We start from the raw sequence: 57,671 nt of genomic DNA, 5'->3' as shown, positions 1-57,671 counted from the left end.
CACGATTGGCGCCGGAGAAAGCGTATGTGGCACTTTTTTGATTAGCGTTCCATCGGGTTTTAAGAAATAGAAGTAAGAGCTGTGATCCAGCGTATATTCAAGTTGAGAACCTTCTAGTTCTGTTTTCCGGAAGATCACTCCATAGTGATGAGCAAGAGTTGTCGTGATCTCTAGAGGGGCCGATAGCCCTTCAATCATTGGGTGGAAATATTGCGCATATTTGAATGAGTCATCAGCGGCATCTCGTTCAGGATCGAGAGAGATGAAGATAGGGCGCAGTTGGGATTGCTGCTGTGGATCTATTTCATTGAGAGCGCCAGATAACATCGCTAATGATGTAGGGCAAACATCAGGGCAGCGCGTGAAGCCAAAATAGACAATACGAATGCGCGGATCTTGAGGATCGAAAATAGCGACTTCTTGATTATCTTTCCCAAATAATACGGTATTGACTGCTTGTTGTTCTGCTGCGGCTTGTTGCTGTTCTAAACGAATAGACGCTTGCCCATCTAAATAGGCTTTGACACCATAGCCAAGAGCAAACGCAACAACGAGTATTAGTGACCAATTTCGGCTCATCTTTTCATCCTTAATGCAGGGTAAACGGTAGTTTTTCCATCGGTAAGCTCGCCTACCCATGTCATCTCATCAATGGTGCAGATAGGAAGAATAATCTCCCCTTGGTAAATTCCGTCGGCTATTTTGGCGAGGCTAAATCGAGCAGTACCCATATTCATCTCAACCCCTTGCAGGTTTAGGACTAGCTGAGAAGCATCAGTATTTGGCCATTCGACTCTAAACACCGTAGGAAGTAAAGGTTGCGCAGCGTCTCGGCTGAGCGTCATACCTACTTGGTTTTGCGAGCAAGTTTGAGTCGTGACCATACAATAGTCATCAATCATTTTTGTTTTTGGCTGAGAGACAAGTTTAGAGAGATCAGAGGCAAAAAAACCGATGCCCACCGCGAGAGCGATGCCGATGATTTTTGTCGCTGGATGTTGTAAGAAGGAAGCGTTGACCGATGAATCAGAAGCCATGTTAGAGCATCACGTGTAATTCTATAAAAGTAGATGCTATCACAGCTAATTGTAGGTGACTGTAATTATGGAAAAATTTGTGGTGACGGTCAGAAAGAAAAAGCGGAGCCTATAGCTCCGCTTGTTTTTAATCATTGGGGGTTATGAATTTTGGTTGCGCTCTGCAAACTTTTCTAGTCCAAGAACTAACCCTATCGCGAAGCACATCATCACAATGGAGAGTACTAATTGGGAAGGCTGAGCTGTCACTGATTCGAAATCAAAAGGGGAGAGGTTGTGCTGAATTAAAGGCACCTCTTCACCTTTCGAATTGATACGCCAACTAATGGTTTCTTTCCAAGGCCAAATTTTTGGTAGGGTTCCAATCATCAATCCTGTTAAGAATATTAATGTGAAATCTCTAAACGATTTTAATAGCCAAGATAATACGTGAGAAAACGTAAGTAATCCTAGTACGCAACCAGTTAAGAACAACGCAAGTACGTCGATTTGGAAGCCTTTTACAGCCGCGAGTACAGGTGTATACATTCCAATTAATAGCAGAATAAAACTGCCTGAGATACCCGGCAGAATCATCGCGCATATCGCAATCGCACCTGCTAACAGAACATTGAGGCTTGTTGGCTCAAGTTGAAGCGGGCTGATAACCGTTATGCTGTAGGCGAAAATGACACCGAGTAGTAGAAACATAAATCTCGTGACATCTCTTTTCTCTATCTGTTTAAGGATATGGAAGACAGAAACCAGAATGAGACCGAAGAAAAAGGACCATAAGGGCACTGGGTGAGTGACAAGTAGCCATGAAATTAATTTTGCTAATGTGGCGATACTCGTGAGAACGCCTCCAAAAAGAGAGATTAGGAATAATCCATTTACATGAGCAAATGCAGATTTGAAGCCTTCTCGTCGCCATAGTCCAAACACGCTTGGGTTTATTCGGCGAATGCTTTCAAGCAAGGTGTCATATATTCCGGTGATGAATGCGATCGTACCGCCAGAAACGCCAGGAACAACATCGGCCGCCCCCATCGCCATGCCTTTAAAAAAAGTGGTTAAGTAGTTCATTACTTTAACTAGTTAAATAAGAGTGCTGAGCAGTATACAAATATTCGTGTAGAAAAAATATGAATAAGGTGAGGATGTTGGCTTTGTGCTCACCATTGAGTCATAGCAACTGAATGCATTGCTTTTTGAAACGGTTCGCAAAATAGGAATGCAGTTTGCAAAAAAAGAATAAGAAAAATTGATTTATTGGGAGATACTACTAAAAATGGGTATTTAATAATTGGCACATATACTGCATAATCTATATCGACCCTTCTTAAGCCGAGGGTCACCTAGCCAACTGACGTTGTTAGTGAATAAATTTTGTTCACAGTATATATAAGCCAATTGCCACTTTTTGCGATTGGCTATTTTTTTGCCTGCAGCTTTACTTAAAGAGCTATTTTTAACAGAACTATTTTTTAACAGAGCTTTTTGCTTAAAGATCTATTGAATAAGCGGGTGACGTGCGCTTGTTTAAAAAATACAGTGTGTTGCAAAATCTCCAGCTTCATTCGCTGTCCAATCGCCTTTAGGTTTATCTTGCATATCTTGACACCACTCTTTACTGCCGACTTCGGTACATGCCATTAATTGTCCTGCCATGAACAATACGATCAATGCTTTTTTCATTTTTATCTCCTTATTAGAAAGGCTGATGTTTTCGCACCAGCCTCATGTTTACATCTACTTTAGTTTATTTCGAGTTAATATCCCATCAACTGCAACAAGTTTTCAGCGGTACTGATCGCCTCTTTTCGGTTCGCTATATTGAGCTTTTGGTATAGGTTTCGAATGTGGGTTTTGATCGTTGTTCCGGCTACATCAAGCTCCTGAGCAATTTGTTCGTTACTGAAACCTGAATATATTAGGCCAAGAACTTGCCATTCCCGTTGGGTCAGAGGACTTGTCCTAACCAACTCAGGAATATTAGGGTGGTTGATCAGCTTTTCAATAAACTCTTCATCAAAGTGAACCGAACGGCTTCTTTGAGTTGTCGAAATGTCTTTCATTAACTGTTGAGCACGGTGACGTTCTAGATCTCCAAGTTCAAGTTTATTGCTGAGTTTCTCAAGTAGATGTCCAATCGTAGCGCCATCAACTAAGAAGTTGCCAATCATGCCAGTTTGATTGGTCATGCTCAGGGCTTCTTTCACCAACGCCTTGGCGCGGTCTTCCTCTTGCAACTGAACGGCAAGTACTGCCTCAACGATTAAGTTGCGGTTTGTATCTGTGATCAGATTTGAATCAAGGGCTTCTTGAGTGAGAAAGTCTAATGCAGTTTGCGCTTGGTCGTACTGTTCCAGGCTAATGTGTGCGCGAACAATATTACGCCATTGCAGTTGACAGAAATGGTTGCTCGCTTTTTCTGGACGAACGGCGGTATCGAGCCACTCTTGTATCGCTTGCTTATTCCCTTTCGCTTGCCAATATAAAAGCAAAGAGAGTGAAGCGTTCGCTGTCCAATCTACGTGATAGGTTGATTGCTTCAGCAAATGTAGAATTTGATCGATAAAGCGTGATGCTTTGTCTAGTTCACCTCGCCCAATTGAGATTCGAGCAAGCATTGAATAGCTATGTAGATGTTTACTTGGAGAGTGATTACCTAAAATGTCGAGTCCTTTATATGAACACTCTTCAGCTTCATCTAAACGGTTCCAACACCACAGAACTTGCGCTCGAACCCGCAGTAGAAACTCATGCAAAGGAACATGTTGAAGCTGATGCTCTTCGATGAGTTTAAATGCTGATTCTTGAAGTTCAAATGCCGCTTGGACATAACCTTGAGCAATTAATATCTCGCTTTGCTGTAAAATTGCCCACAGTGCTTGATGGTAGACTTGGTATTGACGCGCCAGTTTTTCGGTTTGCTGCATCATAGGCAATGCTCGGCTTAGGTTGCCCAGCACATGGTTCACTTCGCCAACAACGGATGTCGCAACAATACGACTGCGATAGATGGTGCTATCCAGTTGGCTGAGTGCCAGTTCTGCCATTTCTAATGCGAGTTGAGGGTTATTACTGTTAATCGCTACTTGCGCTCGTAAGGCATTGAACTCGCCTTGCTGTTGTGTGTTTAGCTCAATATTACGCTCTTTTCTCTCTGCTTCTGCTTCGGCTAAAAGAGTCCCAACTTGATCATAACGGTGCTGGCTTTGTGCTAACCATGCCTGAAGAATCGACAGTTTAGAATCACTGTATAACTGGTCTTTGGTTAGCTTTTTGATTGCAGACTCAAGAGCCGCTAACTCACCTTGGTTGAACATCTTCCAACCATAAGTTGTTAAAATATGTGCGATCAAATCCCCATCATAGGCTTTTTGCGCATGATTTAGGGCTTGATGTGGTGTTTCGAGTTTTAACCACGCTTTGGCTGCACTTCGGTGTAGATCTTGTTCTTGTTGTGGAATTCGCGCTTGGCGTTCGTGTGACAAGAACTCTCCGAAAAGGTTATGGAAGCGATACCAGTTATGTTCACCTTCTAATGGGTAAATGAACAACCCGTAGCGGTTCAGAGATTCAATCATCCCTAGAGCATCATCACGCTGTGTGAGAGCGCAAACGAGTTCATCATTGAAATGATCAAGAACAGAACATTGCATTAGGAAGTGACGTGTATCTTGATCTAAAAGGTCAAATACCTCTTCGACTAAATAGTCCCATAAATGAGCGTGGCTAAATTGAGAAACCGATTCAGCTGATTGTGCAAGTGTGCGTTTTTGATGCTGGGCTTGTAAAGCGATTAACTGTAGTGCTGAAGGCCAACCTTCTACATAAGTGCGTAAATTGTTTGCAGTGGCATCATCAATCCCATCGGTGACTCGTTGATTGAAAAATCGCGTGGTCTCTTCAGTATCAAAAGCAAGTAACTCATTACCTATCTCAATCATTAGGTCACGAACGCGTAGATTGGCCGTTCCAAGAGGTGGGGTCGCGCGACTGGTCACAATTAAAGTCAGATTGTCTGGCATGTGTTTCAAGAAGAAGCGCATGGCTTCGTGGATCTCGTCATTCATGATTAAGTGATAATCATCCAGTACGAGGTAGCACTCTTGGTGAAAAGTGGACATCTCTGCGAATACTTCGCTAAAGAGTGAGTGCAAAGACGAAAATTGACGGCGCTCAGCTAACACTTGCGAGTTAGGACAGGATTGTTGTGTCGCTTTATTTATCGACTGCAATAAATAGTTAATGAAGCGAAAGGTATCATTGTCGCTATCGTCAATGCTGTACCAACCGACATTAGGTTTGTCTGACAACCATTGTGCAGCCATGGTTGTTTTTCCATAACCAGCAGGAGAGCGAAACAGAACAAGCTTATAGAAAGGCGCTTGTTGCAGGAGGTCTAATACTCTCGGCCTCACTATAGCGTTATGCAATCGTCCGGGACGAGTCAATTTTGAAGGAATCCACATGTCTTTAATTCAGCCTGTAAGGGTTGGTTATTATTGTTAGACAAAGTCTATAAAAATACTTCGAAAATACGTTCTATTTAGAATATTACTGGATTAAAAAGTCTACAGACTTTGATCCACTTCGTAATTATGACGCCTTGGTGGTTTTTGGTGCATCTACGCCCTTTAATTGTGAACCTTATCACCTAATGTTTGCATTATAATATTATTCGGGCACTACTTTTACGCGAGAAGTTATGCAAGTTATGTAATATCCGAGTTCTAAGCGTGATCCGAATGGCATATTTAATAATTGTTTTTAGAGGTCAAATCAGAAATTTCATCAAGTTTTAATAGAGTGAAATCGTAGCTGGTGTGATCGCAATCACTCCTATATTAGTGATTCGTAATCAACATGGGATTTAGATCACTAACTAGGTGCTAGTACGCCCTCTACGCCCTGACTCCTCCTCCTTGTATCGAGCAAAACTAGGAGGATGCTTAGTTATAAGAGAGCGTGCAAGATATGGCACAGATGGATTAAAAACTACAGTGAGACTTTGGTAATGAAACCTACTCAACAAAAAAAATTCGACAAAGTGTCGTTCCAAGAAAGTGTTAAAAAGCATTTATCAGCAACATACGCAACAACAGTAGATACTGCCGATAGCCGTTCATGGTATCTAGCAATGGGCCGTGCGCTTGCTGAACTAACAACATTCGATTTGTTAGAAACAGAGAACGATGAAAAGATTAAAAATGCAAAAAGCTTAAACTATTTATCGCTTGAATTCTTGATTGGCCGTCTGACAGGTAACAACCTTATCAGCATGGGTCTGTATGAAGAAATTACAGGCGCTATGGAAGAGTTAGGCCAAAATCTAACTGACCTTCTAGAAGAAGAACGCGACCCATCACTAGGTAATGGTGGTCTTGGTCGTCTAGCTGCTTGTTTCATGGATTCTTGTGCCGCTCAAGAATACCCAACAGTAGGTTACGGTCTTCACTATGAATACGGTCTATTCAAACAGTCTTTCCAAGACGGTCGTCAACAAGAAGCACCAGACGCATGGCGTGGTGTTGAAGGTTACCCTTGGGAAGTTGCTCGTCCAGAGCTAGCACAACACATTGGTTTTTACGGTCATGTAGACGTTGAATTCATTGATGGTAAAGAAGTACGTACTTGGGTTCCAGGTATGGAAGTAAAAGCAATGCCTTGGGATCTACCTATCGTAGGTTACGAATCAAACACGGTTTACCCACTGCGTCTTTGGGAATGTCAGGCAATTGCACCATTCTCACTAGCAAGCTTTAACAACGGTGATTACTTCGAAGCGCAACACTCGCTAATCGATGCAGGTAACATCACTAAAGTACTTTACCCGAACGACAACCACGAGAAAGGTAAGACACTGCGTCTGATGCAGCAGTATTTCCACTCAGCAGCGTCTGTTCGAGATATTCTGCGTCGTCACGAAGCAGCAGGTTTCTCTTTAGAAGATCTGCCTAAGCAAGAAACGATTCAGCTTAACGATACGCACCCAACGATCGCAATTCCTGAATTGATGCGCATCCTAATCGATGAGAAAGGTCTATCTTGGGACCAAGCTTGGGAAATCAGTGCTCACACGTTCGCATACACGAACCACACACTACTTCCAGAAGCACTTGAGACGTGGTCTGAATCACTGATTCAACGCCTACTTCCACGTCACATGGAAATCATTTTTGAAATCAACCACCGCTTCATGCAAGAAGTTCGCAAGATGTGGCCTGGTGACGGTGAGAAGCAAGCGAAGCTTTCTATCATCCAAGAAGGTTTCCACCGCATGGTTCGCATGGCAAACCTATGTGTGATTGGTTCTTATAAAGTAAACGGTGTAGCAGCACTGCACTCTCAATTGGTTAAGAAAGACTTGTTCCCTGAGTTCAACGAAATCTTCCCAGGTAAACTGACTAATGTAACGAACGGTATCACACCACGTCGTTGGTTGAAGTTCTGTAACCCAGGCCTATCTAAGCTAATTACTGGTAAGATCGGCACTGAGTGGCCTGCTAAACTTGAGCAGCTTGAAGGCATCGCTAAGTTTGCAACAGACGCGAAATTCCAAAAAGAGTTCATGGCTGTTAAGAAAGAAAACAAACAGCGCCTTGCTGATTGGGTTTCTGAAAACATGGGTATCGAACTTGATACTAACGCTATCTTCGACGTGCAAATCAAACGTCTACATGAATACAAGCGTCAGCATCTAGATTTGCTACACATTCTATCTCTGTACCACCGTATTCTTAACGAACCTGGTTTCGAGTGTGAGCCACGCGTATGTTTCTTCGCAGCGAAAGCAGCACCGGGTTATCACCTAGCGAAAGAGATCATCTTCGCGGTTAACAAGATTGCAGAGAAGATCAACAACGATCCTCGCATCGGTAACAAGCTTAAAGTGGTATTCATCCCTGACTACCGTGTAAGCATGGCTGAAATCATCATCCCTGCAGCAGACGTTTCTCAGCAAATTTCACTTGCAGGTAAAGAAGCTTCTGGTACGGGCAACATGAAGATGGCTCTAAACGGCGCGTTAACTATCGGTACGATGGATGGTGCGAACGTTGAGATTCGTGAAGAAGTTGGCGATGAAAACATCTACATCTTCGGCCTAGAAGTTGAAGGTGTTCAAGCTCTGAAAGCTCAGGGTTACAACCCATACGATTACTACAATGCTGACCCTTTACTGAAAGCATCGTTAGATTTACTGACTGGCGAAGAGTTCACTCCAGGTCAACCAGGTCTTCTACGTGCAACATTTGATAGCCTGCTAGATGGTGGTGACCCTTACCTATGTCTTGCGGACTTTGCATCTTATGTTCAAGCTCACGAAGATATGGGCAAGCAGTACAAAGACCAAGCAGGTTGGGCTAAGAAAGCGATTCTTAACACGGCATTGGTTGGTAAATTCACGTCAGATCGCTCAATACGCGACTACGTGAACAACATCTGGAAACTAGAAGCAGTAAACCGCTAATAGAAAGAAGCCAAGGTAACTATTGTTGCCTTGGCTTTTCTGACATTGATTTCAATTGTCATTATAAAAAGAAAGACCAATAGATAGTTTTAACCCTACAAAAGTGAAGGCGAAAGAAGTACCTTCGGAGAGAGCGATGAAAGAACAATCAGTATTAAAACAAGTCGCGGAAATGGCGAATCTTGCCGATAGCTATGTAAGCGCGTGGGGCGACGAAGCGGCTGTATCTGATGAGACAATTTTGAGCTTGTTAGCTGCGCTAGGCTATGACACCACAAATGATCAAACTTTGTTGAAATCAGCAGAGAAAAAACACAAAAAAGACGTAATTGACCCAGTTCTTGTTTTGCGTGACGGTGAGCCAGTAGAAGTGGCTTTGAATCTAGGTGTTAGTGCTCGTGAAAGTGAGTTTAGCTGGCGTTTAGAAACCGAACAAGGAGAGGTACTTGAAGGCTATCTTCAATCACAAGTTGTTCGCGATGAACGCGCAGAGGGTGGCCCTTTAGTGTTTGCATTGCCAAGTGATTTGGCATGGGGATATCATAAATTAATCATTAATCGTAAGCGTCGTAAAACACCTTATGTGATGACGCTGATTATTACACCTAAATCTTGTTTCAAACAAACTGCCATTGAAAATGGTAAAAAGATGTGGGGACCAAGTGTTCAGCTATACACCTTACGCACTCAGCATAACTGGGGTATTGGTGATTTTGGCGATCTGAAACAACTGGTTAGCGACATTGCATCACGTGGTGGTGATTTTGTTGGTTTAAACCCAATTCATTCACTATTTCCAGCGAACCCTGAAGGGGCGAGTCCATACAGCCCGTCGTCACGTCGTTGGTTAAATATTCTCTACATCGATGTGAGTTCAGTACCTGAGTTTGCGTTGAGTGCAGAAGCTCAGCAACAAGTAGGCAGTGCCGATTTCCAACAGCGTTTACAAAAAGCGCGCGAATCTCATTGGGTAAACTACACAGAAGTTGCAGCTCTAAAAATGAGTGTTTTACCGCTTCTATTTAATGAGTTCAAAACTCGTCATTTAGATAAAAACACTGAACGAGCAATGGCATTCCTAGACTTCATCGAACTCGGTGGTGAAAGCCTAATTCATCAAGCAGCGTTTGATGCGCTACATGCTGAATTACATGCTGAGAATTCGGATATGTGGGGCTGGCCTGTCTTCCCTGAGAAATACCGTCGCTTTGAAAATAGCGCTGTACAGAAGTTCATTGCTGACAACCAGGATAAAGTACAACTTTACATGTACTTACAATGGCTTGCTGACGCTCAAATCAATGAAGCTCAAGCACTTGCTGAAGAGAAAGGCATGGCGGTAGGTCTGTACCGTGACCTTGCTGTAGGTGTTGCTGATTCAGGTTCTGAAACTTGGGCTGATAATGGCAACCTAGTCATGGATGCAAGCATCGGTGCTCCACCGGATATTCTTGGACCACTAGGCCAAAACTGGGGCTTACCTCCGCTAAACCCACAAGTGTTAGAAGAGACTAGCTACGACGCATACGTTCAACTGCTTCGTGCAAATATGAAACATTGTGGTGCGTTGCGTATTGACCATGTACTTGGTCTGTTACGCCTATGGTGGATTCCAAAAGGTGAAGACGCGACCAAAGGCGCATACATGTACTACTCAGTACAAGACATGCTTGCGATCCTTGCTCTTGAATCTCACCGTTACCAGTGTTCTGTAATTGGCGAAGATTTAGGTACCGTTCCTGATGAAATCGTTGATATTCTTGCTGATGCCGGTGTTCACTCGTACAAAGTCTTCTTCTTCGAAACAGCAGAAGATGGCGGGTTTATTTCACCTGAGCACTATGCGTCACAATCAATGTCGGCACTATGTACGCATGATATGCCAACGCTTCGCGGATTTTGGCACTGTGATGATCTGAAAACGGGTCGTGAAATCGGTTTGTATCCAGATGAAGCTCAGCTTGAAACACTATTTAGTGACCGTTTAGAGTGCAAGCAAGGTATTCTAGATTCTGTAGCATGGCACGGTTTCTTGCCTGAAGGTGTTGGCCGTGATGCAAGCCAAGTCCCTATGGATTCATATTTAAGTGAAGCTTTGCAAGTTCATGTTGGTGCTGGTTCTTCAACATTGCTTAGCGTTCAACTTGAAGATTGGTTAGAGATGGACAAGCCTGTAAACATTCCGGGTACGGTTAATGAATACCCTAACTGGCGTCGTAAGCTAACAATGAACCTGGATGAAGTGTTCAGCCGTGAAGACGTAAATCGTATCTCTTCACGTTTGACAGAAGTGCGCAGTAAAGCGAGCAAATAAGATGATTGAATAGAGTGCGATAAGACAAAATACCAGTAGTTTCCTGCGGTTGCAGACGAAACTATCGCTTTGGTCACTCTATCATGAAGCGTAGTCCTGTAAAATGGATTGTCGTTATAATGCCCGCACATTTAGCGGGCATTTTTTATATATAATTTTAATATTTTTTGAAGTTTGGTTAGGGAGAGAGTTTTTGAAAATAACAACTATTTCAAAGCAAGAACAAACATACAGTCAACTTTCTCAAGCTTCGTTTGCTGACCCGTTTTCTTTTTTAGGCCCGTTTATTTCGCCAGAGGATGGTGCATTACGAGTTTGGATTCCGGGCGCAAATAAAGTTGAGTTAGTCATCGACAAGGAACCTCGAATTGAATTAGAACGCGATCAAGAGAGTGGCTTTATTCTTAAGAGTAAGCGTGATCTGCGTTTTACACATTATCAATTAGCCATTGATTGGTCGGGTACCGAGCAGATTCTTGATGATCCGTATCAGTACCATGAATTGTATGCCGAGTATGAAGCGCTTCATACGCCTAAAGAGATGTACAAGCAAATGGGTTCGCAATTCATTACTCTTGAGCGTGATGGTAAATCGATCTCAGGTACACGTTTCTTAGTTTATGCTCCGCATGCTACAGCAGCGAGTCTAGTGGGTAACTTTAACTCGTGGGATGGTCGTCGTTTTCCAATGCAGCGTTTAGATTACGGCATCTGGGGACTGTTTATTCCAAACCTTGAGGAAGGTGCTCAATACAAATTTGAGCTGAAAGGTCCAAATGGTGAAGGTCTACCTCATAAAGCCGATCCATGGGGCTTTTATTCAGAGCAATACCCATCATTTTCATCTATTACTTATGACCATGACCGTTATGAGTGGCAAGATGAACAGTGGCAAAACCGCCCAGTAACTGAGAAACGCAAAGAAGCGTTATCATTTTATGAACTGCACGCTGGTTCATGGAAACGCGATGCGAATGGAGAGTTCTTAAACTATCGAGATCTTGCCGCAGAGCTTATTCCATACCTGACAGGTTTAGGTTACACACACGTTGAATTAATGCCCGTTTCTGAGCATCCATTCTTTGGTTCTTGGGGTTATCAACCGGTTGGTTTATTTGCACCTACCAGTCGTTTTGGTTCACCTGATGACTTCAAATATTTCGTCGATCAATGTCACCAAGCAGGCCTTGGTGTTGTGCTGGACTGGGTTCCAGCTCACTTCCCATCGGATGATCATGGTTTGGCTAATTTTGATGGAACGCCACTGTTCCATGATCCAGATCCTCGTCGAGGTTGGCACCAAGATTGGAATTCATACATATACGATTTAGGTCGTGAACATGTCCGTCGATTCTTAGTGTCGAATGCACTCTATTGGGTTGATCAGTTCCACATTGATGGCCTACGTGTAGACGCGGTAGCGTCGATGCTTTACTTGGATTATTCACGTAGCCATGACCAGTGGATCCCGAACCAAGATGGTGGCAACGAAAACTATGATGCGATAGCAACCCTGAAATGGATGAACGAAGAAGTGTACAAGCACTTCCCGAATGTGATGACGATTGCTGAAGAATCGACTGCGTTCCCGGGTGTCTCTGCGCCTACCTTTATGGGAGGCTTAGGCTTTGGATTTAAGTGGAATATGGGTTGGATGCACGATAGCCTTTCTTATATTCAAGAAGATCCTATTAACCGAAAATACCACCATAATACCATCACGTTCCCGCTTGTTTACGCTCATAGCGAGAACTATGTTCTGTCTTTGTCTCATGATGAAGTCGTATATGGTAAAGGTTCAATCCATAATAAAATGCCTGGCGATGAGTGGCAGCAAACGGCTAACTTGCGTGCGTACATGGGTTATATGTACGGTCAACCGGGTAAGAAGCTTAACTTTATGGGGGCGGAATTTGGTCAAACTGCTGAATGGAATCACGATGACCAATTGCAGTGGTTCTTACTTGATTACCCTCGCCATCAAGGTGTGCAGACGCTGACTAAAGATCTGAATATGTTGTACCGAGAGCAAGCGGCAATGCATGATCAAGATTTTGACCCTAAAGGGTTTGAATGGAGACTTCAAGACGCAGAAGAAGCGAGCATTTTAGCTCACGAACGTATCAGTGAATCTGGTGAGCGAGTACTTGTGATCAGTAACTTTACGCCAGTACCCCACGAAGCGTTCCGCCTTGGTGTACCGACGGATCATCGCTACGAATTACTGCTGAATACTGATGACACGAAATATAATGGTAGTGGCTTTGAGGTGATGCAAACGGCTCAAACGGAAGCGATTGAAAGTGAAGGCTTAGCGCAGTCGCTATCACTTCGTATCCCACCGTTATCGACCGTCTTCTACAAAAAGTGCTAAATATATCGTATTAGACTTTAAATCTGAATGACGACAAAACCCAACTTCGGTTGGGTTTTTTATTGCTTCGAATTCATAACTCAAGTAGAACTTAACGTTAACTTACATAAAAACAGATAGGATAAATGCATGATCACAGCACTTTACGCCTCCATTTTAGCCAGCATTATGATTTGGCTGGCGATAGAAGTCATTAAACAAAGACGCAGCAACAAAGTTGCGTATTCGGATGGTGGAGTAGAAGGGTTACAAATCGCTAGATCGGCGCAAAGTAATGCAATGGACTATATTCCTATTACGCTTATTTTGATGGCTCTGGTCGAGTTTAACGGTGCGCCTTCATGGCTGCTGCATCTTGTAGGAGTGGTATTCGTGATAGGACGCGTGATGCATGCGAAAGGGTTATTGAAAGAGAAGATGTTGGGCCGGGTGAATGGCATGAAACTGACTTTTTTAGCGATGGTGAGCTTGATCGTTTTGAATATTGTTTATTTGCCGTTTGAGAAGTTGTGGTAGAAGTGAGGAGGAAAACGCAGATGAGAATACCACCAGCATGGGTGATAGTGCTTTTTGGGTTGATCCTTAACATTCTTGCGATTATTACGTCTAGCTTAGTTTTGGATAAACAATCTGCGGAACTTGCACAACTTGCTGAGCAGAAAGAAAGTAACATGTATTCGATTCAGCTTTCTTGGAATAGCATTGAAACATTAGAACGCAAGCGTGAATCGATCTTATTGCATGTGGATAAAACCGACTTAGAGTCTGCCTTTACCAGTTCGGTATTGGATGAAGTTTTACGCGGGCAACTGGCGGTTTGGGTTGGGAAGGAAGTGCCTAAAATTAGCATTGAAAATCTATCTGAAATAATGACGCTCATTAACTTAGCACAACAAACTCAGCGTGACCGAATTGATGACTTCTATCTTGATAATGTTGCGGTTGCTGAGTTGATGCAAGTGACGAGCGACAACATGGCTTTTTACAAAAATATCGCTCTGTTTTTGCAAATATTTGGTTTGGCGTTGATCTTAGCAAGAGATCTTGCGCGTAAACCGAATGCGAAACAGTCGTTAGAGCATCATGATAAAAAATAATTGGCAAAAAAGAACGAACGTGCTAAAAATGGAGTGTAAACATAAGTCTGGATAATGATGAGTAAAGGTAAAGTAACTAAAGATCATATTCTCAATTGCGCATTTGAACTGGCGAGTAAGAATGGATTAGAAAGTTTAACCATTGGCGAGTTAGCCAAAGAGTGCGGGATGTCTAAAAGTGGTCTTTTTGCTCACTTTAATTCTAAAGAAAACCTGCAATTGTCGGTGTTGGAATTCTCTAATCTGATTTTTACCCAGCGGGTGATAGCGCCTGCGAGGCTACTGGGTGATGACAATATTGAGGCTAAATTAAAAAGCTTGCTCAAAAATTGGCTGGGATGGAATCACTCTTTTCAAGGTAGCTGTATGTTTATCGATGCGTGGAAAGATGCCGGAGCGGATGTTTGTGCAATTCAACAAGCATTGCAAAAATCCATCGCGACATGGATTCATTACTTAACCATTCAGGTAGTAAAGGGGGTTGATAATCAGCAATTTCGTGCTGATTTAGATCCACAGCAAGCCACATTTGAATTGTATGGTTTATACCTCAGCGCCAACTTATTTTACTCTTTGCAAGGAGAAGACGTGAGCCAGCGTCACTTTTGGGAAGGGGTAGAGCGTTTGATTTCTAGTTGGAAAATTCCCCAATAGAGGCACTTGCGACATCCAACATAAATTATAATGTAAGGGAGGCTTACCTCCTTTTTTAATTTTCATAAAAAGCACGGTCGTTCTTTTAAATTGATCTTGTTTTTGTTCATAGGCTGAAAGGATAAGGCACATAGATGAGCGAAAAAATATATTTTAACACCTCAGGCAAGTTCAGTTTGAAGCGCACTTTAGTCAACGTGACTACTCGGTTGCATCATACAGTGGCGCCTAGTCATGCAAAAAAAACGGCGCGTAAATTACTGTTAACCCCAGCTCGAACAGAAGCGAAAAACAGCCAACCGCAAGGGTTAGTATGCGGTGAAGTCGAAAGTAAGGAAGGGACGTTAAAGACGTATACCCTAGGCGCTGGCCCTGTATGGGTGTTAACTCATGGCTGGTCTGGAACGGCGAGTCAGTTTTATCCGCTAATGGAGCATATCGAGAGCAAAGGGTTTACTGCTTTGGCTTATGATCATCCTGCGCATGGCGGCAGCGATGGTGTTTATGGGCATATTCCCGCATTTGTGAATGGACTTGAAGCTGTTCTTGATAGCGTAACAGAACAACCCGTAGCTGGTGTGATTGGACACAGCATGGGAACGGCATCGGCTTTAGAGTGCCGCCACGCGAAGATTCAAAATGTGCCTATGTTATTAATTGCGCCTGTGCTTGATTATTTGGATAACTTGTTTGGCAGTGTGGCTCGATCTGGCTACTCAATGAAGCTATTTGAAGCGATTGTGTCTGAGTTACAAGAGCAATATCACTACCCACTTCAATCTATCGATCCACTGCAAAAACTCCGTCAGAGAGAGGCGCAGACGTATATCGTTCATGATCAGAAAGATAGATTTACTAAGCATGAAGTCTCGCAGCAGGCAGCCAATGAAATGGAAAAAGTAACGCTTGTGACGACTCAAGGACAAGGCCATGGGCGCGTTATGAAGTGCCAACAGGTGATGGAGAGTTTCGATAAGTTAATTTAGCGTTCATCGACTCAATAGATAAAAGCCTAACGACAGTGATGCCGTTAGGCTTTATTTGACCGCTACAAAACGTTAGCGAGCCATTTCGCTATTTAGAGACAGAGCAGTTTGCTTCCCCAATGAGCTTCCATACTCCCCACTTGCCTGATTGACTTGGGTTTTCACCTGTTGTCCACCATTTTGCTTCCCATGTTTTCGCGTCGTGTGTCACTTGATTCCCACCAGTATATATCGCTGATGAATCCCAAAGATTGGTACAGGTATCGCCACCATCAGTGATCTTTTTGAGAACGATGACAGAAACCGAGGCTGATGAACTCGCAACACCATCACTCACGTTAACAGTAAAGTTTAGCGGTGTGTCTTGGGCATATTCTGCGGCAGTGAAAATCACTTTATCCCCTTGAACCGTCGCATTAATGCTTGGTGGTATCGTCCAAGTAAAGCTGAGTACATCTTGATCCGCATCGCTTGAGGCTGAAGCATCAATGATAACGGAATCACCAGCGTTGACGGATGCTGGTGCCGAAATTTTAGCTTCTGGCGGAGTATTGATCGGGGTTGTGTTTTTAGGGTTAACTGTCACGACGATCTCATCAATGGCCGTTGCGCCTTCATTGTCGGTGACCGTGAGAGTAAAGACTAAGCGTTGCTGTTGGCTGACTTCATCAATGGCAAACTTTGCTTTTGCTTGGTTAGCATCCGTTAATGTTACTGTCTCACCCGATATCTGTTTCCACTCATAAGTGCGGATAGTGCCATCCATATCTTTGGACAAAGAGCCATCAAGAGTTACTGTGATTGGACCTATCAGGGTTTGATCAATCCCTGCATCAGCGATGGGTTTTTTGTTGTGAGGAATCGTTGAACCACCCGCTAACCCTTCATGCATCGCATTTAGAATGTCACCGTTATCAGCGTCGATTTCCCAAGAAAATAGTCCGGCCAATCCTAGGTCACGAACGTAGGCTCCCTTAGCTTTAACTGAGCGTGCATCATCAAATGTGATGAGCTTACCTGAAGAACGGTTCCAAACGTAGGGAGCTTCTGCAACTTCATCATAACCATACTCAAAACCATTAATACCTTGGCTGTTTTCTCCAAGCATATGGTTTTTGATCCCTTTGTAATCAATGACACCATCTTCCCACACGCCTTGAGCGGTACTCCCTTTGAGCTTGCCGTTACCTACGCCTGTCATTGGATCGTTCGGATCTGTCAGGCTAGATGGCATTACGCCTTCCCAACCTCGGCCATACATGGCTGCGCCAAGAACTAACTTATTCGCTGGTACGCCTTGCGCCAATAGCAGTTGAATACCGTTGTCTGACGTATAGGCTGGGCCTTTAAAGGCTTCTCCATTTTCATCGACACCTGAGCCATCGCATTGGCCTGGCAACATGAAATTTCCGCAATGTAGAGCGGTTTGATGACCTAATACATTGTTCCAGCCACCATAAAAATCGTAAGTCATGGCAAAGATATAATCCATGTATTGGATCGCCTCACCGTAGTTAACATCCTCGATCTTATCGTGACCCACACCGATCGCTGAAGTTAACTCATAACTCTTGCCTGTTTCCGTTTGAAGCTCATCTAACATGGTGCGTAGCTCTTGCATTAAAGCGACATAAGCCGGACCATCATTCACTGGATCGCCTAGATCAGGCGCGGCACCACCGCCTCCTGGGAATTCCCAGTCGATGTCAACGCCATCATAGAACTTCCATGTAATGAGGAATTTTTTAACAGAAGCCACAAAAGTGTCGCGATTGGCTTTGGTTGTAAAGTCGAAGAAGGGATCGGAAAGCGTCCAACCGCCAATTGAAGGAATAATTTTAAGATCTGGATTGCGCTGCTTCATCGCCATCATCATGGCGTAATTACCTTTAATCGGCGTGCTGTATTCGTGGCCTGCTTGTTTGAAGCTTTTTTGAAATGCAGCCCAAGGATCGTGAATAACCACTTCGTAATCGTTGACTCCGTTACAAGCTGTCATTAAGGCGTTGTAACTATTCCCTCCCACGGTTTTTACTGATTCGTTAGGCCCACAAATTGGAATGAAACCGTATAAAATATGCGTGAGATTATCGACCGGAAGGTTGTCTACTGTATAGTCTCGACCATAGATACCCCATTCAACAAAGTAAGTACCAACTACTGTGTTTGGATCCGTGCTGTATGACTTATTGTTCGGATCGGTATTCATTGTTAATGGTTTTAAGTGCGATCCATCTGTATCTGCAATGGTAATTTCAGCAGGTGCGCTACGACTACACCCTGTTGCGTCACACGCCTCAATTTCCATTTGATACAAACCACCTTTCCCGTATTGGAAGCTGGCCGTTGTTTGGCTGCCTTTAATTGGCCCCGTCGCGACTTCAATGCCATCAAAGTAGATTTTGTAAGTATCGCCAGAACTTCCACTCCACTGATTAAATTTAACGTTAATGGTGGCTAAGTCGTGGTATTTCACCATCTGGTTGTAGCCAGAAGTGGTTTCCATTGCGAGTTCAATTTTTGAAAATTGTAGGTTATTCGAGCCGTACATATCAATGCTCGGGGTAGCAGGTGCCGCTATTACTGCACTTGAAAGAGCAGTGGCAATGCTTGCTGCGCACAAAGTAAAACGATTCATAATATTTATCTCATCCCTTGAATAAGAACGTCCAAGAAAACGGTATTCCCAAAAAATGGAACTTGGAATACAGGGGGATTCTTGGAAGAAACATAAGCTGTTTTTCAGATATTGAAGAACATCAAGGCTAGTATTTGAGATACTTTATTTTTTAGGCGAAAAATTAAAATGCTTTTCGAGTGAGGCGGAAAAAAGAGAAACCTGCAAACATGTTTTTGCATAAGAAAGTTTATCTTCAGTCCAAGTTTAATTGACGGTCTTAAAAATAAATCGCTGATTTAAAGGTACTAAATTGATACTGTTTTAATTTGAAATATTCATAGGCTATCGCCATCCAATCATTATTGGATGGGACATTTGTAACGTTTGAATCGATCTATTTCGATGCATTGAAGTGCTCAGAAAGCGCCTTTCCTCTGCTTTGTATCGCATTGCTTTGATCATCCTCGATAGTATGTTCGTAGCCTTTTTTAATAAAGGTAACTCTCGGTTTACGAGGAACAATTCTCAATAGTTGTGGTGAAGAAAAAGTGCCTGATAGCTCGTAGGTGGTTTCACCTGCGTTGGTTTTAATATGGATTTTTTTGCCATCATAATCAAATTTAGTGCTGATTAATCGATGGTTATGTGTGAAACCCTTCGAAGAAAAATTCAGTATATCGGTTTGATATTTTGGAGCGCCAATTTCAATCCAGTCACCATATATCTGTTCAGGATTGACGTGATCCTGATAGGATGAAAAGAGAAAATAACAAGTCACTGAAAACACAGCGCTGCCAAATAAAATGAAGCAGACGCGAATAAGGAAAATGGATGAGCGCGTTGCCTTTGTTTTAGGTGTTTTCGTCATGGAGATCCTGCTTGTGCGCACTGGACGTTGAGAGCGGTATTGTGCGGTAGATGCCTTAGTATAGCTTGTTAATCATTGAGCTGAATAACAAGATAACCTTGTAAAAATATTGACATAGTGCTCAATAATAAGGGTAACGCAATGTGTCTCGCTGAAAGATTAGTCGATTGAAATACTTGTTTACGGATAAAAAATCAGATACAACCTGAATTCACATCGAAACAATCACTCAAATAGGACAAGGAAAGCATATGATTAAGGAAAATATCTACTTTGAGGGCAATGTTAAATCATTGGCGTTTACTCAACAAGATGAGACAAGTAGCGTAGGCGTGATGGCTCCTGGGGAATATACATTCGGGACGGCGGCACCAGAGAAAATGACGGTCGTAAAAGGTGCGTTAACAATACAACGCGCAGGTGAAAATGAATGGACGACATTTTCATCAGGCGAATCATTTAATGTCACAGGTGATTCATCATTTGATTTGAAAGTCGAAGTGACGACTGCCTATCTGTGTGAATATTTATAATTTCTGCCGATAGCGTCGCTTGAAGAGAGAAAAAAACCACGCTCATAGCGAGCGTGGTATAAGACGGTAAATAATCGTTGGCAGTGGAATGTCATCGTTATGCGTCTTAAATTGACTCTCAAAATAAAATTAATAGCGTTCGAAAGCCCCTGAGTTGTAATCTTGTATGGCTTGCTCTATTTCGGATAATGAATTCATCACAAATGGGCCGTAGTGGACAACGGGTTCCCCGATAGGTTGACCTGAGAAAATTAGAACACCGCTATCTACGTTGGCCGTTAGTTGGGCATATTCACCATGAGTCAACAGCGCCATCTCCCCTTGATCTACACTTCTGTTACCAATTGATATTTTCCCTTTATAGATAAAAATCATCATGTTATGTGTAGGCTTTGTTTCTAATTTGACCTGGTCTCCGCTATCTGAACGCCAATCCGCGACGGTAACAGGAACGCCTGTTTTATCTAACGGCCCAGCTAATGGTTGGCTATTAGCGTTTAAGTTTCCTGAAATGACGCGGATCAGTCCGAGCCCTGATTTCTGATGTTCTGTTATCGAATCTGATTGAAAATCATGGTATTGAGCAGGCTTCATCTTGTCGTGGGATGGTTGGTTGATCCAAATTTGAAAACCATGCAACTGTCCCTCTTCCATAATCGGCATTTCACTGTGGATCACTCCGCGCCCTGCTGCCATCCACTGAGCCCCGCCACTCATGAGCTGACCGATGTTTCCCATCTGATCTTTATGTTGAAAATGGCCATTGAGCATGTAGGTGAGAGTCTCTATTCCACGGTGTGGGTGCGGTGGAAAACCACCAATGTAATCCGCTTGTTGATCCGACTTTAATTCATCCACCATTAAAAATGGCGAGAATTTTGCATTATTGAACCCAGCAACACGATGAATTTTAACCCCATCCCCGTCAGAAGTGGCCTGAGATGGGATGATACTTTGAATCGTTCTTGGTGTAGACATGATGCACTCCTGAAGGTTTCTTTGATGAAAGAAGTGTAAAGAATTGATGAAGGGAAGAGCACGTTGGATTTCTGAGTATCTTGTTCAACTTTTTTGAATGAACTGAGTGGCGGTTTTTTTACTATACTTATGTATTGGTGGAATCGACTCGAGGAGGCGTATATGGCTGTACAAGCAAAACACAATGATAGTGGCAGCAGTTATGACATGAGTAATGACTTCACAACAGATCAAAGGCAGAGATTTGCGCAAGTTGCAAATAAAGCGGATAAGCGTCGATACGGATTCGAGCAATCTAGCTTTATTGAGAAAGCAAAAGTCACAGCAATGAGGCCTGTTATCAAGCGAAAACCGAATAAACCAGATCACATAAGATATGTGGCTTGGTTGGTGGTTATCGCAGCATTCTCTCTCTGGGTAATGTATATGACACGTTAGCGTTTTTTCATTGATACCACATTATGTGCTTCTGATATTTGGGACACGGGCAAACTATGATAATTTTGTTCGTGATTGTCAGCAATGTCGAGACTGTCAGGAATGCAGTTTTGATAAAAACTAAAGCGGTTTTTGCCTGAATGTTTTGCTGCGTACATGGCTTTGTCTGCGCAACGAGTGAGTTCAGGTAAATCCTCAGCATCTTGAGGAAATATGGCAGCTCCGACACTGACTGTTAAGCTATTGATACGTTCGTGGCCATTGTAATCATGATCAAACAGGTGACAAATACGATGCAGTATTTGGTTTAAATCTTGTTCTGAACGCACATCATAGAGCAGTATAATGAATTCGTCCCCAGCGTAGCGGGCGATTGAGTAATCTTGATTGTCAGTTTTTCTATCTTTGGTTCTAATGTTGTTTTTTAAACGTTTAGCAAAATGTTGTAGCACTCGATCACCGACATCATGACCATAGTTATCGTTAATTACCTTAAAGTCATCGATATCGATAAAAATGAGTGCCGTAATGCCTTTATTCGCTTCAATCTTAGTTAACTTTTGTTTTGCCCAATTCTCAAAACTCCATCTATTTGCAAGGCCTGTGAGCTGATCCATATAGGCAAGATCTTCAATCCCTTCTTGATAAAGACTCTGTATGTAGTTGATGATTTTTGCGTAATAATAAGCGGAAGTATGACAAATCACACACATTGCTAGAAGGCTAAATAAAAACCGACTAGCCGCATAAGTGGTCGGTATCTCAATCACACCTGAGAGCACAGTGATGGACGATATGAGAACAAAGAATGACGAGCTTAACATTAAGCCTATACGAAATTCGTTGATAAAGATAACGGCGGCGAGAATTGGGTATAGCCACAGCAGGTGATCGGATACAGTTTGGCTATAAAGAAAAAGGACAACGCCTTGGATCAATAAAATGCTGCTTAAAATAAGGTCGGCATAAGCAGGTTGTTTTTTCCGGAGCACGTAGATGCTATTCGCTAATGCAATTCCTGCCCAGATAAGATCAAACGTTCCAAACCAATAGTTGTTTGCTGTGAAGTAAAGAACGCTATAGATAAAAAAAAGGCAACAAGATGCAATTGAACATATCAATACGATTTTTCGTTTTCGTGTAGAACGAATATCGGCCATCTCTTCTAAATGTCTTCCTACAAGGTGAGTCATATCCTTTTGATCTCTATTTTGTTGCAAAACTGTTGGGTTGAAGTTTGTATCAAGTTAAGCATTTTGGGCGCAGTTCACAATATTTCATATGTGATAGATCTCATTGTTTGAGCAGAACATTATAAGGTAAATTTAATAAGCCACTAAATTCATATAGTTAACAATGTGTAAAATTAACTTATTTTTTAAGGTGTAAGATGAAAATTTGACTTATAGGTTGTAAGTGGAACAATAAATGGGTTTTATATAATTTGAGTCTGATATGGAAAATAAATCTAAGTTTTGGCAACGGGGAAGGTCAATATTGGCACTCTCTACCTTTGCACTCTCTCCCTTGGTATTGGCAACCTCGCTGGCTAACGCTGCAAATATTGAAACGGTTCCGGTTGTTGGGGGTGTCTTTAATTCAGCTCAAGTTTTTAAAAATCATGTGGTTTCATCTATCACTTATTCGACTCGTTTTAGTCGAGATGCTGCTTTATTTACAATCGCAGGCGTGACGCTTGATACTTATATCCTCACATTGCCGTTAGATGTAAAAACCAAAGCCAGAGTGATGGCTCAACTATCCGATCCCACCTACTCAATCCCACTTGGGTATTTTTTATATAGCTATTACGATCGCTATGCAGGGCTCAGCTCTGATGATGTCTTCAAAGCCTATTTAAAAACACGTTACGATGAATCGACTCTCGCCAACTTTGAACATAGCTTATTTCAATTATCCGATTCTTCAGAGCTTGAAACAGATCAAAGCTTGCATGCTGAATCTGATTCGAGCCATCACCAAGGGCTCAAAGTCGATGATCAATTTATCGCCTCGATGGTCGTTATTTATGATGCTCTCGTACAAATTGGTCAATGGCAAAAGCTGGATACGTTACCTGATAGTTATACTTACCTAACGAACAGTCGTAATGATTTAAAAATTATTAATACAATCCAACCCATTATTATCGATTTGCTAGCACAAGCAGAACTTGGAATGGGTGAGGGTGACATGAAAGCCGCAGTGAAAGCGGTATTGCAGGATGCGCTGCCGGAAAACGCGGGTAAAGTGAATAATAAAGCTCAGGCGTTAACCGTGACTTTGATTGATTTTGTGCGATTAAATGTGTTGAAAGCGTATCGGCAATTTATTTATCAGCAGGAGCGCGAAGAGGCTCTCAATAATTGGATGCAGCAAGCATTCGATGATGATCCTACTCAGTTAACTGATTTTCTTGAATCTCAACAGAAGCGTCGGTTTGCCGTTCAGGTGACCGTTGACGGGTTACAGCAAGGTTTAGTCGAAGGTTTAGTTGATCCCTCCTCTCCGTTCATCTCAGAAGCTTACAAAGCCCACCAACAACGTGCTGATATGAAACCTGTGAAAGAACCAACAATTGAACCTGAGCATCAACAGCAAGTTAAATTTATGCAGAGATTGGCCGAGCAGAGTTATCAAGATCCGAATTATTTGCCATTTTTTAAACGATTATATACTGACTACCGTGATTCCATTGTGCAGGTCGGGGTCTCATCTACTCCGACAATTAGCGTGCGAAATTTACCAATTATAAAAACAGGCGCTAAGGTTTCAGGAGATAAAGGCACAGGGATCCCAAATTTCCATTTTGTCGATCGAGAACAAGATCGAGCCTATTACTTTTTTGGTAATGATGCCTTACAGCTTGATCGGCTAATGGCGGATAATCAGGTAAAAACTATGTTTGACCGCTTGGATTACCTTAAAACCCTCAATTGCAATGCTCAGTATGATTGGAATGCTCATACAACCTATGACGGCTTGGTGAACCTTGGTCTGGGGGAATCACAACGAGATTATGGAGAAAAACGGTGTGTTCGCGAGCTGCAAGAGCGGTCGAAAGTTGAAATTCAATTGCGCAGAGGTCGAACTGAGTTACTGGAAGATATTCAAGCATATGAAAGCATTTCGACGTTTGATTTTTATACAAAACTCACCATGAAATGGAAAGTTGAGCAGAGCATTAAACGATTGGCGCAACAAGATGGTAAAGGTATGCCTGATTTTACTCTGATTTATAACCCGTGGCCTGATCACTTTGCTCATTTTACCGGACCTTTCAGTGATGAAGTCATTATGCCCACAGGTGAGTTGAATCGTCTGGATTACTGGTTGTCGGAAATTGAAAAAACCTATCAAGAGGCGGGTATTTATGACCAAACATTATGGGGAATGGCGGGCGATCATGGCCTCACGCCAGTATTTTATGCCTTAAATCCAGAGAAAGTGGTGTTCGATGAATTGGCTCAAGATCTTGGATACGATTTGAATATCATGAAAATATCTTCTGATGAAGGTGAAGGTCCTAAATTCACCAATGCTTTGAATTACCCAAGCAGCAAACAGCATGATGTGATTGTGGCATCAACGGCTGGTGGTAATTTTATGTTGGATTTCTTCAATTCCCAAGAAGGATGGAAAGTACAACCGACTTACCAAGAATTGACTCAATGGCAAGCGGCTAATACGCCCAATGGTGAAAGTATCGATATCGTCAACGAGGTTGCTCAGCGCTTGAGTGAGACTCTTGATTATATGGTGATACGAGAACAACCGTGCGATTTAAACCGATGCAAAGTCAGGTTGGTCGCAACACGCAATGGAAAAAGAGTGGATGAATTTATCACTAGGATCGGCGATAAGCGTTACTACCATGCACAAGAAAATGTGCCAACTCAGGTTCCTCGTCTGTTAGGCATCCAACAGCTGAATCCATATATCCCAGCGCCTTCAAAAGAGGCATTTAACCACTATGCCCAATTGGTGGATCAATGTCTGTATCGTGCGAAAGAGAGTGATGTGACGACATGGTGTAACCAGCAACAATGGCGTGAGTTGACCCGTTTTAGTATCAAGCCAGATTCTGTGAATCAATTAGCCGCCATTTATGAAGAGTCACGAGCGGGCACAATTAATCTTTTTCCCAAGTCGGGTATTGGATTTAATACCAAAGTGCCAGGTCGTCATGCGGGTGAAGATTATCTCGAAAAAGATGCGTTTCTTGGTTTTTGGGGGAAGCCAATTGGCAAGAAAGCAACACCACTGTCGATAGAAGAGAATGGTTCATTAGCGCCAACTCTGTATGAGTACTTAACTGGAGAACCGATTGTGGTGGGTGAGGATGGCTGGGGTTTTCCGTCTCTACTCAATAAAATCGATATCCAATAAGCTTGATATCCAATAAACATGAACTTTAATTGATAATAAGGTTTTTTATTGCTAAAAAAAGGTATGAATAGTTAATTTGTTTGAGTGCAGGTTGCCATATTGTGGTTATTTTGTGCGATACTGGTCAGATTAGTAGAGAACCAGGTGTTCTTACATTACAGCCGCTAATTTTATAGCAATGAAGCTAAAAGGCTTATAGAAAGGAGTTCCAAAATAAATGAGTGTTGAGCAAGCTTATTACTTCAGTGTTGCGTTGATAAACTTGGTATTTGCTCTTGCTGGAACTCGCGTTAAAGAGCTTGAAAGCCACTCCCATTCAATTCAATTTTTTATGATCTCCTTTCTTGCGTATTTTGTGAGTTGGTTTATTTATGTATTTGAAGTAAATATATTTTTGGAAATCTTAGCGGCAGTGTCTGCTTCAATTTTTGTGTGGGGAATGGTGGTCTTTAGTTCGAGGCGATGTGGTGTCAATTTGCCTTGGGTTGTTCCTGTGGGCATGTTTTGTCTTCAAGTACTCGCTCAAATATATGCGTTGATGGTTTCAGATTTAAAGAGTTATCTGCATGTCAGTAGCGTATTTCTTCCTATCGCATTTTGTGCCATTAGTTATATGTTTTTAAAATTGAAAGTGAAACGTCACCCATCGGATATTATTGTCGGTTACGCTTTCCTTTTCATGACAGTGGTGATCATCGGTCGCTCAATATTACTTGAAGTATCTCCAGATTTATTTGCGCGTTCGAGTCTCTATTCACAAATCATTTGGCCTGCTTTTTGTACTACCGTTGGCGTATTTACGTTATTGAGCTATACAGAGGAAGCGCAAATTGAATTAGAAAAAGAATCCAATACGGATCTTCTTACTGGTTTATATAATCGGCGTATGTTTGATACTAAATTGACGAACGGTTTGGACTATATGGCACACACTAGCCATTTTGGTGTTCTTATCTATTTTGACTTGGATGGGTTTAAACCGATAAACGATCAACTTGGGCACTATATTGGTGATGAAGTGCTTGTGGAGCTTGGGGCAAGGTTAAAGCGATCGGCCCAAAGGCATGAAGTGTTGGCAAGGTTAGGCGGGGATGAGTTTGCCTTATTACACACACATTTAGGCAAATCTGAGGAGCAAGCGAAAGAGAAGGCCGAAAAATTAGCCTTGAAGATGCAAAAGCTCGTGAATATACCTATCCAATATGAACAGCATACGATTAAGGTGTCGAGCAGTATCGGTGTTCACATGATTGCACCGGGTAATCAAAGTGAGAAAGATATACTGACAAAAGCCGATGCGGCGATGTATCAATCAAAGGCGATCAAAAAAGGCAGTATCACGTTCTCGGGAAACGTTGTTATGGTTTGATGTCCGAAGCGAACCTGCAAATTTTTTATCCATACGATTAAAAACCTGATTAGTCGATAAATGGCGATCCTGATTTAATACTGGCAGATATTTTTTGTAATTTAATCTGTCGATTTAAGGTATTAAAATGTTTGCAATAGATGATCAAGTTGTCGCGACTAAAGGTGTGGAATTAGGTCCAATGGTTGTAACGGGTCAAAGCAGTGGTGGCAACTACACGCACGTTCAAGTTGATGGGTACAAATTAACTTACCCAACACGCGACTTGAAAGCGGCATAATTTACCGGACTACTTCTCCAGAAAGGTACTATGCTGATAAATAAAAGGTGGCCCTATCAATGGCTACCTTTTTTTGTATTTGGCTATCTGTTGCTATCTGCTGTGATGGCTAACTGCTGTAATGATGACTGCTGTAATGATGACTGCTGTCATGGTTACTTTCCGACAGATTCCCACATGACATGACACTCTTCTTTGTCAGCCGCAGTGAGTAATGCAATTAACGGTAGTGCTCGATTATTGATACTAACGCTCTGCTCAATAAGGTCATCACCGTTGTCATCGAGTTCTGAATCGTTGAGTTCAGATGCTCTCTGTTCTTTTGCGACTGCTGCTTTTAATTGAGAGAGTGCAGTGGCTACTTCCGATGCCTGAATCGCTCCTGGAACGGTTCCACTGTGCCCCATCATCTTTAACATTTGTAATCCAATGTCACCAAACATGGTGATATCTGCATGAGCTTTACAACTGAAAATAATGAGCATATTGATCATCCTTTTTGTGGTTGGAAAATACGATGGTTATTCATCCTAGTGATATTTGATCCATGATGCAACGTATGGGATACCGCCGTTTCATGGCATTTATGTGTGATGTTCTTAATCTGGATTAACATTTATCATTAATATTATTGATAACATCCTCGCTTGCTGATTGACACAGCAAAAATGAACAAAAAAGAACAGCTATGCGAATACGTGGCTGTTCTTTTTTGCCTTTTAATATCCGGAAATTATGACAATAAATGTCGAGAGGGTTGAGTTTGAGCACTTTGTTTTCTGAAAGCCAAATTGGCAGCATGACTTTAAAAAACCGTTTCATTCGTAGTGCGACATGGGAAAACATGGCGACAGAAGAGGGGCATATGACGGATAAGTTATATGCGATCTATGAAGAGTTAGCGAAAGGTGAAGTCGGCTTAATCGTGACGGGTTACGCCAATATTGTAGAAGAAGAGAAGCCTAACGCTGGAATGATGGGGATGTACAATGATTCCTTTATCGATGAATACCAGAAACTGACGGATTTAGTCCATCACTATGATTCAAAAATAGTGATGCAACTTGCTTATGGTGGAACGAAAACCACATACAACGTTGGTGAGCGTCTAATTTACGCCCCGAGTGATGTATGCGAAATAGGAACCCAAACTCTTGGCAAGGCGATGACTCAAGAGGAGATAGGTTACATCGTCCAAGCATTTGCGCAGGCGGGAAGAAGAGCAAAAGAGTCAGGGTTTGATGGCATAGAAATACATGCTGCTCATACTTATTTGATCAACCAGTTTTTGAGCCCATACTACAATCGCCGTGAGGATCAGTATGGTGGTAACCTAGATAATCGCATGCGATTCTTGCTTGAAATTTATGCTGAAACAAGAAAACTGGTTGGCGATGAATTTCCTATTCTAGTGAAATTAACGGCCTCAGAGTTCTTTGACGGTGGGCTTACTTTTGATGAGACGCGGCTTATTTGTCAGAAGTTAGAATCAATCGGAGTGGATGCCATTATCATTTCTGGCAATATTCACGGTAAAGCCAACACATTGATTGGCGAACATTTTGATGGGCATACCATTCAAGAAGAGGGGTATTTTCACCAATATGGTCATGCGATTAGTGAAGAGGTGGATATTCCGGTTATTACTGTCGGAGGTCTAACCGATATTAATGCGATAGAAGAGATTGCCAATAACACAGGCATTCAGTATTTCGCACTATCGAGACCGTTACTTTCTGAACCGAGTTTAATTAAACGCTGGAAAGAGGGAGATCGCTCACCCGTTGAATGTGAACGATGTTCAAAGTGCCGAACGAAACGTGGTAATTTTTGTGTGGTGAATAAAGAGAGAAAGCAGCAGCTCGCTCGCCTATAAATCAGATTTAGAGTGGTTAAATGCGCGTAAGACTGGAAGCGAGTAGAAGAGGAAACGAATAGAGTAAGAACGATCAGGGCTTAGAGTGATCTGAGTCCTGACAGGAGATAATGTTATCCATTCGGGTTCATCGAATACCAGCGATCAAGCAACTCTTTTCCATACACAACTTCCGTTTGCATATGCATTATCATCAAGCACGCTGCCAAAATCGCACAGACGATATTAAATCGACTTGAATACCGAGCACGGGTAGCCTTATCCCAGATCAACATGTTGAGTATCACCAGCATAAATGGGTGGGTGAACATGAGTAAGATGAACAAACCGAGATAGTTTGAAATCGCCATTGACGACATAATCCAATCCATTAGTCGCAAAGAAAAATACAACTTAATGGATTGAAAAGGGCTTGTACGGAAAAGAGTTAAGCTTATTTATAAAATTCGACGAGGCTATCTTTTCTGTAATCTGTTATTGATATAAAGCATTTTGCTCAGTGTACTGATGAGAGATCGGTAACCTTTTCCATCACATAATTGGTTAAGTTCTGCCCACGAACCTCAATGACTTGTGAGTGTTTGACAATGAAACCAAAATGTTCGTAAAAAGGCCGAGCAGTAATACTGACTTCAGAATGGAAGCAAGTGATTCCTCGTCTTTCTCCTTGGGTAAAAATGTGCTGCATAAGCGCGCGCCCAACCCCTTTCCCTTGATATTCATGATGGCAAAAGAAATGGTCAATGAATCCATTTTCTTGTAAATCAGAGTATCCAACTATCGTTCCGTCGTATTCGGCAATGAAAGGCTTTAAGGTTTTCATGCGTTTTTGCCAAATTTTGAAGTCAAAATCGTCAGGGGCCCAAGCTCTCACTTGCTCATCAGAATAGTCACGGCAGTTAATATTTCGGACTGTGTAGAAGAATAGCGCCCATGTCGCTTTTGCATCGTCGTCACGGTAATGTCTAATGGTTAGCATTGTTTCCCTTCGATTGTCTGAGCCTATGAGAGCGCAATGGTTAAAGGCGGTTTATCCTGCTTGCATTGCGAGAATGGTTTCAATATCAAGCGTGTCATGGTATTGAGAGAAAGCAACTTCTTTCGATTTGATCGCGAGCATCGACATGCGATCGGCAAGCTCGTTTCCTTCAACGCCCACGTGCCCATTGACATGTAGAATCTTAATTTTGCTTTTTAGTTGCTGGTAACGCGCAAACATCTCTTGGATAAGCTCTAGATTTTTAATCTCACCACCTGCCTTTTTCCATCCTTTCTTTTCCCAGTTCGCAGCCCATTGAGTAACGCATTGGATTGAATACTTAGAGTCGCAAAAGATCACCGTGCTTTGGTTCGCTTCTGTCTCTTTTTTAGCCATGATTAATGCTTGGTTTAACGCATTGAGCTCTGCGGTATTATTGGTGCCATTCGGATTGAATAACCCAAGCCAAAGAGATTCAAGTTGGTTTTGTCTATAAACTGCCACTCCAGAGCCCGCTTTGCCAGGGTTTGGATCGCAGCCGCCATCAGTGAATATTTTTACCTCGGCGTTTAAAGCCAAAATCTCTTGAGCAGTATAGGTTTTCACACTATTTACTGTCGGTTTTTTCGCTGTACAACTTCGAGAGCTGGTGGCGCTGCTTTTACCGCCAAAAGCACTTTCTGCTTCTGAGCGAGTCTTGAACGATTTGTATCGAGCACCATTGAAACCATCGACGTGACTTTTACACGTTGCCCAATCGGTAAAAATACCCGTTTGTCGCCCTTTCCATACTACATAAAATTTTTGTGCCATGCTGACCTCTGTCTCGTTGATGACTTCAATATAACGTGCAAGGTTACGTTGACAAAGCAAAAGAGCGAAACGACCGTGCAGGTGTTCATTTATAACGCGGTTTACTTATTTGAATAACGCTCAAGAAACTGATGCGCTTCACTTGGCGATCTGATCTGAATGAAATTGATATGTTGATAGCGCTTGTCATTCATTATTGAGAGGTATCTATCTCTATTTTTTGAGTAGGTTTTAATCGTCCATAAAATAATGGAATCTGAACTCATAAATGACTTACGAAACGACTCTTTGTTGCCAGTTTCCGGCCACAGCTCTTTTCCACTTAAGGTGCGTTTGATTGCCCGGGTAATCGCTTGGTAGAGAGTGCGGGAGAAAGAGTAATCTATCCAAATAATCGTATCCACATCTTTCCATTTCGTTGCTGCGGTACGGTTGTAGTTACCATCTAAAACCCATGTTGGCTGAACTAATTTATGGCGTAATGCAGCGAAGAATTCGTCATCGCTGGGCTCTTGCCATTGTGGCTTCCAGTAAATTAAGTCCATTTCTAGGTAAGGGTAGTCGAGTATAGCGGCAAGTTGTTGGCTGAAGGTTGTTTTTCCGCTACCACTTGTGCCAATCACGTTGATTTTATGCATCTGTGACTCCACGGGAAATAAAGGGGCGAAATTATAAATGACTATTTTATGAGCACCAGTGAAGAGTGGAAAAATAACGTTAAGTTGTGATGTTAATCGCTACTTGGTTTCTGCTCGCGCATCTGTGATAATCTTTGAGGACAAATAACCACTTAAATAAGATATGGCACCCATGAAACTATTAGTTCGCAACCTTGCTCGCACAACGACCGCTGAAGAATTGAAAGCACTTTTTGAAGAGCACGGCACGGTTGTTTCTAGCAATCTAGTTCTTGATGCAGAAACTGGTCAATCGAAAGGATTCGGTTTTGTAGAAATGCCGGAATTTGAAGAAGCAACAAAAGCAATGCAAGCGCTGAATATGACTAAAATAGCGAAAAACACTATTAGAGTAAAAGAAGCAAAAGCTTATTAATAGCATTTCGGTGGCATGAGTTCTGGATGCCATAGAGATAAAAAAGCACGGATACACTCATTGTTGAATGAATAGGATCCGTGCTTTTTATATTGTGGCTAAGGTAATGCATGGCCGCGAGAAGTGACAAATAAGCGGTACCACTCTTCACGAGAAAGGGTAACCGTTGTTGCGAGAGCAGAAGCTCTGATTCGCTCAAGGTTTGTTGTGCCAATAACCGGTTGAATGTTGGCAGGGTGACGAAGTAAAAAAGCCAAAACAATCGCTTCACTTGGCACTTGATGTTTCTCGCTTAAATTTAAGACAAGTTGTGCCGTATTACGAATATTGGCGTCTTCCGAATGAAGCCCTATCTCAGAATATCGTCCTTGAGCTAAGCAACCCCAAGCTTGTATTTGAATGTTATTCATTTGGCAGTGTTCTAATGTCCCACTGACGAAATTAACATGCTGGCTGCCTTCGCTTCCGACTAATACACCATCATTTAACCAATCAAGTTTAGCCAAGCTCATTTCGATTTGATTCGCGACAATTGGTAGATCTAGTGCGGATTGTAGGAAACGAATTTGATGCAAGTTCATATTTGATACTCCAAGGTAATCGAACTTTCCATCAGCGTTCAAACGTTCTAATGATGTTGCGAGTTCATGCAAATTCATCAAAGGGTCAGGGCGATGAAGAAGTAGCATATCGAGTTTTTCAGTGTGCAGTCGTTTTAGGATGCCGTTGACGGAATGCGTTACCCATTCACTGGAGAAATCGTAACGCCCTGGGGCAGATTCATCTTCAAACCGAATGCCGCATTTGGATTGAATGAATATGTCATCGCGTAAAGAGGGGGTTTGTTTCAAGACAGAACCAAAGGCAATCTCTGCTTTATTAAAGGTGTAGATATCAGCATGGTCAAAAACAGTAATACCCGACTCTAGTGCAGTATCAATGACTTCATTCGCTTGTTGAACGTGCTCCTTCGTCACTGGGTTGTTGTTCCAACCGCCCCCTAACCCCATGCAGCCATACGCAATTTTACTGGTTTTGATTAAGGGGTTTGTTAGCGGGGTGTTTCGTTTAGTGCTCATCGTGGCATGTCCATTTTGCGGAGGTTTATGGTTATTCTATTGTTCGGTAATTTAAAGTGAAGAGGTGTAAAAAGAATTCATCGTTTTGTATATCGAACAAAACTTTTGCGGATGGTAATATTAGACCAACGAAAGTAGGAGTGATGCATCACTAGGTATATATAAAAAATGGAACATAAAAGGATTCAACGGTTAATGTTGTTTGTGGAGCTAGCAAGGCAACTCAATTTTACTAAGGCAGCGCAACAGTTGGGTATATCCAAGGGGTATCTTTCTGAGCAGATAAAGTTGCTTGAGAAAGAGTTACAGTGCCCACTGTTGATTCGCACAACGCGAAGTGTTCGTTTAACTCAAGAAGGTGAGCATGCTTATGCTCAAGGCTTGGCGATTCGTTCTCAGGTCATCGATCTTGAACGGAATATCATTCAAGACCACAACCAAATTAGCGGCCTACTGCGACTGACCGCCCCTAAAATGTTTGCAGAGACCTATTTATTTGAGCTGTGTGCTCAGTTTCGAAGCCTTCATCCTGATGTACAGTTTGAGATAAATTCTAGCTACACCACATTCAACTTAAACCAACAAGAAATTGACCTCGCATTTCGAGCGACGAATCTGCCTCCTGATAATATGGTGGCGGTGAAGCTGTTTCCATATCAGCATGTGTTGGTTGCTTCCCCTGAATATTTAAGTACTTATGGCATACCTGAACAGGTGAGTGATCTTGAAGACCACCAGTGTTTGACGACGTTACATCAGAAATATTGGCCATTAAAAAATCAAGAAATATTGGTCAATGGTTGGATTTCGACGAACGAAAATCATCTATTGAAGAAGCAAGCGCTGGCAGGAAAGGGGATTGTTCGGATTGCAAAGTACTACGTAGAGGAGGAGATAAAGCAAGAAAAGTTAAGCTGGGTATTGCCATTAGAGACACTACCCGAGCCAAACCATCTTTATTTACTTTATCCTCAAGTGATATACCCATCACTGAAATTGAAAACCTTTATTACGTTTGTTCGTGATTGTTTTTCAAGCATTTAAGCGTTCTTCACTTTCACCTTGTCAGCTTTTTTTTGAGGTGAAATCTCAGTAATAGAGCCGGTTTCAGGAGATGAGCTTGAACCATTGTTCTCTTGTTTCTTTTTAGGTGACTGTGACTGTTTTACATGTATTGCTTGGTTGCGACCATTGGCTTTCGCTTCATACAATGCTGTGTCTGCGGCTTTAACAAGTGCCTCTGTGGGAGCATTCATATCTGGATAGGTGACCACGCCAATCGAGACTCCAAGTTGTCCTAAAGATAATCCTTTCATATCAAGATGTAGGTTGTGGATTTTCTTAACGATCGAATTGGCAAGTTCAATGGATTCCTCAACAGAACAGTTAGGGCTGAGTACCGCTAGCTCTTCTCCGCCTAGACGATATGCTACATGCTCTTGATCAATATCATCTTTCAATAAACTGGCAACCTCTTTTAAAACATAATCTCCAGCATCATGTCCGAAGTTGTCATTGAAGCGTTTGAAGTGATCCAAATCTAGCATTAGCAAAGACATTGGTGTTTTGTCTTGGCTTGCGCGTAACCACTCTTGGTCGATGGTTTCTTCAAAGTAACGACGATTAAATAGCCCTGTAAGAGGGTCGCTTAAGGCTTGAGATCTGAGTTTTTCTTGTAGGTTTAGGTTGGCTAATGCTAAGCCCAAATGCTCTGCAATAGTAAAGGCTAACTGTTTGGTTTCCTCAGGGATTAGCTCATCACTGCTATCAAAATAGAGATGAAACATGCCGATAGTGTTTCCATGAGCCGTTAAAGGTACGCACAGTGTCCGTCCTTCTTGTTGGCAATTATCCATATGGTTACAAGGAAGTTGGTGGTAGTCATCATGAGATAAATGATACCTGCCTTTTCTTAAGGCCCAACAGTCGTGTGGCGCATACACTTTATTGGCTGGCCATTCGCCACCCCAGTCGAGTTTAACTTCTAGTTGGTTACGTGATTCTCGCATGATAGAGACGCTGCCGTTAATATCCCCAAGGATCCTAGGAATAATATCGGAAACCACGGCTTGTGCTTCATTGATGTTGTTACAAGCGGCAAGCATATTGGCTAATCGGTGTAATAGCTCAATCTCTTGTGTACTTTGGCGGATCCTATCTTCTTGTTTGCTTCGTTCTTGTTTGACTAAATGGAGGATTTTTCGATTACTGTACCAAGAGAACAGTAGCAGAGTGAGAAATGAACTTCCCATCAGAGCAAAAACGATATATTCGAGATCTTTTGCCATTGAATAAAGCGTCGTCATTGGCATTGCGAGTCGAAGAATATAGCTGGAGTCGTGGTCATGATCGTCCAGTGGGAGTTCAATTTTCTTGGCAACGTACAACATCTCTTGGTTAAGAGTTGGGCTGTAGTGCTGTGATAACCCATTGATTCCACTTAATGCAGATATGACTTCAGGGCGATTACTGTGATCATCTTGTTGTGATACTTCACGTGGAGTCAGTTGTGAGTCACCAAGTACTTTTCCTGAGCTGTGAATAATTGTAAAACGGCGGCCTGTTTTAGCTTGAGATAAGGTATTGAGAAATTGGTCGACTTCTGTCTCTGACATGTCGTAAAGATCGATCTGCTTCTCTTTAATTTCATGAGTGACGTCATCAACTAAGCTGAACATGTAGTCGCTGACGATCTTTGTGAGCCAACTATTGAGGGTTTGATTATATAGGTACCCACCAAAAACCATGGATACAATCAAGGCGAATATTGGAAGATACTGAAATCGACCAAATGACGTTGTGTTCATACTCTCTCCTAGCCTAGCGATATATTCCTCGATTGTTCTATGACAACCTGTCTCTATTGAATGATAGAGCTGCCGAATGATTTACGGCATATCATTTCAGTGTAGTGTGTTGAAGGCAACTTGTATCAATTGCGATCACATTAATGCAATAAATTGCTTACATATGGAGCGGCAATCTACACCTAAGAGGTTGATTTATAGTAATGAGATTTGGTGATTGGTAAGGGATTAAATACATCAAAAGGATCTGGGAGGAGTGTCTGTTGTTCATGTAAAAACTTAATCAGCTGAATGGTTCAGCTGATTAAGCTTATGCTGGTCTATTCGATGGATGAACGGTGACGGTATTTGCCTTTTAGCGTTCCGCTATCGCAATTGATAGTAAAGTCTAGAGCCACTTTTTGATAGTAATCTACATATGTCTCTTTTTGTTCTTCGACTTGCTCATTTTCTAGTACTTCTAGCTGCATTGTTTTGGTGTTGCAGTAATAAGTCCAATCAAGGTTCTTTATTTTTAAATCAATTTTATTTCCAATATTGGTGTTAACATAATTGTTATACAAACCAGAGACATCCAGTAGAAAATGATTTTCATCATTTGAGTTAAAAGCATCTTCAACTTTTAAGCTGGTTGCTGTGATGGCACTGGTCGAGTCTTGGACGATCGTTACATTTCGATTAGCCAGTTTTGGATAAGTTGAATCTGTTTCAATAGATAAGTAGCTATTACCATTGATTGGATCTTTTACCGTTAAATTGACTCGGGACTCAGTTTTTCGATTATATGGGTCAGTTATTTTTGCGAGAAATACGTAGATTTCCCCAGGTTCCATGTCTTGTGGATCGATTGAAGCAGTCGTCGCACTGAGTTTTTTTACTGGAATGAAGTGCATACCTCCGCTTACGTGGCTCCACTCGATCGCTATTGGTGCTGAGGCATAGGAAACTTGTGTTATGCCAAGAGTAAATGGAGACATTTCTGTAAGGAGTTGATCTTGCGTTACTGCAATGTTGAATGCGAGCGTGGTATCAAAGTCAAATGATGCATAATGATTATAACTTTCATCAAAAAGCATTACGTTATAGCTGTTGTCGACTTCTAGATCTTTGGTGAAGTTGATCGTAACCCAAGGACCATCTGCCGAAATGGTATACATGTCATCTTGCAGTAACTCTCCTAAACTCGATTTTCGCAACTCAATATTCTTTAGATCTTGGGGGGAGGGAGCCGGCATGACTAAAATGGTTTGACTTGGTTGAAGTGGGTTTGAATTGGTATGCTTAATCTTTGGTGATTGTTCATTGAAGTACCAACGTTTGCTGAAATTATCAAAAATATCACCCGATTTAATGCCTTGCCTTGCAGGAAAACTAATCGCGGATCCCAACATCATATCTGTCCAAGATACATTTTGTATGTCACGGACCCCTTGAATGTTTATGTCAATCTCAGCAATATTTGAATAGTTAGGAGATACCACTACTTTGTCTCCATTCGCCCCTTGTATTTCATAGTGGCCTGCTGTGGGGTAGCTACGAATATAACCACTAAGCGGTAAGGTTGTGCGTAACCAAATATCGCCATCGAACTGATCTGGTTGAGATAAGTTGGCCTTGGCAGTCATACTGTAGGTACCTTGATTATAATTTAGGCTCCTGACAATTTCGTTATCTTTGAAGTATAAGTGGGCTCCGTTGATGGAGATACTCTCATCCCCAGTCAAACTCATCCTATATTCAACATTATTTTCGGAAGTAATTGTTTGTTGAATATGCGCACCGTAACTTGCCGTATATGGATTTCCATCGGCAGTATGTTTTAAATCAACGGTACTAATATCCCCTTCAAATTCTAAGTAATGATTGTTTTTTTGCAGAGAGCTAAATGTTGCTGTCGTTTGACCTGTGATATCGCCAAGCCCTTCAACGTTACAACTATTAAATGTAATGCTCAGTGTTTGATTGTTTAGTGTTGCGGTATAGGTGCCAGTACCGTTGCTATCAAAAAGGCATTCTGCTGTTGTTGTTCCATCTTCTAGATTGAGTTGATGGAGTACACTAATAACAACATTTGATAACGCAACGGGTTGTTCAAGGGTTTCTAGGCTATTTGCTGCAAATATGGCATTTTGCTGAGAAAGCTGCGCTAAAGTATCGCTATTACCGCCACTAGTATTACCACCACTACTACTGCCACCGCCGCCTCCACATCCTGCAATTGAAGAGGTTAAGATGAGTATTGGTACAATGCTATGTTTCACGCTTACATCCTTATATAAAAAAGTGATAATTTGACTTTATTTTATAAGCTGAATAATTACTCTAGGTGTTAGCTATTCGCAATAACCCTAATAAAATTATGTGATTGTAGTAACCTTATGTGCAATGAAGTTCTCATGAAGGAGGAGGGGAGAGGTTTTAGTCGTTCGATAATTCTATTTTACCGTAGTGGTATAGAGACGTGGTACAGATATATGGAAATGCAGTAAACGATTCAGGGAATGGAGTAGACATAAAAAAGGAGACGAACTGATAACTGTTATCTCCTTAGTGCTGACTCAGCTGATTTTAGGTTCTCACCTAGCTATTTTCTAATTCTCTTAAATACAGATAAACCGTGTCTTTAGATATTCCTAATGCTTCAGCGACGAGTTGAACACTGTCTTTATATTTGAAAATGTTGAGCCCGTGAAGTTTAGTGACGACCTCGCGATTACGCTTTGAAGGTGCAATTTCGTCGTTTTTCCAGGTCTCTTCTTTTATGGTGCTAATCGTACTGGTGATGGTCTCATCGATATTTTGCGCGAAGGTTTCTGGCGATTGTGAAATATCACAGCAAGCAGTGCTTGGAGGGAGCATCGTGCGTAGGAAAGATTGTACTGACGCATCCATGTCCACGTTTATGCACAATAGGCCAATGGGAACATCTTGCGGGTTTCTTACTATCGTGGTGATTGAGTGTAATGTTTTCCCACAAGAGGTTTTAGTAAGGTAAGAGTCAGAGATATCTTTCCCTTCCTTTAGTTTGAGTAAGGCTAGATTGGTAATGGGAGCGCCGTGACCTCTTCCGGTAACATGACCATTGGCAATTTTCACTATAGATGGATTCTCACTGTCGAGGCTATGCAGTACCACCTCCGTGTATTCCCCATACATCCGTGCGATCCCATCCACCACATTAGACATCGAGTTAAGAATATCGTAATCATTTTGAGTAAAAGCCGTGATTTCCAATGTTATTACCTTTAAATGCTTGTTATACCAATCTATTTTACTGGCTGACCATTGCTGAGTGACGAGCGAGTTGCTATGCCGACATAATATCGATGATGGTGCTATCGGTTGCCGTCATGCCGCAACTTACCATTGAACCCACGTTTTTGATCGTCTGCTCAACCTCTTTTGCCACAATGCCTTGCCCTTGAACTGAACTATTATTCATCGCCATCATAAATGAACGAACGGCCGTTGAAGAAGATGTGCAAACTTTCATCGCGCAAGAGGATTTGGCCCCATCGCAGATCATTCCTGAGCTATCACTGATCACGTTTTGAATCGCAAAACAGGACTGTTCAAATGATCCACCGGCAAGATAAACAATCGCCATCGAAGCGGCAGCGCTGGTTACCGTATTACCACAGAAAGCGGATAGTGGCGGGTAGTGTGACTTGATATAAATAGCACCAAGGTGGCTTAAAATCAGTGCGCGCGCTAAATCTTCTTCTGTTTTACCAAAGGCTTTGGCTGCGATCGTAACGGGAATGGTTGCCGCGATCCCTTGGTTGCCACTACCAAAATTACTCATAGCAGGTAGAGTTGCTCCCCCCATACGCGCATCAGAAGCGGCAGAGGTGTACATCTGAATTTTAGTCATCAGATCTTCGCCGATAATGCCATTGGATATGTTTGACTGAAACGTTCGGCCAATTTCTAAGCCGTAGGGGTTGGTCATCCCTTCATTGGCCAGTTTTTCGTTGAGATCAGCCGCATCTAATATAAATGAAATATCAGCAAACGGTGCCGATAGGGCGAATTCGTAAATGGCTTTGATGTTAATATCAACCCCATCACAAATCGATGCAGTGGCTATTTTATCCGTCAGTGGTGCTTCAAAGGTTACGGTGCCATTTACTGTTTTGCGAAGAATGTTAGTGTGGCCACCGCTGATCGTTACGCAAGCTTCATTTTGGGCGTGACGTGCGGTCACTGAGCAGTAAATAAACTCTTCCGTATCAATTTTTTTTACGCTGATGGCTCCGCTATCTATTAGCTTTTGAGCAGCATCGACTTGATCTTGTGTTATTCCAGCGAGTACTTCTAGACCAGCATTTGGGTTACCAGCAATGGCACCTGAGGCCGCCGCGATCGGTAAACCTATTTTTCCAGTACCAGGGACAAATACACCCATTGAGTTTTTATAGAGATTGGCCGATACCAATACTTCAATGGCATCTGGCACAACGCCATTTAATTCTTGAACAGCTAAAGAAGAGGCATAAGCAGCAGCAATTGGTTCGGTACAACCAAGAGCGGGTTTAACGACTTGCTTGATAATTTGAATGTACTGTTGCCATTCTTGTTTCATGATCTACGCCTTCATAAAGTAAGCATTATTTGTAATTGCTTAAGGGATTTTTATAGCACGATTCCATGAGTCACTTAATTCCCTAATATGTGCTGTTTGATGGGCGACATCTTACCCGTTGTAGTGAATGGTTTTGTGCTTTTCCTCAAGTAAACTTGATATTTTTATCATAAATAGTTGAGTTTTTTTGATTGTTGGCATTATTTGGGCTTATTCGTGCTATTTCCTCAATATTAGATGAGAAATAACTTAAAGGCGTTGAGCCTGATTTCGTTTGGGTTTATAGCGTTCTAGAAGATAAGAAGATAAGAAGATAAGAAGATAAGAAGATAAGAAGATAAGAAGATAAGAAGATAAAAAGATAAAAAAGCCAGAAGTGAGGACCTCTGGCTTTGATATGTTGGTTTTCTATTTAATGTGCGACTTCATCGACCAAATACAGAATAGACTGATAAGGAATACCGCTGTGGTGAGATAAGCCAATTTCACAGGTTCTACTATTACTAAACCCACGCGTGCAGTGTGCAGGCACTTGTTCTTTTAATGGATGAACCGCCGCTTGATTGAGCTCTGGCGTAGTAAACCCTTTATCTCCAGCCCAACCACAGCATTGAATATGCTCAGGAACAATCACATCAGTGGCACATGCGCTGGCAAGTTTGAACATGTCAGATTCCAGTCCCATTCGGCGAGAACTACAAGTCACATGCAACATCACCGTCTCTTCAGTCGGAGTAAGGTTGAGATGTGGCAGTAGGTATTGAGTGACAAATCCTGTGGGTTCTAAAATCGTCATCGGCTGGGTGAATTGCTCAATGCTACGTTTAGCGCAAGGGCTGGTATCCATCAATACTGGGTATTTCCCTTGCTGACTTGCTTGCCATAATGAGGCTTCTAGTTGTTGAGATTTCTGCTGCGCGACATCATTCATCCCTTTGCTGTCATAGGGCATACCACAGCATTGATCATTGAGCTTATTTGGGATAATCACCTCGAAGCCGGCTTTTTCAAGTAGTGACAATGTAACTTCTGTTAAGGGGCGTTGATCACTCGCATCTTGTTGTTGCCCCATGGTTCGGCTCGCACAAGAGGGCATATAGACGACTTTCTTATCTGCGTTTTCTTCCGTCGTGTTTTTCTGATGAAGCACAGATTTTGCAATATCGTGAGGGTTAGACTGGGGATATTCCGGCAGCCAAACCGGTGTTTTACCGTGGGTGAGGGAGCGAACACCATTGGTTAGCTTACCAACGGCAGCTTTCCCGATGATTTTAGTCGCAATTTGATTACTCTTAAGACCCGCTTTCGTTAACGTGGTGGTGGTTTCAAAATGATCGGCTGTCCATTTTGCAATAGGCGTAAATTTTTGATATTTGGCGGTACGCAGTTGTTTGACTAAGTCACCAGTATTGATTCCTACTGGGCATCGCTCGGCACAAAGCCCAGTCGCTGCACAGGTATCTAAACCTTGGTACTCAAATATCTTTTCGAGTTCGCTGGCTTCAACTGTCTCTCCTGCCGTTCGTCTGCGCTGAAGCTCCCGATAAAGAACAATACGTTGGCGAGGAGAGAGAGTTAAAGTTCTTGATGGGCATACAGGTTCGCAGAAGCCACATTCGATGCAACGATCAACAAGTGGATCGGCTGCTGGCATGGGTTTAAGGTTTTGAATGTGCGAATGTGGGTCGTCATTGATGATAACGCCTGGGTTCAATAGACCTTGTGGATCAAATAATGATTTGATCTGCTGCATGAGCGCGTAGCCATCTTTTCCCCACTCCAATTCTACATAAGGAGCCATGTTACGACCGGTGCCATGTTCCGCTTTCAGTGAGCCTTGATATTTTACTGCCACCAATTCAGCAACATCATCCATGAAACCACCATAGCGGTCGATCTCTTCTTGTGAGTCAAAGCCTTGAGTGAACACAAAGTGCAGGTTTCCCTCTAAAGCATGACCAAAAATAATCGCTTCATTGTAATGGTACTTATCGAACAGAGCCTGTAGATCGCGCACACCATTGGCGAGGTTTTCAACTGGGAAGGCAACATCTTCAATGATAACGGTTGTGCCCACTTCTCGAACCGCACCCACCGCAGGGAACATGCCTTTTCGGATCCCCCACAAGGTAGCAACGGTTGAAGCTTGGGAGGTAAATGGAATCGATTCGATGATGCAAAATTCAGTTAGGGATTCCATGATGCATTTACATTGTAAATCCAACTCTGCTTGATCACTGGCATGAGACTCCACAAGAATAGAGGCCGCTTCTATATCTAGGTGTTGAATAAATGCTGGCATTCCCGGTTTGTCTGCTACCGAACGCATTGCTCGACCATCCATCATCTCAACTGCCGCGACAGGGGCGTGAGAAAGTTTGGTTACGGCTTGGCTTGCTTCTTCTATATTCGAAAATACCAATAAAGCTGATGCTTTGTGAGAGTGTTCGATGACGGTGTTATAAGTGATTTCGGCGATAAATCCGAGAGTGCCCTCTGAACCGATCATCAAATGTTCGATGACTTCAATCGGGTCGCTATAGTCGACTAATGCGTTAAGCGCATAACCCGTGGTATTTTTTAAACGATATTTATGACGAATGCGTTCTGTTAGCGCGGGATTATTTTCTGTCTCCGCACATAAGTTTTCTAGTCCTTCAATAAGCTCAGGACGAATCGCTTTAAATGCGGCAATACTCTCTTTGCAACCTGTATCTAGGATGGAGCCATCACTAAATACTATTTTCATACTATCGACCGTTCGGTAAGAGTTCTGTGCAGTACCGCAACACATACCACTGGCGTTGTTTGCTGCAATACCACCAATTTTACAGGTATTAATTGAGGCCGGATCAGGGCCTATTTTTCTCTGGTATGGCGCAAGGTATTTGTTTGCATCAGCACCGATAACGCCAGGTTGGAGGATAATTTTGTTCCCATTGTCGAGGATCTTGTGATCTCGCCAGTCGTCAGTTAGTGTGATTAAAACGGAATCGGAGACAGCTTGGCCTGAGAGACTAGTGCCTGCGGCTCTAAATGTGCAACTGATGTCTAACTCACGGCAGCTTTGAATAGCAAAAATAACTTCATCTAAATGGGTTAACCGCAGAACAATTTTTGGGATGAGACGATAGAAACTGGCATCAGTGCCATAAGCGAGTCGCTTCGCTTCTTGAGTGATAATTCGTTTAGAGTCTATTTGCGTGGCAAGCAACGCTTCTAAAGTCAAATAGCGATCTCGTTGCTCATTCGTCTCTGGTTTGTTCATGCTAAGTTCCTGTGTATTGGTTTCTCAGTTTAAAGACTGATTGTTGTTTATTTATATTCTAGTAATAACACGGTCTGTGAGTTAAATCCGTGAGCCCCGCAAGTCGCCCCGATAATCGCGTGTCGTTAAGTCCAAAAGGGGTGACATTAAGGCCTAAGGTCTGCCTTGTTTCTTCACTTGGTTAAAGCAAGAAACAAAACAAGTGTCGGGGTAAACAGGCCCTAATGTCATTTTCTCAGCTTATGTGTCAATTACTCGATTAGTTCATTAATGCATCGGTTAAGTGGAAGCCATAAATAAGCACTAAACCAATTAACCCTGTTGCGATTAAATAGTAGAAGGTTGGGATGATGGTTTTGCGTAAAGTGGCACCTTCGCGACCAAGCAATCCAACGGTTGCCGATGCAGCTACCACATTGTGAATTGCAATCATGTTACCTGCTGCGGCACCCACGGCTTGCAATGAAACAACCACCGCACTTGAGATAGACAGGGTTTGAGCTACCTCAAACTGGAATTGGCTGAACATCATGTTAGAGACGGTATTCGAGCCTGCGATAAAGGCACCTAATGCACCAATGGTGGCACTGAGCATTGGGAACGCTTCGCCCACTAGCCCTGAAGCAAAGTTGGCGGTTGTTACAGGCATACTGGCTAAATCTGCTGCATTGACACCCGAGTTAATGAAGATTCGCACCATAGGAATGGTAAACACAAGAACAAAGCCGGCACCGATCAATGTCTTACTCGACTCGCCAAATGCTTTAGCCAGGGGCGCAGCACTACGAGCTTGGAATATCACCGCGACAAGAGCGACAAAGACGAGGATTCCACCGGGTAGATAGAGCGGCTGAATGGCTGCACTGATCCCTGTTTCACCAAGAATATTGCTAAAGGATAAGCTGACACTTTTTAGTAATCCTTTGAACTCAGGGCTGACTCGGCTCGCGACTAACGTGACGGCTAGAAGAACATAAGGTGCCCATGCGACAGCAATGTTCATTGGCTTTGTTTTGTCATCATTAAGGTCGATTTTAAGTGATCCTAACCATTCTACTGGCCATTTATCTTCGCTTTCAAAATCCCACTTTGATTTAGGTACTAAGAAGCCTTTTTTAGCTGCGGTAACGACGATCGCAAGGCCGATCAATCCACCGATTAGAGAAGGGAACTCTGGCCCAAGAAAAACGCCCGTTAACGCATATGGAATCGTAAAGGCAAGACCAGCGAAAAGAGCAAACGGTAGAATGTCTAATCCTTCCGTCCAGCTTCTGTTTTTACCAAAGAATCGTGTCAGCATCATTGCCATTAGTACTGGCATTAATGTCCCGACGGTTGCGTGAATCATCGCGACATTAGAGGTGATTTGTTGCAAGTAAATGTCCCAAGTTGAGCCATTTGCAACCAGCACTTCCCCAATTCCATGAGTGTCTAACCCACGGTTTACCCCAACAATGATTGGTGTTCCTACCGCCCCAAATGAAACTGGGGTGGATTGGATCATCATGCCCATCAATACCGCTGCAAGAGCTGGAAAACCAATCGCGACAAGTAAAGGTGCTGCGATAGCCGCAGGGGTTCCAAAACCAGAAGCCCCTTCGATGAACGAACCAAAACACCAAGCAATGATGATGGCTTGAACACGTCGGTCGGTTGAGACATCAGTAAAACCGTTACGGATGGTGGTGATGGCTCCGGTGTGTTTTAAAGTGTTTAATAAAAAGATAGCGCCAAACACAATCCAGAGTACTGATACGGTGATACCTAAACCTTGAAAGACAGACGCTAACACACGGTTAACGGACATGTCCCAAAAGACGAGGGCAATGATAACCGTCAAACCAAAGGCGACGGGCATGGCTTTTTTGGCTGGCCAATTAAGACCAACAAGTAGAATTGCCGCAATGACAATTGGTGAAAAGGCGAGTAGTGCTAATATTGTTTCACTCATGGGTACTTCCTCGTACAACATTTCCTATCGGACTATTATTGTTTTTATCGTTATGGGTAGATCTAATTTTTGTCGTTATGGGCAAAATGTTTATTGTTGAATTATTCACACTTAATTTAACAAATGTGACTGGGTTGTTAATTTCAGGTGACATTACCCCTTTATTTTTTATTGATATAGGGAAATAATGAAAAAGATTGATTCCAAAAGTGATGTAATAGAATGAGAGCAGATGACTTAATCCTTTTCTCCCAAGTGGTAGAGATGGGCACTTTTAGTAGGGTGGCAGAGCAGAATAACCTTACAAATTCAGTAGTTAGCAAAAGAATTGCGCGGCTTGAAGAAGATTTAGGGGTTCAATTATTATATCGAACAACGCGTAAATTAACGCTTACCGAAGCGGGTAAAGCGCTGGCGCATGGTGCGAAAACTGTGAAGCTCGCCGCTGGTGAGGCTATGGAAGCAGTTTCAGGCTTTGGGGAGAATGTGACAGGGCATATTAAAATGTCTGTCCCAAGTATTTCGGGAGATTTGATCTTGGCGGATGCAGTAGCTGAATTCTGCAATATGCACCCAGGTTTGAGTGTAGACATGTCGTTAGATAATAAGTTTGTCGATCTTATTGATGGTGGCTTCGATTTAGTGATTCGAACAGGTTACTTGGAAGACTCAAGTTTAAAAGCAAGGCATATCATTGATTCTCAATGGGTGGTGTGTGCTTCACCTTCTTATATTGCGAAGAACCGAAAACCATTAAAGCCAGAAGATTTGGTGGAACATAATTGCCTTCAGTATGCTTATCAAACCACGGGAGCGTCAGAGTGGGAGTTTAAAGGGAAAAAGGGCAATTACATTGTGCATGTATCAGGGAGCTTTTCGACCGATAATGCGACTGCGCTAAGAAAAGCGGCACTTGGTGGCCATGGCGTGGCGTACGTACCTCGATGCTTGGTGTATCACGACATTCGTAACGGTCAGCTGGTGGATATTTTTCCTGATCTTGTCGGTAAAAAACTTGGGATTTACGCGGTATACCCTTTTACGCGACAACCGCCTAATAAGGTAAAGCTACTGATTGAGCATATACGGACACGATACCTCACCATTTCGCACTATTTCTAGAAATTAGGTGGTTTCTTATTGTTTATTGATCTTGTTGATAGTTATCATTTTGCATTTAGATGATAATCATACTCATTTACCCTTGTGTGTTGTGAGGGTATAAGGATTTGTCGAGAGCCGAAGGTGCTGAGCTCCTCACTGACGTAATAATATAGGAACAGGAAATGAATGAATTTGACCGCTTTGTCATTGCTCGGGCGCTGCATGTGTTTGCGGTTGTGCTTTGGATTGGAGGCGTAGCATTTGTTACTACCGTTTTAATCCCAGCTCTTAGAAAAATGCCAGAGAAAGAGAGCAGGCTAGCCTTGTTTGAGCAGTTGGAAGGCAAGTTTAGTTTACAAGCTAAGATCACCACATTATTAACCGGGTTATCGGGTTACTACATGCTTGAAGTGATGAATGCGTGGGACCGATATTTGCACCTTCAATTTTGGTGGATGCATCTTATGACGTTTGTCTGGGCTATTTTCACTCTGGTATTGTTTGTGTTGGAGCCTTTAGTGCTGCATAAGTGGTTTCATAAACAAGCAGAAACTGACAGCGACAAATCATTTTTCATGCTGCATTTAATGCATAAGGTACTGCTGACGTTGAGTTTAGTGGCGGTAGTTGGCGCGGTAGCGGGTGCTCACGGGTATGTGTTTGCGTTTTGAGTTAAGTTTTTGTAAAAGAAAACCACCGCGTCCATGCGGTGGTTTGGTCGGCGGCCAAACCGAGTGTTAACAGAATAGTGGCGAGAATTCAGTAAGATCGAGATTCAAAATATTGCCGATTACGCAGCATCCTCATTCGTGCTTTCATCCAGATCAAATGACGCATCAATTAAACGTTTGGTGTAGTCATGCTGAGGTGTATTGAAAATATCTTCTGCTGTTCCTTGCTCCATGACCTCTCCTTTTTGCATCACCAATACACGATCGGACAGTGCTTTTACGACACTAAGATCATGGCTGATGAATAAGAAGCCAATATTGTGTTTCAATTGAATCTCTTTAAGTAGCTCGATCACGGTAAGTTGAACGGAACGATCCAAGGCTGATGTTGGTTCATCAAGTAAGATAAAAGAGGGTTCTAGAATGAGTGCGCGTGCGATGGCGATTCGTTGACGCTGCCCCCCAGAAAACTCATGTGGATAACGATTGATGGCACTCGTTTCGAGGCGAACTTCCTCTAGGGCTTTGCATGCTCTTAATAGACGATCCGATTTTGACAGGTGTGGCTGGTGAACCATTAAACCTTCAGTGATGATTTCCCCTACAGTCATACGTGGAGACAGTGAACCATATGGATCTTGGAAAACCATTTGAATATCTTTTTTCAGAGAAAAACGCTCTTTGTCTGTTAATAAACTGACATCTTGACCCTTGAATTGAATCTTTCCTGAAGAGGGGAGTAAGCCAATGAGAGCTCGTCCTAGTGTTGATTTACCTGAACCCGATTCACCAACAATGCCTAAAGTTTCGCCTTGCTTTAAATTTAACGAGATGCCTTTAACCGCTTCAAAATATTGATTTCTACTTTCGATGAAATGAGGTTTTATGAGAAATTTAACTCGAATATTTTCAGCAGAAAGCAACATTGGAGCCCCCGTTTCTACAGGGGATTTATTTCCTTTTGGGATCGAGTTGATTAACATCTCCGTATATTCATGGGTGGGGTTTTGGAAGAGAGTCTGAGTGTGTCCTTCTTCAACCACATCCCCTTTACACATTACGATCACTCGATCGGCAAAGTGTTTAACGACGCCTAAGTCATGGGTAATGAACAAAATCGCCATTCCCATTTTCTGCTGGATCTCTTTGATTAAATTAAGAACCTCAGCTTGCACCGTTACATCAAGTGCCGTTGTCGGTTCATCTGCAATGAGTAAATCAGGCTCGTTGATTAAGGCCATCGCAATCATGATTCGTTGAAGCTGCCCGCCAGAAAATTCGTGTGGATACTTACTGTAAGCCTGCTCGGGCCTAGGGAGGTGTACGAGTTCAAACAGTTCTAAGACCTTGATCTTTGCTTGACGTTTATTGATTGAACGATGACACATGATCGCCTCTGCAACCTGAATACCAACGCGCATATACGGATTCAGTGATGTCATGGGTTCTTGAAAAATCATCCCAATTCGATTTCCGCGTATCTTTTGCATCTGTTTGTCATTCTTTGTAAGTAATGACTCACCTTCAAAGGTAAGGCTCGATTCAGGATCGACAATGGCATTGCTTGGCAACAAACGCATAAGCGCACTGCTGGTCACTGATTTTCCCGATCCTGACTCCCCGACGATCGCGAGTGTTTCATTCTTATTGAGGTCGAAGCTGACCTGATTTACAGCGTTAACTACACCATCATTAGTCGTAAAACTTACGGAGAGATTACGAACTTTTAAGAGAGCATGAGACAGCATTGAATATCCTTATCAATTAATCACGCATGAGCGGGGTGGTAGGTCTGAGTAAATTTTGAGCTTATTAAATTGTTGATGTGTCTGTTCAATTTCACCGAACGTCACTAACCATTGAGCATCTCGTTGGGCATGGCAGAACACGGCCATATGATGGAGTAGATCATCACAATGTTTAGAAAGGGCGGAGTGGACGCTGGCAATGATTCTCGAAGGCTCTATCGATAAAAACTGTAACAGAGCGTAGGATTGATTGAGTGATGTAAAGGCCTGATTAGGACGCCCAAGTTGATTATATATTTGGGATTGAGACACGGCGGCATCTTTTAAACCTGAAAGTAAACAAGCAAATTGACAAGGTTTAACATGGTGATCATTCACCGCAGTTTGAATATGAGTCGGCAGGTGGTGTAGGACATCTTCATACAAATAATGGGCTTCGGGCCAGTGTCCCTGTTCCATAAGTTGCTCGGCTTTTAAGTAGCGAGTCCAGCACTGTTGCAATTCCATATTGAGTCTCTCCATCGTTCATTCTGCGCTTATTAGAATGCAAATTAATCTCAATTGCAAATGGTTATCATTACATTTATCGAAAATGAATTGTCTAATTAATGTCCAGTTAAACGCGAATGTTGCCTAAGTCACTAAAATACTTATGAATTGCATCTACACTGAACTTATATGAAGTATTTTTACAGGATGTAGGAGGCGGTAATGGCGATTAAACAATTATCTTCAGAGCAGTTATATCAAGTAGCAGATCTTGAAATGCTACCGTGTAAATCGACCAAAGAACTGGCCCCCATTGATGAAATCGTAGGACAAGAACGCGCCCAAAAAGCGGTTGAATTCGCGATGTCGATCAAAGAGAAAGGCTATAACATTTACGCAATTGGGCAAAATGGCCTCGGTAAACGCACCATGATTTTGCGTTACTTGAATCGTCATCCACATGAAACCGAGCAGCTGTTTGATTGGTGTTATGTCACTAATTTTGATGATGTGCGTACGCCGAAAGTATTGAAGCTTCCACAAGGCGTAGGGAAAAAACTTAAACAAGATATTGAAAAGTTGATGACCAAATTGGTCAAGGCGATGCCTTTGGCTTTTGATAATGAAATGTACTTCAGTCGTGCGGATAAACTGAAAACACAACTTGATAAAAAACAACAAGTTGCTCTTGAAGGGATCAGCAATGAAGCCAAAAGCAAAGGTGTGAGTTTAACCCTGACGAACCAAGGGGACTACCAGTTTGTCGCTATGAATGGCGAGGAGTTACATACTGAAGAGAGCTTCGATGAGTTATCGCCTAAGCAGCAAAGTGAATTTGATAAGACCATTGATTTCCTTGAAGTCAGCTTACGCAATATGTCTCGTGATTTAACGGAGCTTGAAGAGACTTTCGCTGAAAAAATTCAAAAGCTGAATGACGATGTAACGCTCGATGTGATTACCCATTTTATTAAGCAGCTAAAAGCCGATTACAGTCAGTATCCAGAGATAAAAAAACACCTCACTGAACTGCAAAAAGACATTGTTGAAAATGCCGATATTTTCCTTGAAGAGGGGAATGAGCAAGCTGAAATTGCCACCGCTTCTTTGGATAAGAAATTGCCTCGACGCTACAAGGTGAATGTTCTCGTGAGTCAGGCCGAAGGCAAATATCCTATCGTGGTCGAAGAGAACCCAAATTATCATTCTCTGTTTGGTTATGTTGAAACCGCGACGTTCAAAGGGACGGTGTTTACCGACTTCTCGTTGATTCGCGCGGGGAGCCTGCATAAAGCAAACGGTGGCGTTCTGTTGATGGATGCAGTCAAAGTGCTTGAGCAACCTTATGTATGGGATGGGCTGAAACGCGCGCTACGTTCAAGACAGCTAAGCTTTACCTCATTAGAGAAAGAGGTCACGCTGACTGGAGCGGTCTCATTGGATCCTCAGCCTATTCCGCTTGATGTGAAAATTATTCTGTTTGGTGATTACCGCACTTATCAATTACTTCAACATTATGACGCAGAATTTGGTGAGCTATTCCGAGTGACGGCTGATTTTGAAGATGAAATGAAGCGTACACCGGATTCTGAACTTCACTATGCGCGATTCATTTCGAGTATCGTTCATGACAACAATATGCTGCATTGTGATCGTAAAGCAATCGCAAGGATCATTGAACACAGCTCTCGCCAAGCGGGTGATCAAAGCAAGTTATCACTTCATTCTGCTCACATTGCCAATCTATTGCGTGAGTCTAATTATGTGGCTAAAACCGCTAAATCGAATCTGATCCGCTCTAGTCATGTAGAACAAGCGCTGGATAATCAGCAGTTGCGAGTCGGTAGGTTGCAAGACAGCGTGATGGAGACATTTGTCAATGGTACAACGCTTATACGCACCTCCGGCGAGGCGATAGGGCAGGTGAATGCATTGTCGGTGCTAAGTACCAGTGATCATATGTTTGGCGCGCCTAACCGAATTACCGCAACTACTGCCTATGGTGAGGGTGAAGTGATCGATATTGAGCGAAACGTTGATCTTGGAGGAAGTATCCACTCTAAAGGTGTGATGATTTTGTCTGCGTATCTTTCATCAGTATTTGGTAAAACGGCACGAATACCACTGACTACCAATATTACGTTTGAGCAGTCTTACGGTGGAGTCGATGGTGACAGTGCCAGCATGGCTGAATTTTGCGCGGTAGTGTCCGCCTTTTCAAAGCAGCCAAATCGACAGGATATTGCGATCACGGGTTCAATGAATCAATTTGGTGAGTCTCAGCCCATTGGTGGCGTAAATGAAAAAATTGAAGGCTTTTTTGACGTTTGTGTGATCAAAGGGCGTTCAGCAGAGCAAGGGGTGATTATCCCTCAATCTAATATTCATAACTTGATGTTACGACCTGACATTGTAAAAGCGGTTGAGAAGGGGGAGTTCCATATTTGGGCAATTGAGCATGTGACGGAAGCGATTGAGATCTTCACTGGTAAAGAAGCAGGTATCGCAAGCGAAGAGGGTAGCTATCCGATCAATACAATCTTTGGTATCGCACAAGCTAAACTCAATGCACTGCGTAAGTAATAGAAAGTAAAGGGTTTAAAATGCAAGGGACGGCATAATTGAGCCTGTGAATTACATTATACCAATCACAGTAAGTAGATGGTCATAAAAAGCGTAGGAAAAATGCTTGAGAACAAGGCAGAAATTTTCGATAAGTAGTTATTCTACAATCAAAATTTCTAACGCCGTTATCGAGTATTTTAACAAGCTAGGATGACCAGTTATTTACTACGATTGGTATTATATGCGTATAGTGTGCTATAGATAATAGCTGAGCAATCAAAAGGAATTGTAATGCTTAAAGGTTCTATCAGTGAAAATTTACCAAGCAGTCGTTTGGATGATCTCGATGTTTTTATGTTGAATCAAGCTTTCGCGCATATCAACTCTGCGGTGATTGTGGCGGATCTTTCTCGGAAAATTGTAATGGTCAATGCGGCGGCAACATCGCTTTTTGGTTATTCCGAGGAGGAGCTGCTAAACCAAAGTACGCGGATGCTCTATGCAGACGAAAGTAATTTTTACAAAACAGGTAAAGACCGTTTTAACCCAACGGCCAAAAAAGAAAATGAAGCATCTCATGTGCAGTACCGTTGTAAGTCTGGGCGTATTTTTCAAGGGCAAACTTCTGGTGGTGCGATAAAAAATATTTCAGGGAATAACGCTTTCTACATTGGTATTATTTTAGATGAATCTTATCGGCTTAGTGCTGAAGAGACATTGAACCAGCTGCATAAAGTGACCTCATCTCGTGACTTAAACTATTCCGAAAGGGTTCAGGCCATTTTGGAATTAGGGTGTACGCACTTTCAACTGCCAATTGGTATTGTGAGTAAGATTTCCGGCAACCATTACGAAGTGCAAAATGCCACTCACCCCGATGACGCCTTGTCGGCAGGAATGGTTTTCGATTTGACGGGAACCTATTGTTGCCACGTATTTAAGGCAAATGATGTTCAAGGCTTCCATCATGTCGCGCAGAGTTCCATTGCAAAACACCCTTGTTATGAAAATTTTGGATTAGAAGCGTATTTAGGGGCTCCCATTTTTGTTGATGGGGAGCGTTACGGTACATTGAATTTCTCTAGCGTGACAAAAACACGTTCGTTTATTCGTCAAGATTACGAATTAATACGTCTTTTTTCTGAATGGATTGGACATGAAATTGCACGAAATAAAGATCTATTTGCACTGGAAGTTGCCAATACAAAGTTGGTTAAAGTGGCAAGCACTGACGAATTAACGGGATTGGCAAACCGACGAAGTATCGAACAGGTACTTAATGAACAATTATCATATTGTCAGTCGCTTGGATCCAATATGTCGGTGGCATTGATTGATTTCGACGATTTTAAGGCAATTAATGATACTTACGGGCATACCGTCGGTGATGACTCATTAAGGCTATTTTCTGACATTGCGAAAAGCCATTGTCGTAAAAATGACTGCTATGGACGATGGGGGGGAGAAGAGTTTCTGGCTGTTTTACCTCAAACTGATCTTCATGGCGCATCGCTACAGATTAAAAGAATACAAGACAGCTTGAAAAATAGTTGTTTAATACAAACCGATTCCGCGATTAATCTAACTCTAAGTGTGGGGATTACGGAGTTTCATCCTAATGATCGCTTTGAAGATATTTTGATGCGAGTGGATAAGCTAATGTACCAAGCGAAGCGCCGAGGAAAAAATTGTATTGAAACGGGTTAATGATCTTTTGGAATCGCTATTCCTATAGGGAAGTTACGTCGTTATCACGATCAATCGTTAACGACGTTTAACTGAAGGTTATTTACGCAAGACTAATTTAGCCCCATCGAACTTGAGCTGGCTCAATAGGTTTTTGGCATTTATTTTGCCATTATCATCAAACTCTAGGCCATACTTCGAGTAGTGAGTCGATTTTTGTAAGTTACATACCCGCCCTTTTAATGGCGCAAATACTTGACCTCTGCGGGCACCTACCATGATTTCTATTGAGATGTCATCACCGATTTGAATTGGTCTTCCTACCGGTGGGGTTACAAACCGACAACCACTTTTCGACAGATCACGGACTTCACACTCAACTTTATGTCCACTTACAAACGCTTTAGCAGCAAGGTTAACGTCATATCGAATCTCTTTTCGTAACTGAGTTACTTGCATCGTATTCGGGATACTGAGCATAATGAGTGGGATAGGTTCTAATATCTTATGCAAGAGCTGACAGCGAAAATGAATGATCGCACCTTCACCACGATGAGAAAGAGCTCTTACGTTGACCCAAAATCCTGGTTGGAAAAAGAACTCTAAATCATCATCTGACACTTTGGGTATTTCAATAAGGATACACTGATCCGAATGCGTGCCTATGAAGCTGGTGGTCGTAAGAAACTTAGTCCCAACCGGGGTGGAAATATTAAGCGTTAATTCACTGCTATGTTCAACCATCCCAAGCGCATCGGTACTATTGAGTGTTGATACTGTCTTGTTGTGAACTTGCGGTTTCATTAGCGGTGAATTCATCTAGCCTGTCTCCATTTTTGCTATGCGCTTTAATTATCATTTTTATATACTCAAGCTGATTGATATTAAGTTTTGACACGAATATTTACAATAAGCGCATTCGATAAATTATAAAACTTGGAGGTTTAGCATGCATAACGTGACACATAATATTGACGGTGAGTGCTTTTTGGTCGATTTAGAGCAAGGAATGCACGCAACGGTTAAGTACAAACGAGACAATAGTGTCATCACCATCACGTCAACAAGAGTCCCTGATGAGCTACAAGGCAAGGGGTATGGCAAGGTGATGATGGAAAGTGTACTTGCGGAAATTGAGCGTTTAGGACTGACGGTGATTCCTGAATGTAGCTATGTGGTTCATTATATGAATAAGCACACTCAGTGGTCTCATTTGCTAGCCAAGTAATAAGAACTGAAGTAATAAAAACCAGTGCTCCCCCCGATAGGATGATCTACGGGGGGATACAGTATGGCTAGAGTTTGTTCTTTACTCTTGCCATGAAGTAAGTATCAATATATTCCCCATGACGGAAGCAAGAATCGATAGCTTTTCCTTCTATCACAAAGCCTAATTTTTTATATAGGCCAATGGCTTTCTCGTTGTCAGTATTGACCTCGATCTGAATTCGATGAACATTGAGCCAGTTATCTGCCAGCTCAATGACGGTTTCAATGAGTTGTCGGCCAATGCCTAAGCCGTGATAATCATCATGCACACCAAGTCCAAAACTCGCACAATGCTTAGTCCTAGGTCTTTGGGAGTGTTGGAATCCAATATTGCCTACTATCTTGCCATCAATTTCTGCAACGTAGCTGTAAACGCCTTCCGGTATATCGGTCAGCCTTTTTTGCCATGAACTCAGTGTTGGAAGTGGCAATTGTAAGGTTTGGCTCTGAGCAAGCGGTTGTGAGTAAAGTTCACATAGTCCAGATGCATCTTTGATGTCGCTAGGACGAATTATTATTTCCATATTCTTGCTCCAAAGTGATCAAATAACCAATAATGTAGCGATAACTTGATGAAATGAATAGCGTTAAATAAGGATTGTTAATTATTCGTTACTGAGAGTATGATCATTTTTTTAAAGCAAGGAAGAGTCATGCATAGCCCTCCTCAACAGGCCACTTGGAAAACGCCACAAAATTTCCTCTTAATCATCTCAATTATTGTCCCTATCGCGTTTGCTAGTTGGATGGCGCTGCTGAATAATTTTGTTATTGAACGTGCAAACTTTAGCGGCGCTGATATTGGTCTGTTGCAAAGTGTCAGGGAGATCCCAGGCTTTTTAGCTTTTACCGCAGTGTTTGTGCTGTTATTTCTACGTGAACAGAAATTTATGATCATCGCATTGATGATGTTAGCGGTTGGCGTTGCGATTACAGGGCTCTTTCCATCGGTGACCGGGTTGCTCTGTACGACACTACTGATGTCTGTGGGCTTTCACTATTTCGAAACATTGAAACAGTCGTTGTCGCTGCAATGGCTCTCGAAAGAGGAAGCTCCCGAAATGTTGGGTAAGCTCATCTCTATTGGGGCTTTGGCTTCGCTATGCACTTATGGTGCGCTATGGGTGATGCTTGAAGTATTTCAGCTAGATTTTAAGTGGGTTTATATGATCACTGGTGGCATCGCGTTCATTCTGGTGGTTGTGATTGCCGTTAGTTTTCCTGAGTTTAAAACAGAAACACCACAGAATAAGAAGTTGGTTTTGAGAAAGCGTTATTGGCTCTATTATGCATTAACCTTTATGAGTGGGGCTCGCCGCCAAATTTTCACCGTTTTTGCTGGATTTTTGATGGTCGAAAAGTTTGGTTACTCCGCGGCTGATATTACGCTTCTATTTTTGATTAACTACCTGTTCAATTTTCTGTTTGCTAAGAAAATCGGTAAAATAATCGGTATTGTCGGCGAGCGAAAAGCGCTAATGTTTGAGTATATAGGGCTAATTTTTGTGTTCATCGGCTATGGATTAGTTAAGAGCGCTGAGTGGGCTGCGGCCTTATATGTGGTCGATCACCTCTTTTTTGCTTTGGCTTTAGCGATTAAAACGTACTTCCAAAAAATTGCTGATCCAGCAGACATGGCTTCGACGGCAGGGGTGTCGTTTACGATAAACCATATTGCAGCGGTAGTTATTCCTGTCACTTTTGGTTTAATTTGGCTGGTATCGCCATCAAGTGTTTTTTATATCGGTGCGGTTATGGCTGGCTTGTCACTGGTTCTTTCTTTGAATATTCCTGTACACCCCAAAGCAGGTAATGAAGTAAGACGGTTTAGTTGGAATTAAATAGATCGGACGGCTGCGATTCAATTACTATTTGAGTAAAGAAAAACCAGTGACCTATGCCACTGGTTTTTTGTATCTAACAGTCAATGCATAGCGAAAATGAAACTATTCCGCGCGGTGACTGTATCTTTATTTAGCGCGATTGAAAGTTACGGTTTCGTAGCTTAATGGCGTTAATGATTTGAGTGGTGTTAGGGTTTCAACAACCGATTGAGCATCGGTATTACACTTCACGGTCTCAGCTTTACAGTTAAGAGCTTGGCCTTGGTACACGACTGACTTTCTCATGACCATTTTGCCTTTTTTCATCTTCTCTTTAAGCTCTAGTTTGGTGACAGGGAAAGCGGTTAAGTTGCCGTCTACGTAAGCGAGATCAACACGCCCTGATTTCTCTGTTTGAGAATCAAATACAATGCCCCATCCGTCATTACCTGTAGCGTGGTAAGCATCCATCGCGACGTTATAGGTCTCTTTGTCTTGCACTGCTGTCC

The 57,671-nt window shown here is 42.4% G+C and carries 47 protein-coding genes (2 of these 47 running past the window's edge); 21 read left to right on the top strand and 26 right to left on the bottom strand.

Annotated elements, in window-relative coordinates; translation table 11 throughout:
* The 5 genes from L4C39_RS12250 to malT form a co-directional block, all read right to left on the bottom strand.
* Nucleotides 1–579 carry the 5' portion of an SCO family protein gene (locus L4C39_RS12250; protein WP_017052242.1) on the bottom strand. Its footprint begins 42 nt before the window's first position, so the window shows 579 of its 621 coding nt (coding positions 1–579); its start codon is at nt 577–579; its stop codon lies off the left edge, out of view.
* The gene (locus L4C39_RS12245) at nt 576–1,037 is read right to left on the bottom strand and encodes a hypothetical protein (RefSeq protein WP_017052243.1); all 462 of its coding nucleotides are present in this window, start codon (nt 1,035–1,037) and stop codon (nt 576–578) included. Before L4C39_RS12245 ends, L4C39_RS12250 begins: the two co-directional genes overlap by 4 nt.
* Before the next feature lie 141 nt (nt 1,038–1,178).
* On the bottom strand, nt 1,179–2,102 hold the full coding sequence (locus L4C39_RS12240) for a polyprenyl-phosphate transporter (RefSeq protein WP_171755556.1): 924 nt from the start codon (nt 2,100–2,102) through the stop codon (nt 1,179–1,181).
* Between the two features lie 456 nt (nt 2,103–2,558).
* Nucleotides 2,559–2,714, bottom strand: coding sequence for a DUF3012 domain-containing protein (locus L4C39_RS12235; protein ID WP_017052246.1), 156 nt, complete (start codon nt 2,712–2,714; stop codon nt 2,559–2,561).
* A 74-nt stretch (nt 2,715–2,788) separates the two neighbouring features.
* Entirely contained in the window at nt 2,789–5,497 is a 2,709-nt protein-coding gene (malT, locus tag L4C39_RS12230; protein ID WP_429746130.1) for an HTH-type transcriptional regulator MalT, read from the bottom strand.
* Between the two features lie 545 nt (nt 5,498–6,042).
* On the opposite strand from malT, the gene L4C39_RS12225 reads away from it, so the two are divergent.
* From L4C39_RS12225 to L4C39_RS12195, 7 genes are all read left to right on the top strand, one after another.
* Nucleotides 6,043–8,496: a glycogen/starch/alpha-glucan phosphorylase gene (locus L4C39_RS12225; protein WP_017052248.1), complete on the top strand. Its 2,454-nt coding sequence runs from the start codon at nt 6,043–6,045 to the stop codon at nt 8,494–8,496.
* A gap of 136 nt (nt 8,497–8,632) precedes the next feature.
* Complete coding sequence (malQ, locus tag L4C39_RS12220) at nt 8,633–10,810, top strand: 4-alpha-glucanotransferase (RefSeq protein ID WP_017052249.1); 2,178 nt, start codon at nt 8,633–8,635, stop codon at nt 10,808–10,810.
* A gap of 193 nt (nt 10,811–11,003) precedes the next feature.
* Nucleotides 11,004–13,184 carry a 1,4-alpha-glucan branching protein GlgB gene (gene glgB / locus L4C39_RS12215; protein WP_429746127.1) on the top strand — a complete coding sequence of 727 codons (2,181 nt, stop codon included), beginning with the start codon at nt 11,004–11,006 and terminating at the stop codon, nt 13,182–13,184.
* Nucleotides 13,185–13,313: 129 nt separating this feature from the next.
* Complete coding sequence (locus tag L4C39_RS12210; RefSeq protein WP_429746125.1) at nt 13,314–13,700, top strand: MAPEG family protein; 387 nt, start codon at nt 13,314–13,316, stop codon at nt 13,698–13,700.
* A gap of 20 nt (nt 13,701–13,720) precedes the next feature.
* Nucleotides 13,721–14,281 carry a DNA mismatch repair protein gene (locus L4C39_RS12205; protein ID WP_171755553.1) on the top strand — a complete coding sequence of 187 codons (561 nt, stop codon included), beginning with the start codon at nt 13,721–13,723 and terminating at the stop codon, nt 14,279–14,281.
* A 57-nt stretch (nt 14,282–14,338) separates the two neighbouring features.
* The gene (locus L4C39_RS12200) at nt 14,339–14,935 is read left to right on the top strand and encodes a TetR/AcrR family transcriptional regulator (protein ID WP_429746163.1); all 597 of its coding nucleotides are present in this window, start codon (nt 14,339–14,341) and stop codon (nt 14,933–14,935) included.
* 134 nt (nt 14,936–15,069) lie between these two features.
* Nucleotides 15,070–15,921 (top strand): alpha/beta fold hydrolase, encoded by an 852-nt coding sequence (locus L4C39_RS12195; protein ID WP_371711651.1) that lies wholly within the window; start codon nt 15,070–15,072, stop codon nt 15,919–15,921.
* 88 nt (nt 15,922–16,009) lie between these two features.
* Here L4C39_RS12195 and L4C39_RS12190 read toward each other — a convergent pair whose 3' ends face one another.
* Both L4C39_RS12190 and L4C39_RS12185 read right to left on the bottom strand, forming a co-directional pair.
* Nucleotides 16,010–18,559: a glycosyl hydrolase family 18 protein gene (locus tag L4C39_RS12190; RefSeq protein ID WP_429746123.1), complete on the bottom strand. Its 2,550-nt coding sequence runs from the start codon at nt 18,557–18,559 to the stop codon at nt 16,010–16,012.
* A 376-nt stretch (nt 18,560–18,935) separates the two neighbouring features.
* On the bottom strand, nt 18,936–19,409 hold the full coding sequence (locus tag L4C39_RS12185) for a DUF2850 domain-containing protein (protein ID WP_017053824.1): 474 nt from the start codon (nt 19,407–19,409) through the stop codon (nt 18,936–18,938).
* A gap of 251 nt (nt 19,410–19,660) precedes the next feature.
* Here L4C39_RS12185 and ppnP point away from each other — a divergent pair, with 251 nt between their 5' ends.
* Nucleotides 19,661–19,942: a pyrimidine/purine nucleoside phosphorylase gene (gene ppnP, locus L4C39_RS12180; protein ID WP_113798540.1), complete on the top strand. Its 282-nt coding sequence runs from the start codon at nt 19,661–19,663 to the stop codon at nt 19,940–19,942.
* A 129-nt stretch (nt 19,943–20,071) separates the two neighbouring features.
* Here ppnP and L4C39_RS12175 read toward each other — a convergent pair whose 3' ends face one another.
* Nucleotides 20,072–20,920 (bottom strand): pirin family protein, encoded by an 849-nt coding sequence (locus tag L4C39_RS12175; protein WP_429746120.1) that lies wholly within the window; start codon nt 20,918–20,920, stop codon nt 20,072–20,074.
* Nucleotides 20,921–21,082: 162 nt separating this feature from the next.
* On the opposite strand from L4C39_RS12175, the gene L4C39_RS12170 reads away from it, so the two are divergent.
* The gene (locus L4C39_RS12170) at nt 21,083–21,358 is read left to right on the top strand and encodes a hypothetical protein (RefSeq protein WP_113798535.1); all 276 of its coding nucleotides are present in this window, start codon (nt 21,083–21,085) and stop codon (nt 21,356–21,358) included.
* On the opposite strand, the gene L4C39_RS12165 is transcribed toward L4C39_RS12170, so the two are convergent.
* Nucleotides 21,355–22,551 (bottom strand): GGDEF domain-containing protein, encoded by a 1,197-nt coding sequence (locus tag L4C39_RS12165; protein ID WP_429746118.1) that lies wholly within the window; start codon nt 22,549–22,551, stop codon nt 21,355–21,357. The genes L4C39_RS12170 and L4C39_RS12165 overlap by 4 nt on opposite strands.
* Before the next feature lie 262 nt (nt 22,552–22,813).
* On the opposite strand from L4C39_RS12165, the gene L4C39_RS12160 reads away from it, so the two are divergent.
* From L4C39_RS12160 to L4C39_RS12150, 3 genes are all read left to right on the top strand, one after another.
* Complete coding sequence (locus tag L4C39_RS12160) at nt 22,814–25,747, top strand: alkaline phosphatase family protein (RefSeq protein ID WP_429746116.1); 2,934 nt, start codon at nt 22,814–22,816, stop codon at nt 25,745–25,747.
* 217 nt (nt 25,748–25,964) lie between these two features.
* Nucleotides 25,965–27,116, top strand: a complete 1,152-nt coding sequence (locus tag L4C39_RS12155) for a GGDEF domain-containing protein (protein WP_017053818.1) — start codon at nt 25,965–25,967, stop codon at nt 27,114–27,116.
* 127 nt (nt 27,117–27,243) lie between these two features.
* Entirely contained in the window at nt 27,244–27,396 is a 153-nt protein-coding gene (locus L4C39_RS12150) for a hypothetical protein (RefSeq protein ID WP_017053817.1), read from the top strand.
* Between the two features lie 155 nt (nt 27,397–27,551).
* Here L4C39_RS12150 and L4C39_RS12145 read toward each other — a convergent pair whose 3' ends face one another.
* Nucleotides 27,552–27,881: a DUF1840 domain-containing protein gene (locus tag L4C39_RS12145; protein WP_429746113.1), complete on the bottom strand. Its 330-nt coding sequence runs from the start codon at nt 27,879–27,881 to the stop codon at nt 27,552–27,554.
* 278 nt (nt 27,882–28,159) lie between these two features.
* On the opposite strand from L4C39_RS12145, the gene L4C39_RS12140 reads away from it, so the two are divergent.
* Nucleotides 28,160–29,272, top strand: a complete 1,113-nt coding sequence (locus L4C39_RS12140) for an NADH:flavin oxidoreductase (protein ID WP_029203496.1) — start codon at nt 28,160–28,162, stop codon at nt 29,270–29,272.
* A 113-nt stretch (nt 29,273–29,385) separates the two neighbouring features.
* Here L4C39_RS12140 and L4C39_RS12135 read toward each other — a convergent pair whose 3' ends face one another.
* From L4C39_RS12135 to L4C39_RS12120, 4 genes are all read right to left on the bottom strand, one after another.
* The gene (locus tag L4C39_RS12135; RefSeq protein WP_371711658.1) at nt 29,386–29,622 is read right to left on the bottom strand and encodes a hypothetical protein; all 237 of its coding nucleotides are present in this window, start codon (nt 29,620–29,622) and stop codon (nt 29,386–29,388) included.
* 146 nt (nt 29,623–29,768) lie between these two features.
* Nucleotides 29,769–30,251, bottom strand: coding sequence for a GNAT family N-acetyltransferase (locus L4C39_RS12130; protein WP_429746110.1), 483 nt, complete (start codon nt 30,249–30,251; stop codon nt 29,769–29,771).
* Between the two features lie 51 nt (nt 30,252–30,302).
* Nucleotides 30,303–31,064: a ribonuclease H1 domain-containing protein gene (locus L4C39_RS12125; protein WP_429746108.1), complete on the bottom strand. Its 762-nt coding sequence runs from the start codon at nt 31,062–31,064 to the stop codon at nt 30,303–30,305.
* A gap of 101 nt (nt 31,065–31,165) precedes the next feature.
* Nucleotides 31,166–31,702, bottom strand: coding sequence for a P-loop NTPase family protein (locus tag L4C39_RS12120; RefSeq protein ID WP_113798519.1), 537 nt, complete (start codon nt 31,700–31,702; stop codon nt 31,166–31,168).
* Nucleotides 31,703–31,874: 172 nt separating this feature from the next.
* Between L4C39_RS12120 and L4C39_RS12115 the strand changes: the two genes are divergently transcribed.
* Complete coding sequence (locus L4C39_RS12115; protein ID WP_017053810.1) at nt 31,875–32,117, top strand: RNA recognition motif domain-containing protein; 243 nt, start codon at nt 31,875–31,877, stop codon at nt 32,115–32,117.
* A 98-nt stretch (nt 32,118–32,215) separates the two neighbouring features.
* On the opposite strand, the gene L4C39_RS12110 is transcribed toward L4C39_RS12115, so the two are convergent.
* Nucleotides 32,216–33,196: an aldo/keto reductase gene (locus tag L4C39_RS12110; protein WP_429746105.1), complete on the bottom strand. Its 981-nt coding sequence runs from the start codon at nt 33,194–33,196 to the stop codon at nt 32,216–32,218.
* A gap of 168 nt (nt 33,197–33,364) precedes the next feature.
* Between L4C39_RS12110 and L4C39_RS12105 the strand changes: the two genes are divergently transcribed.
* Entirely contained in the window at nt 33,365–34,240 is an 876-nt protein-coding gene (locus L4C39_RS12105; protein ID WP_429746103.1) for a LysR family transcriptional regulator, read from the top strand.
* On the opposite strand, the gene L4C39_RS12100 is transcribed toward L4C39_RS12105, so the two are convergent.
* The 6 genes from L4C39_RS12100 to L4C39_RS12075 all read right to left on the bottom strand — a co-directional run bounded on the left by L4C39_RS12100 (nt 34,237) and on the right by L4C39_RS12075 (nt 45,807).
* A complete protein-coding gene (locus L4C39_RS12100) occupies nt 34,237–36,003 on the bottom strand; it encodes a sensor domain-containing diguanylate cyclase (RefSeq protein WP_429746101.1) in 1,767 nt (588 codons plus the stop codon). The two genes, L4C39_RS12105 and L4C39_RS12100, sit on opposite strands and share 4 nt — an antisense overlap.
* A 320-nt stretch (nt 36,004–36,323) precedes the next feature.
* On the bottom strand, nt 36,324–38,264 hold the full coding sequence (locus L4C39_RS12095; RefSeq protein ID WP_429746100.1) for a hypothetical protein: 1,941 nt from the start codon (nt 38,262–38,264) through the stop codon (nt 36,324–36,326).
* 319 nt (nt 38,265–38,583) lie between these two features.
* Complete coding sequence (locus L4C39_RS12090; protein WP_489686400.1) at nt 38,584–39,237, bottom strand: helix-turn-helix transcriptional regulator; 654 nt, start codon at nt 39,235–39,237, stop codon at nt 38,584–38,586.
* Between the two features lie 73 nt (nt 39,238–39,310).
* Nucleotides 39,311–40,588, bottom strand: a complete 1,278-nt coding sequence (locus tag L4C39_RS12085) for an L-cysteine desulfidase family protein (RefSeq protein ID WP_429746098.1) — start codon at nt 40,586–40,588, stop codon at nt 39,311–39,313.
* 412 nt (nt 40,589–41,000) lie between these two features.
* Nucleotides 41,001–43,856: an FAD-binding and (Fe-S)-binding domain-containing protein gene (locus L4C39_RS12080; protein ID WP_429746096.1), complete on the bottom strand. Its 2,856-nt coding sequence runs from the start codon at nt 43,854–43,856 to the stop codon at nt 41,001–41,003.
* Between the two features lie 259 nt (nt 43,857–44,115).
* Nucleotides 44,116–45,807 carry an L-lactate permease gene (locus L4C39_RS12075; protein ID WP_429746094.1) on the bottom strand — a complete coding sequence of 564 codons (1,692 nt, stop codon included), beginning with the start codon at nt 45,805–45,807 and terminating at the stop codon, nt 44,116–44,118.
* Nucleotides 45,808–46,029: 222 nt separating this feature from the next.
* Between L4C39_RS12075 and L4C39_RS12070 the strand changes: the two genes are divergently transcribed.
* The gene (locus L4C39_RS12070; protein WP_017054361.1) at nt 46,030–46,929 is read left to right on the top strand and encodes a LysR family transcriptional regulator; all 900 of its coding nucleotides are present in this window, start codon (nt 46,030–46,032) and stop codon (nt 46,927–46,929) included.
* Nucleotides 46,930–47,093: 164 nt separating this feature from the next.
* Nucleotides 47,094–47,582 (top strand): hypothetical protein, encoded by a 489-nt coding sequence (locus L4C39_RS12065; RefSeq protein ID WP_429746092.1) that lies wholly within the window; start codon nt 47,094–47,096, stop codon nt 47,580–47,582.
* Between the two features lie 119 nt (nt 47,583–47,701).
* Here L4C39_RS12065 and L4C39_RS12060 read toward each other — a convergent pair whose 3' ends face one another.
* Together L4C39_RS12060 and L4C39_RS12055 are read right to left on the bottom strand one after the other, a co-directional pair.
* Nucleotides 47,702–49,330, bottom strand: a complete 1,629-nt coding sequence (locus L4C39_RS12060) for an ABC transporter ATP-binding protein (RefSeq protein WP_429746090.1) — start codon at nt 49,328–49,330, stop codon at nt 47,702–47,704.
* A 12-nt stretch (nt 49,331–49,342) separates the two neighbouring features.
* Complete coding sequence (locus L4C39_RS12055; protein WP_017054364.1) at nt 49,343–49,837, bottom strand: hypothetical protein; 495 nt, start codon at nt 49,835–49,837, stop codon at nt 49,343–49,345.
* 204 nt (nt 49,838–50,041) lie between these two features.
* Between L4C39_RS12055 and L4C39_RS12050 the strand changes: the two genes are divergently transcribed.
* Both L4C39_RS12050 and L4C39_RS12045 read left to right on the top strand, forming a co-directional pair.
* Nucleotides 50,042–52,402: a Lon protease family protein gene (locus L4C39_RS12050; protein ID WP_017054365.1), complete on the top strand. Its 2,361-nt coding sequence runs from the start codon at nt 50,042–50,044 to the stop codon at nt 52,400–52,402.
* A gap of 273 nt (nt 52,403–52,675) precedes the next feature.
* Nucleotides 52,676–54,091, top strand: coding sequence for a sensor domain-containing diguanylate cyclase (locus L4C39_RS12045; protein ID WP_261889954.1), 1,416 nt, complete (start codon nt 52,676–52,678; stop codon nt 54,089–54,091).
* Nucleotides 54,092–54,169: 78 nt separating this feature from the next.
* On the opposite strand, the gene L4C39_RS12040 is transcribed toward L4C39_RS12045, so the two are convergent.
* Nucleotides 54,170–54,889, bottom strand: a complete 720-nt coding sequence (locus L4C39_RS12040; RefSeq protein WP_261889953.1) for a flagellar brake protein — start codon at nt 54,887–54,889, stop codon at nt 54,170–54,172.
* Between the two features lie 130 nt (nt 54,890–55,019).
* Here L4C39_RS12040 and L4C39_RS12035 point away from each other — a divergent pair, with 130 nt between their 5' ends.
* Entirely contained in the window at nt 55,020–55,298 is a 279-nt protein-coding gene (locus tag L4C39_RS12035) for a GNAT family N-acetyltransferase (RefSeq protein ID WP_017054368.1), read from the top strand.
* A gap of 67 nt (nt 55,299–55,365) precedes the next feature.
* Here the strand turns inward: L4C39_RS12035 and L4C39_RS12030 are convergent, their stop codons facing one another.
* The gene (locus L4C39_RS12030) at nt 55,366–55,863 is read right to left on the bottom strand and encodes a GNAT family N-acetyltransferase (RefSeq protein WP_017054369.1); all 498 of its coding nucleotides are present in this window, start codon (nt 55,861–55,863) and stop codon (nt 55,366–55,368) included.
* 129 nt (nt 55,864–55,992) lie between these two features.
* Here L4C39_RS12030 and L4C39_RS12025 point away from each other — a divergent pair, with 129 nt between their 5' ends.
* Nucleotides 55,993–57,180, top strand: coding sequence for an MFS transporter (locus tag L4C39_RS12025; protein WP_136995070.1), 1,188 nt, complete (start codon nt 55,993–55,995; stop codon nt 57,178–57,180).
* A gap of 129 nt (nt 57,181–57,309) precedes the next feature.
* Here L4C39_RS12025 and L4C39_RS12020 read toward each other — a convergent pair whose 3' ends face one another.
* Nucleotides 57,310–57,671, bottom strand: partial view of a bifunctional metallophosphatase/5'-nucleotidase gene (locus L4C39_RS12020; RefSeq protein WP_429746084.1) — the final stretch only. 1,627 nt of this gene lie beyond the right edge of the window; the window shows 362 of its 1,989 coding nt (coding positions 1,628–1,989); its start codon lies off the right edge, out of view; the stop codon is at nt 57,310–57,312.

It is taken from the genome of Vibrio clamense, assembly GCF_050337905.1.
In the GTDB taxonomy this organism is placed as follows: domain Bacteria; phylum Pseudomonadota; class Gammaproteobacteria; order Enterobacterales; family Vibrionaceae; genus Vibrio; species Vibrio cortegadensis.
This window is presented reverse-complemented; position numbering and strand designations above follow the sequence as displayed.

Coding starts and splice junctions, on each gene's coding strand:
- L4C39_RS12245 (WP_017052243.1), bottom strand. CDS start 1,037: ATGGCTTCTGATTCATCGGTCAACGCTTCCTTCTTACAACATCCAGCG.
- L4C39_RS12240 (WP_171755556.1), bottom strand. CDS start 2,102: ATGAACTACTTAACCACTTTTTTTAAAGGCATGGCGATGGGGGCGGCC.
- L4C39_RS12235 (WP_017052246.1), bottom strand. CDS start 2,714: ATGAAAAAAGCATTGATCGTATTGTTCATGGCAGGACAATTAATGGCA.
- malT (WP_429746130.1), bottom strand. CDS start 5,497: ATGTGGATTCCTTCAAAATTGACTCGTCCCGGACGATTGCATAACGCT.
- L4C39_RS12225 (WP_017052248.1), top strand. CDS start 6,043: ATGAAACCTACTCAACAAAAAAAATTCGACAAAGTGTCGTTCCAAGAA.
- malQ (WP_017052249.1), top strand. CDS start 8,633: ATGAAAGAACAATCAGTATTAAAACAAGTCGCGGAAATGGCGAATCTT.
- L4C39_RS12210 (WP_429746125.1), top strand. CDS start 13,314: ATGATCACAGCACTTTACGCCTCCATTTTAGCCAGCATTATGATTTGG.
- L4C39_RS12205 (WP_171755553.1), top strand. CDS start 13,721: ATGAGAATACCACCAGCATGGGTGATAGTGCTTTTTGGGTTGATCCTT.
- L4C39_RS12200 (WP_429746163.1), top strand. CDS start 14,339: ATGAGTAAAGGTAAAGTAACTAAAGATCATATTCTCAATTGCGCATTT.
- L4C39_RS12195 (WP_371711651.1), top strand. CDS start 15,070: ATGAGCGAAAAAATATATTTTAACACCTCAGGCAAGTTCAGTTTGAAG.
- L4C39_RS12190 (WP_429746123.1), bottom strand. CDS start 18,559: ATGAATCGTTTTACTTTGTGCGCAGCAAGCATTGCCACTGCTCTTTCA.
- L4C39_RS12185 (WP_017053824.1), bottom strand. CDS start 19,409: ATGACGAAAACACCTAAAACAAAGGCAACGCGCTCATCCATTTTCCTT.
- ppnP (WP_113798540.1), top strand. CDS start 19,661: ATGATTAAGGAAAATATCTACTTTGAGGGCAATGTTAAATCATTGGCG.
- L4C39_RS12175 (WP_429746120.1), bottom strand. CDS start 20,920: ATGTCTACACCAAGAACGATTCAAAGTATCATCCCATCTCAGGCCACT.
- L4C39_RS12170 (WP_113798535.1), top strand. CDS start 21,083: ATGGCTGTACAAGCAAAACACAATGATAGTGGCAGCAGTTATGACATG.
- L4C39_RS12165 (WP_429746118.1), bottom strand. CDS start 22,551: ATGACTCACCTTGTAGGAAGACATTTAGAAGAGATGGCCGATATTCGT.
- L4C39_RS12160 (WP_429746116.1), top strand. CDS start 22,814: ATGGAAAATAAATCTAAGTTTTGGCAACGGGGAAGGTCAATATTGGCA.
- L4C39_RS12155 (WP_017053818.1), top strand. CDS start 25,965: ATGAGTGTTGAGCAAGCTTATTACTTCAGTGTTGCGTTGATAAACTTG.
- L4C39_RS12150 (WP_017053817.1), top strand. CDS start 27,244: ATGTTTGCAATAGATGATCAAGTTGTCGCGACTAAAGGTGTGGAATTA.
- L4C39_RS12145 (WP_429746113.1), bottom strand. CDS start 27,881: ATGCTCATTATTTTCAGTTGTAAAGCTCATGCAGATATCACCATGTTT.
- L4C39_RS12135 (WP_371711658.1), bottom strand. CDS start 29,622: ATGGCGATTTCAAACTATCTCGGTTTGTTCATCTTACTCATGTTCACC.
- L4C39_RS12130 (WP_429746110.1), bottom strand. CDS start 30,251: ATGCTAACCATTAGACATTACCGTGACGACGATGCAAAAGCGACATGG.
- L4C39_RS12125 (WP_429746108.1), bottom strand. CDS start 31,064: ATGGCACAAAAATTTTATGTAGTATGGAAAGGGCGACAAACGGGTATT.
- L4C39_RS12120 (WP_113798519.1), bottom strand. CDS start 31,702: ATGCATAAAATCAACGTGATTGGCACAAGTGGTAGCGGAAAAACAACC.
- L4C39_RS12115 (WP_017053810.1), top strand. CDS start 31,875: ATGAAACTATTAGTTCGCAACCTTGCTCGCACAACGACCGCTGAAGAA.
- L4C39_RS12110 (WP_429746105.1), bottom strand. CDS start 33,196: ATGAGCACTAAACGAAACACCCCGCTAACAAACCCCTTAATCAAAACC.
- L4C39_RS12105 (WP_429746103.1), top strand. CDS start 33,365: ATGGAACATAAAAGGATTCAACGGTTAATGTTGTTTGTGGAGCTAGCA.
- L4C39_RS12100 (WP_429746101.1), bottom strand. CDS start 36,003: ATGAACACAACGTCATTTGGTCGATTTCAGTATCTTCCAATATTCGCC.
- L4C39_RS12085 (WP_429746098.1), bottom strand. CDS start 40,588: ATGAAACAAGAATGGCAACAGTACATTCAAATTATCAAGCAAGTCGTT.
- L4C39_RS12080 (WP_429746096.1), bottom strand. CDS start 43,856: ATGAACAAACCAGAGACGAATGAGCAACGAGATCGCTATTTGACTTTA.
- L4C39_RS12075 (WP_429746094.1), bottom strand. CDS start 45,807: ATGAGTGAAACAATATTAGCACTACTCGCCTTTTCACCAATTGTCATT.
- L4C39_RS12070 (WP_017054361.1), top strand. CDS start 46,030: ATGAGAGCAGATGACTTAATCCTTTTCTCCCAAGTGGTAGAGATGGGC.
- L4C39_RS12065 (WP_429746092.1), top strand. CDS start 47,094: ATGAATGAATTTGACCGCTTTGTCATTGCTCGGGCGCTGCATGTGTTT.
- L4C39_RS12060 (WP_429746090.1), bottom strand. CDS start 49,330: ATGCTGTCTCATGCTCTCTTAAAAGTTCGTAATCTCTCCGTAAGTTTT.
- L4C39_RS12055 (WP_017054364.1), bottom strand. CDS start 49,837: ATGGAATTGCAACAGTGCTGGACTCGCTACTTAAAAGCCGAGCAACTT.
- L4C39_RS12050 (WP_017054365.1), top strand. CDS start 50,042: ATGGCGATTAAACAATTATCTTCAGAGCAGTTATATCAAGTAGCAGAT.
- L4C39_RS12045 (WP_261889954.1), top strand. CDS start 52,676: ATGCTTAAAGGTTCTATCAGTGAAAATTTACCAAGCAGTCGTTTGGAT.
- L4C39_RS12040 (WP_261889953.1), bottom strand. CDS start 54,889: ATGAATTCACCGCTAATGAAACCGCAAGTTCACAACAAGACAGTATCA.
- L4C39_RS12035 (WP_017054368.1), top strand. CDS start 55,020: ATGCATAACGTGACACATAATATTGACGGTGAGTGCTTTTTGGTCGAT.
- L4C39_RS12030 (WP_017054369.1), bottom strand. CDS start 55,863: ATGGAAATAATAATTCGTCCTAGCGACATCAAAGATGCATCTGGACTA.
- L4C39_RS12025 (WP_136995070.1), top strand. CDS start 55,993: ATGCATAGCCCTCCTCAACAGGCCACTTGGAAAACGCCACAAAATTTC.